The sequence below is a fragment of the Thermopirellula anaerolimosa genome, assembly GCF_054657335.1.
Map to the genome: position 1 here is coordinate 170,261 of NZ_BAAHYX010000004.1, position 57,671 is coordinate 227,931.

General features: G+C 59.9%; 39 protein-coding genes and 1 tRNA gene (1 of these 40 cut by a window edge). 22 read left to right on the forward strand and 18 right to left on the reverse strand.

Going from position 1 to position 57,671, the window contains the following annotated elements; genetic code table 11:
• Positions 1–187: 187 nt before the first annotated feature.
• A complete protein-coding gene (locus ACYQ6J_RS01330; protein WP_460182388.1) occupies positions 188–1,180 on the reverse strand; it encodes an IS5 family transposase in 993 nt (330 codons plus the stop codon).
• 114 nt (positions 1,181–1,294) lie between these two features.
• Between ACYQ6J_RS01330 and ACYQ6J_RS01335 the strand changes: the two genes are divergently transcribed.
• Complete coding sequence (locus ACYQ6J_RS01335) at positions 1,295–5,086, forward strand: PAS domain S-box protein (RefSeq protein ID WP_460182389.1); 3,792 nt, start codon at positions 1,295–1,297, stop codon at positions 5,084–5,086.
• Between the two features lie 233 nt (positions 5,087–5,319).
• Positions 5,320–5,393: transfer RNA gene (locus ACYQ6J_RS01340), tRNA-Val, on the forward strand.
• Positions 5,394–5,546: 153 nt separating this feature from the next.
• Here the strand turns inward: ACYQ6J_RS01340 and ACYQ6J_RS01345 are convergent.
• Positions 5,547–6,551, reverse strand: coding sequence for a polyprenyl synthetase family protein (locus ACYQ6J_RS01345; RefSeq protein WP_460182390.1), 1,005 nt, complete (start codon positions 6,549–6,551; stop codon positions 5,547–5,549).
• 409 nt (positions 6,552–6,960) lie between these two features.
• A complete protein-coding gene (locus tag ACYQ6J_RS01350; RefSeq protein ID WP_460182391.1) occupies positions 6,961–7,749 on the reverse strand; it encodes a Nif3-like dinuclear metal center hexameric protein in 789 nt (262 codons plus the stop codon).
• Between the two features lie 205 nt (positions 7,750–7,954).
• Here ACYQ6J_RS01350 and ACYQ6J_RS01355 point away from each other — a divergent pair, with 205 nt between their 5' ends.
• Positions 7,955–8,407, forward strand: a complete 453-nt coding sequence (locus ACYQ6J_RS01355) for a DUF4186 domain-containing protein (protein WP_460182392.1) — start codon at positions 7,955–7,957, stop codon at positions 8,405–8,407.
• A gap of 72 nt (positions 8,408–8,479) precedes the next feature.
• Here the strand turns inward: ACYQ6J_RS01355 and ACYQ6J_RS01360 are convergent, their stop codons facing one another.
• The 5 genes from ACYQ6J_RS01360 to ACYQ6J_RS01380 form a co-directional block, all read right to left on the reverse strand.
• The gene (locus ACYQ6J_RS01360) at positions 8,480–9,859 is read right to left on the reverse strand and encodes an NAD(P)(+) transhydrogenase (Re/Si-specific) subunit beta (protein ID WP_460182393.1); all 1,380 of its coding nucleotides are present in this window, start codon (positions 9,857–9,859) and stop codon (positions 8,480–8,482) included.
• A gap of 124 nt (positions 9,860–9,983) precedes the next feature.
• Positions 9,984–10,334, reverse strand: coding sequence for an NAD(P) transhydrogenase subunit alpha part 2 (locus ACYQ6J_RS01365; RefSeq protein ID WP_460182394.1), 351 nt, complete (start codon positions 10,332–10,334; stop codon positions 9,984–9,986).
• A 116-nt stretch (positions 10,335–10,450) separates the two neighbouring features.
• Entirely contained in the window at positions 10,451–11,584 is a 1,134-nt protein-coding gene (locus ACYQ6J_RS01370) for a Re/Si-specific NAD(P)(+) transhydrogenase subunit alpha (protein ID WP_460183297.1), read from the reverse strand.
• A gap of 308 nt (positions 11,585–11,892) precedes the next feature.
• Positions 11,893–12,135, reverse strand: coding sequence for a hypothetical protein (locus tag ACYQ6J_RS01375; protein ID WP_460182395.1), 243 nt, complete (start codon positions 12,133–12,135; stop codon positions 11,893–11,895).
• A gap of 143 nt (positions 12,136–12,278) precedes the next feature.
• Positions 12,279–13,637: a dicarboxylate/amino acid:cation symporter gene (locus ACYQ6J_RS01380; RefSeq protein WP_460182396.1), complete on the reverse strand. Its 1,359-nt coding sequence runs from the start codon at positions 13,635–13,637 to the stop codon at positions 12,279–12,281.
• Positions 13,638–14,066: 429 nt separating this feature from the next.
• On the opposite strand from ACYQ6J_RS01380, the gene glmS reads away from it, so the two are divergent.
• A complete protein-coding gene (gene glmS, locus ACYQ6J_RS01385; protein ID WP_460182397.1) occupies positions 14,067–15,944 on the forward strand; it encodes a glutamine--fructose-6-phosphate transaminase (isomerizing) in 1,878 nt (625 codons plus the stop codon).
• A 150-nt stretch (positions 15,945–16,094) separates the two neighbouring features.
• On the opposite strand, the gene ACYQ6J_RS01390 is transcribed toward glmS, so the two are convergent.
• The 3 genes from ACYQ6J_RS01390 to ACYQ6J_RS01400 form a co-directional block, all read right to left on the reverse strand.
• Positions 16,095–16,664, reverse strand: a complete 570-nt coding sequence (locus ACYQ6J_RS01390) for a hypothetical protein (RefSeq protein ID WP_460182398.1) — start codon at positions 16,662–16,664, stop codon at positions 16,095–16,097.
• Between the two features lie 476 nt (positions 16,665–17,140).
• Positions 17,141–17,641, reverse strand: coding sequence for a ribose 5-phosphate isomerase B (gene rpiB / locus ACYQ6J_RS01395; protein ID WP_460182399.1), 501 nt, complete (start codon positions 17,639–17,641; stop codon positions 17,141–17,143).
• A 78-nt stretch (positions 17,642–17,719) separates the two neighbouring features.
• Positions 17,720–18,838, reverse strand: coding sequence for an L-threonylcarbamoyladenylate synthase (locus tag ACYQ6J_RS01400; RefSeq protein WP_460182400.1), 1,119 nt, complete (start codon positions 18,836–18,838; stop codon positions 17,720–17,722).
• Positions 18,839–19,089: 251 nt separating this feature from the next.
• Between ACYQ6J_RS01400 and ACYQ6J_RS01405 the strand changes: the two genes are divergently transcribed.
• Positions 19,090–20,211, forward strand: a complete 1,122-nt coding sequence (locus tag ACYQ6J_RS01405; RefSeq protein ID WP_460182401.1) for a glycoside hydrolase family 88 protein — start codon at positions 19,090–19,092, stop codon at positions 20,209–20,211.
• Positions 20,212–20,265: 54 nt separating this feature from the next.
• Here ACYQ6J_RS01405 and ACYQ6J_RS01410 read toward each other — a convergent pair whose 3' ends face one another.
• The 4 genes from ACYQ6J_RS01410 to ACYQ6J_RS01425 form a co-directional block, all read right to left on the reverse strand.
• Positions 20,266–21,648, reverse strand: a complete 1,383-nt coding sequence (locus ACYQ6J_RS01410) for a (Fe-S)-binding protein (RefSeq protein ID WP_460182402.1) — start codon at positions 21,646–21,648, stop codon at positions 20,266–20,268.
• Between the two features lie 102 nt (positions 21,649–21,750).
• Entirely contained in the window at positions 21,751–22,977 is a 1,227-nt protein-coding gene (locus tag ACYQ6J_RS01415; RefSeq protein ID WP_460182403.1) for an FAD-binding oxidoreductase, read from the reverse strand.
• Positions 22,978–23,082: 105 nt separating this feature from the next.
• Complete coding sequence (locus ACYQ6J_RS01420) at positions 23,083–24,564, reverse strand: FAD-binding oxidoreductase (RefSeq protein WP_460182404.1); 1,482 nt, start codon at positions 24,562–24,564, stop codon at positions 23,083–23,085.
• A gap of 144 nt (positions 24,565–24,708) precedes the next feature.
• Positions 24,709–25,017: an MTH1187 family thiamine-binding protein gene (locus ACYQ6J_RS01425; RefSeq protein WP_460182405.1), complete on the reverse strand. Its 309-nt coding sequence runs from the start codon at positions 25,015–25,017 to the stop codon at positions 24,709–24,711.
• 246 nt (positions 25,018–25,263) lie between these two features.
• Between ACYQ6J_RS01425 and mnmG the strand changes: the two genes are divergently transcribed.
• From mnmG to ACYQ6J_RS01465, 8 genes are all read left to right on the forward strand, one after another.
• A complete protein-coding gene (gene mnmG, locus ACYQ6J_RS01430; RefSeq protein WP_460182406.1) occupies positions 25,264–27,135 on the forward strand; it encodes a tRNA uridine-5-carboxymethylaminomethyl(34) synthesis enzyme MnmG in 1,872 nt (623 codons plus the stop codon).
• 119 nt (positions 27,136–27,254) lie between these two features.
• Positions 27,255–28,685: a hypothetical protein gene (locus ACYQ6J_RS01435; RefSeq protein ID WP_460182407.1), complete on the forward strand. Its 1,431-nt coding sequence runs from the start codon at positions 27,255–27,257 to the stop codon at positions 28,683–28,685.
• 715 nt (positions 28,686–29,400) lie between these two features.
• Positions 29,401–30,897, forward strand: coding sequence for an NRAMP family divalent metal transporter (locus ACYQ6J_RS01440; RefSeq protein WP_460182408.1), 1,497 nt, complete (start codon positions 29,401–29,403; stop codon positions 30,895–30,897).
• 81 nt (positions 30,898–30,978) lie between these two features.
• Complete coding sequence (locus ACYQ6J_RS01445; protein WP_460182409.1) at positions 30,979–31,764, forward strand: SDR family NAD(P)-dependent oxidoreductase; 786 nt, start codon at positions 30,979–30,981, stop codon at positions 31,762–31,764.
• A gap of 181 nt (positions 31,765–31,945) precedes the next feature.
• On the forward strand, positions 31,946–32,662 hold the full coding sequence (locus ACYQ6J_RS01450) for a hypothetical protein (protein WP_460182410.1): 717 nt from the start codon (positions 31,946–31,948) through the stop codon (positions 32,660–32,662).
• 184 nt (positions 32,663–32,846) lie between these two features.
• Positions 32,847–34,661: a type II and III secretion system protein family protein gene (locus tag ACYQ6J_RS01455; protein WP_460182411.1), complete on the forward strand. Its 1,815-nt coding sequence runs from the start codon at positions 32,847–32,849 to the stop codon at positions 34,659–34,661.
• Between the two features lie 93 nt (positions 34,662–34,754).
• The gene (locus tag ACYQ6J_RS01460; RefSeq protein WP_460182412.1) at positions 34,755–35,342 is read left to right on the forward strand and encodes a hypothetical protein; all 588 of its coding nucleotides are present in this window, start codon (positions 34,755–34,757) and stop codon (positions 35,340–35,342) included.
• A 2-nt stretch (positions 35,343–35,344) separates the two neighbouring features.
• Positions 35,345–36,454: a tetratricopeptide repeat protein gene (locus tag ACYQ6J_RS01465; RefSeq protein WP_460182413.1), complete on the forward strand. Its 1,110-nt coding sequence runs from the start codon at positions 35,345–35,347 to the stop codon at positions 36,452–36,454.
• Positions 36,455–36,507: 53 nt separating this feature from the next.
• Here ACYQ6J_RS01465 and ACYQ6J_RS01470 read toward each other — a convergent pair whose 3' ends face one another.
• Complete coding sequence (locus ACYQ6J_RS01470) at positions 36,508–37,605, reverse strand: tRNA adenylyltransferase (RefSeq protein ID WP_460182414.1); 1,098 nt, start codon at positions 37,603–37,605, stop codon at positions 36,508–36,510.
• Positions 37,606–37,970: 365 nt separating this feature from the next.
• Between ACYQ6J_RS01470 and ACYQ6J_RS01475 the strand changes: the two genes are divergently transcribed.
• The 6 genes from ACYQ6J_RS01475 to ACYQ6J_RS01500 all read left to right on the forward strand — a co-directional run bounded on the left by ACYQ6J_RS01475 (position 37,971) and on the right by ACYQ6J_RS01500 (position 49,015).
• A complete protein-coding gene (locus ACYQ6J_RS01475) occupies positions 37,971–40,076 on the forward strand; it encodes an HzsA-related protein (RefSeq protein WP_460182415.1) in 2,106 nt (701 codons plus the stop codon).
• Between the two features lie 18 nt (positions 40,077–40,094).
• Positions 40,095–41,765: a CRTAC1 family protein gene (locus tag ACYQ6J_RS01480; RefSeq protein ID WP_460182416.1), complete on the forward strand. Its 1,671-nt coding sequence runs from the start codon at positions 40,095–40,097 to the stop codon at positions 41,763–41,765.
• 119 nt (positions 41,766–41,884) lie between these two features.
• Positions 41,885–44,761, forward strand: a complete 2,877-nt coding sequence (locus ACYQ6J_RS01485) for a multiheme c-type cytochrome (RefSeq protein ID WP_460182417.1) — start codon at positions 41,885–41,887, stop codon at positions 44,759–44,761.
• A gap of 56 nt (positions 44,762–44,817) precedes the next feature.
• Positions 44,818–46,089, forward strand: a complete 1,272-nt coding sequence (locus tag ACYQ6J_RS01490; protein ID WP_460182418.1) for a ligand-binding sensor domain-containing protein — start codon at positions 44,818–44,820, stop codon at positions 46,087–46,089.
• 71 nt (positions 46,090–46,160) lie between these two features.
• Positions 46,161–47,675, forward strand: coding sequence for an ABC transporter substrate-binding protein (locus ACYQ6J_RS01495; protein ID WP_460182419.1), 1,515 nt, complete (start codon positions 46,161–46,163; stop codon positions 47,673–47,675).
• Between the two features lie 17 nt (positions 47,676–47,692).
• A complete protein-coding gene (locus ACYQ6J_RS01500) occupies positions 47,693–49,015 on the forward strand; it encodes an ABC transporter substrate-binding protein (protein WP_460182420.1) in 1,323 nt (440 codons plus the stop codon).
• Positions 49,016–49,037: 22 nt separating this feature from the next.
• Here ACYQ6J_RS01500 and ACYQ6J_RS01505 read toward each other — a convergent pair whose 3' ends face one another.
• Together ACYQ6J_RS01505 and bfr are read right to left on the reverse strand one after the other, a co-directional pair.
• Positions 49,038–52,538: a CRTAC1 family protein gene (locus tag ACYQ6J_RS01505; protein WP_460182421.1), complete on the reverse strand. Its 3,501-nt coding sequence runs from the start codon at positions 52,536–52,538 to the stop codon at positions 49,038–49,040.
• Positions 52,539–52,976: 438 nt separating this feature from the next.
• Positions 52,977–53,447: a bacterioferritin gene (gene bfr, locus ACYQ6J_RS01510; RefSeq protein WP_460182422.1), complete on the reverse strand. Its 471-nt coding sequence runs from the start codon at positions 53,445–53,447 to the stop codon at positions 52,977–52,979.
• A 244-nt stretch (positions 53,448–53,691) separates the two neighbouring features.
• Here bfr and ACYQ6J_RS01515 point away from each other — a divergent pair, with 244 nt between their 5' ends.
• The 3 genes from ACYQ6J_RS01515 to ACYQ6J_RS01525 all read left to right on the forward strand — a co-directional run.
• Complete coding sequence (locus tag ACYQ6J_RS01515; protein ID WP_460182423.1) at positions 53,692–55,467, forward strand: DUF6798 domain-containing protein; 1,776 nt, start codon at positions 53,692–53,694, stop codon at positions 55,465–55,467.
• Positions 55,468–55,513: 46 nt separating this feature from the next.
• The gene (locus tag ACYQ6J_RS01520; RefSeq protein ID WP_460182424.1) at positions 55,514–56,194 is read left to right on the forward strand and encodes an NUDIX hydrolase; all 681 of its coding nucleotides are present in this window, start codon (positions 55,514–55,516) and stop codon (positions 56,192–56,194) included.
• A 414-nt stretch (positions 56,195–56,608) separates the two neighbouring features.
• Positions 56,609–57,671, forward strand: partial view of a DUF1592 domain-containing protein gene (locus tag ACYQ6J_RS01525; RefSeq protein WP_460182425.1) — the 5' portion only. Its footprint extends 911 nt past the window's final position; 1,063 of the gene's 1,974 nt are visible here — the first part of the coding sequence; its start codon is at positions 56,609–56,611; the stop codon falls past the right edge of the window.

Consider the following 57,671-nt stretch of genomic DNA (forward strand, 5'->3'; position numbering starts at 1 on the left):
ACCGATAAGCAACTGCACTCCGAGATTTTAGGAACCCCTGAACAACGTTCGCCACTTCGGCGGCTCGAGTATCTCGGCCTTGTGTTCGGCTCCAAAGGGCGAATAAGCGGGGTTTATAAGGTCTATATGTTGTCTATGTCGCCCGGTTTATCGGGCCGTCGCCGCGTGAGCGCGCACTATCAGCGCTCTATCCCGCACCGGGCAAGGTCATACTCCGCAAGATCGCCCAGCGGTGAAGGTAGATATTCACGGCGCTCGCCACTCCCAACGCATACTGAAGATTCTTGAATAGCCCCCGAAACCGCGTCTTCCTCCAGCCGAAGACGTGCTTCATCACCCCGAACACATGCTCCACCCGCGAGCGAATCCGCGACTTCCGCCGATTCTTCTCCTTCTCCCGATCACTTAACGGTCGTCCCCGACTCGCCTTCCGCTCAATATAATCCCTCGCCCGGGGCGACCTCTCCCGAATCACCTCCTTTTGTCCCACATAGGCCTTGTCGCCGTAGACCCGCGTCTCCTTGCCGTGCAGCAGCCCGGGCAACGCCTGACTATCGTGCACGTTCGCCGGCGTCACGGCCACCGAATGAATGACCTTCGTCTCGGCGTCCACGCCCACGTGTACCTTCGCCCCGAAGTGCCACTGGTTCCCCTTCTTCGTGCTCCCCATCTCCGGGTCGCGACCCTTCGCCTCGTTCTTCGTCGAGGTCGGGGCGTGGATCACCGTGGCGTCCACGATCGTCCCCTCCCGCACCTTGATCCCGTGCTCCGCCAGATGCCGATTCACCGTCTCCAGCAGACTCTGCCCCAGGTCGTGCCTCTCGATCAGGTGCCGGAACCGACAGATCGTCGTCTCATCCGGCGGGGCGTCCTTGCCCAGGTCGAGACCCAAAAACTCCTGTACGGCGTGACTATCGTGCATCAGCTCCTCCGTCCGCGGGTCGGAGAGGCCGTACCAGATTTGGAGGAAGTAGAGCTTCAGCATCCAGATCAGCGGCTTGACCGGTCGGCCGGGTTGGTCGCTCTTGGGATAGAACGGCTCGACGAGTTTCACGAGTCCTTGCCACGGCATGACTCGGTTCATCATTCGGAGGAACTCATGCCGTCGGGTGGGTTTGCGCATCACGTCGAAGCCGCCCGTCGCCAACGTCCGCTGCGATGAACCGTCCTTCCTCGCCATGATCACCCGTCCTAATGTCGATGTGTCTCTATCTTGATTCCCAATTATGGCCATATTGTAACGTTCTCAGGTGGGTGTTGTGCAGAGGTTCCTTTATTACTCCAAGCCCGCTTGGTGGCCGGCGCCCTCAACACCGAAGCCATCCGGAGCTTGACCGGTACCCCGGAAGACTTAGGATCCTCCCCGTATCAAAAGATCAAAGAGCAACTTGCATCCATTCGAGCGGCCGATCCCAAATATCGGTTCCTCTATTTGCTGGGCCAAAGACCGGATGGTCGCGTGTTCTTCTTCGCGGACAGCGAACCGGCGGGATCGAAGGATGAGTCGCCGCCCGGCCAGACTTACCAAGAGATATCGCCGCAGGATTTACAGGTATTCCGCGGCAAGACCGCGTGCGTGACCGGGCCGTCCACAGACCGCTGGGGAACCTGGGTCACGGCCATGGCACCGCTGCGCGATCCCCAAACCGGACGCTTCATCGCCGTGTTGGGAACGGACGTCGATGCGCGGGATTGGACTTTGAACGTCGCCTCACGGGCGGCTTTTCCCGACGGGGCATTGCTGCTGTTGAGCCTCGGCCTCCTTGCAACGATCGCGGTCGCGCTCGACTCCAATCGACAGGTCGCCGTTCGTTCCCGGAATCGTTCAAAAAAGACGGCCCCGATACAACTCACGAAATCGGCATGGGCCAAAGCGCTGACCCTGCCGCGTTTGCTAGTTGGAATGGCCGTGCTCAGCGCAGCCTTCTTGGTGATCGTGCTCTATCAAACGATCCATTGGTCGGAGCAACATATCAATCGCACCGCACAAGACCAAGCCGCACTGACCGTCGCTTTCAACGCGGCCTTGCGAGATTACCTCGCCGAGCACGTCCGACCGGAAATGGAAAAGCGAGTGCGACCGGACGAGTTCATTCCGGAAGCCATGTCCACGTCCTTCGCTTCGCGGCGGGTCTTCGAAAAGGTCAAGGAGCATTTTCCCGGCACTGTCGTGCGTTTCCCGTCGCGAAATCCCCGCAACCCGATGAATCAGCCTACTCCGGCGGAGGAAAAAATCATCCGCTTCTTCGAACAAAATCCCACCGCCACCTCCTGGACCGGAAGGATCAAGTTCACGGAGGACGGGGAGGAATATCTGGCCCGCGCACTCCCGAGAAGATTTACGACCGGTTGTTTGCAATGCCACGGCGATCCCAAAGACGCCCCGGCATCGATCATCGAGCGCTACGGGCCGATCGCCGGTTTCGGTCGCTCCGTGGGTGAAGTTTCTCTCGATTTGGCGGCGATACCGATCGATTCCGCGCGCGCCGAGGCGATTTCCGCGATTCATCGTCATATGGCTTCGGCTGCCATTTTGTGCATCGTGTTCATCGCCGGAATCGCCGGCCTCGTATGGCTCGACCGGGTCCAGCGAAGTCGGGCCCAGGCCGTCCTTCGACAGACACAAGAGCATTTTGCGGCGACCTTGCGTTCCATCGGCGACGGGGTGATCGCCTGCGACCAAGAGGGCAACGTCACCAGCCTCAACGCCGCGGCGGAAACCCTGACCGGTTGGACGACCGCGGAAGCCATTGGCCGACCGGTGGAAGATGTCTTTCGCATCATTCACTCCGGAACGCGACAAGTCGCGGAGAATCCCGTTCGTCGTGCATTAAGCGAGGGGGTGACCGTCGAGTTGGCTAATCACACCGTGCTCATCTCGCGGGACGGCACGGAGCATCATATCGCCGACAGTTGCGCTCCCATTCGAGACGTGAACGAAGCGATTACCGGTGCCGTCCTCGTCTTTCGCGATGTGACGGAAGAATACCGGCAGCGAGAGGCCCTGCGGGAAAGTCATGAGCGATTCGAACAACTCGCGCAATTGACGCGAACCTTCACGTGGGAAGTCGATGCCGACGGTCTCTACACATATGTCAGCCCCGTAGTCGAACGCGTCCTGGGGTATCGACCTGAGGAAATAGTCGGCAAGAGGCGGTTTTACGACCTGCATCCAGAGGAGAAACGAGAGGAATTCAAGGCGGCGGCCTTTGAGATCATACGACGACACGAATCCTTCGTGAACCTTGAGAACGCCGCCGTCGCCAAAGACGGTCGCATCGTCTGGCTTTCCACTAACGGTATTCCAATATTTGATAAAGATGGGCGTCTGCGCGGTTACCGCGGCAATGATAGGGATATTACGGCGATCAAGGATGCCGAAGCAGAACTTCGCGCCCGTGAGGAGAAATACCGACTATTGTTTACACACGCCATTTCGGGTATCGCCCTGCACGAACTTGTAATGGACGAAACGGGCAGACCCATCGACTACATCTTTCTGGATGCCAATCCCGCCTTCGAGTTGCACACGGGATTGCGAGTGGCCGACGTCCTGGGGCGCCGCGTTTCCGAAGCGATTCCCGGGATCGAAAAGACGTCGCTCGTTGAGATTTACGGCAACACGGTTCTGACCGGCGAACCGGCGAGTTTTGAATTCTTCGCGGAACCTCTCGGACGCCACTACTTCGTCAGCGCCTACAAGATCGACGACAAGCGTTTCGCCGCGATCTTTTCCGACATCACCCGGCAGAAGCAAGCGGAGCAGGAACTGCAAGGGACGGTCGAAGCATTGGACTCGGCCTATCGCACGCTCGAGGAACTGTACCAACTCGCCGAATCCGCCACTCGGGCCAAGAGCGAGTTTTTGGCCAACATGAGTCATGAAATTCGCACGCCGTTGACGGCGATTTTGGGGTTTACCGATATCCTGCTGGGAGACCCAACCCTCGAACAGGGACCGCCCGATCGCGTCGAAGCTCTATACACGATTCAGCGCAACGGCAATTACCTGTTGGAGTTGATCAACGATATTCTCGACCTTTCCAAAATCGAGGCGGGAAAATTGGATGTGGAGCGCATCACGTGTTCCCCCGCCCAGATTCTCGCCGACGTGATGTCGCTGATGCGGGTACGCGCCGCCGCCAAAAACCTACCGCTGGTCCTGCAATTCGACGGCAAGATTCCGGAAACCATTCATTCCGACCCCACGCGTCTGCGGCAAATCTTGATCAACCTGATCGGAAACGCCGTCAAGTTCACCGAGGTGAGCGAGGTCCGCGTGGTTGCTCGGTTGGTACGAGAGGCCGAACGGCCCTATTTGTTGCAAATCGACGTGATCGACTCGGGCATCGGTATGAGCGAAGAGCAACTCTCGCGGTTGTTCCAGCCCTTCAGTCAAGGCGACTCGTCCACCACGCGGAAATACGGCGGGACCGGCTTAGGATTGACCATCAGCAAACGACTGGCCGAAATGCTGGGCGGCGACATTACGGCGCGAAGCACGCCCGGCAAGGGAAGCACCTTCAGCGTCACCGTCGCCACAGGGGACATCAGCGGCGTCACGATGTTGGAATCCCCGGAAGAGGCTGTTGCAGCTTCTCGGACGAAAGTCAGCGCCGCTCCGTCCGTCCGCCTACAAGGTCGAATCCTGCTGGCGGAAGACGGACCGGACAATCAACGACTCATCAGTTTCATCCTCAAGAAAGCAGGCGCCGAGGTGACGCTGGTCGAAAACGGGCAGGCGGCCCTCGATACGGCTCTGGCCGCCCGGGATCGCGGCGACCCCTTCGATCTGATCTTGATGGACATGCAAATGCCCGTCATGGACGGTTACACGGCAACCGCCCGACTCCGCCAAGCGGGCTACGACGGGCCGATCGTCGCCTTGACCGCCCACGCCATGGAAGGCGACGACGTCGCTTGCCGACAGGCGGGCTGCGACGACTACTTAACGAAGCCGATCGACCGAGCCAAGTTCTTCGCGACGATTGCCCGATTCTTGGACGCCCGACGGACACTCAAGGAAGCGATCGGCCCCTTAAGCCCTCAGCCCGCGCAAATGGAAACGCCGGGGCCGGTGACGTAAGGCATCGATGCGGCGGTTGGGGCACGTCCACGCTGGAATGCCGGTCGAGTCGCAATGCTCATCCCGCCTACCGCGAGGCCGCAAAATCGCCGGAATGCCTTCCTTCAAGAACCACCGCTTGAAGTTCCTGCGCGGCCGGGTAGAATCAGTTACAAATGGAGGGAGGTAAGCCTCGGCGCGGTTGGCAGGCGAGCGAGCCTCGGCGAACGGGGCGGATTGATTGCAGCAAAATCGGGCGGCTAGCTCAGTTGGTTAGAGCGCGATCCTCACACGGTCGAGGTCACTGGTTCGAGCCCAGTGCCGCCCACTTGGTCTCTTCTGCGTCGTGTCGGCTTGTTGAGTTGCTTGTCAACAATGCCGTTTCGTCTCCGTGCACCCACGCCGGTTGCGATTGCGCGCGGCACCGCCCAAGGTGGCAGGGGAGGGTGGGGAAACCGAGTTCTTGGAAGGGCAGTGTGGGTCACTGTTCGCGATGACAGACGAACTCGGCCAACTGTCGTAACGCCGCGGTAGCAGGATTCTGCGGGAGCGGATCTAGGACCTCCAACGCCTTCAGCACAAAGGACTGGGCCTTGCGCTCGGCCCGTGCCATCGCATCGGTCTGAACAAGCCAACTCCGAATCGACGCTCGGAATCCGTCGCGGTGATCGCGAAGCGTGGCCACGACCTCCGACCTCTCCGCCTCCCCAAGGCTTTCCAAAAGATAGATCAACGGCAGCGTAGGCTTCTGCTTGCACAAGTCCGTGCCCAGCGACTTGCCCATCTTGCCTTCATCGCCCCAAATATCGAGGATGTCGTCCACGATCTGAAACGCGATCCCCAAGTTGATGCCGAACCGGGCGAAACGCTCGCAGACGTCGGGATCTGCGCCTGCGTACCGTGCACCCAATCGTCCGCAAGCGGCGTAAAGCGACGCCGTCTTCTCGGAAATGATATTCAGGTACTCGTCTTCCCCCAGTTCGTAGTGTCCCCGGGTCGCAATTTGACGCAGTTCCCCGTGGCACATGTGATGACTGGCCTTCGCGATTTCGCGGCACGCATCCATGGTGTCCAGCGAACCGGCCAAGCAAATCGCGCGTGCGAGCAAATAATCGCCTAATAGTACGCTGGCCTCGTTATCCCATCGGGCATTCACGGTATCCAGATGCCGACGAATGACCGCCTCGTCCAACACGTCGTCATGGATCAAACTCGCCGTGTGCACCAACTCAATGGCCGTGGCGATGGTGATGTGATCGGGCGTGATCCGACCGCCGACCTTGCCGGCCAGCACCACCAGCGCCGGGCGGAGACGCTTTCCCCCCAATTGGAAACCGTGCTTGAGCATGCGATCGATGAACTGGCAATTACTCTTCAGTTCACGGCGGAGGGCATCCTCGATTTCCTCCATCTCGGCCTGGATGACGGCATACACCTGCCTCAGTTCGTCCGATGCCGTGGCCCAATTGGGAACTCCGGGATTCATGCTGAAGATGATCCTTCCGAAGCTAGTACGGGGCAATAGAAAACGGCGTCCGCCTCACCGCCGTTCTGCGGTTGAGGTCTCCCCCTCCGCGAGATATCCCAGGCCCGTCCCACGCCGACGCCGACCTGACCCACACCTCCGCTGACGCCAAGTCCTTCAGTTTAATCGCTTGACCCCCGCCGCGACAGGCACTTTCGCCCACCCGCCGGCCTGAATGACGCGGGCAGAGGCCACGCAAACATACCGCCCTCAACAAGTGCCGCCACGCGGCAAAATAATATCAACTATTCGTTAACTAATTCATAATACGCGAGAGCAGCCCTCGTCGTTCGGAACGCTTGGCACCGCTGGGCATCCGATATGCACGATTCCAACAACCTCCGCGGATCCGCCCGCCCACAATTGCTCGCTACATCCACCGGATCGGATCGTTCTCGGAGGCGGACGCCCAAACCTCGATTTGGGGAAACTGCTCTTGAAGCACGCTCGCCAGATGCTCCACGGCAAAGCGCTCACTCGCGTAGTGTCCCACCATCAGCAAGCCGATTCCCCGAAACTCCGCCTCGATGCACTTGTGGAAGCGGGCTTCTCCCACCACGAAGGCCTGGCATCCCGCCTCTGCGACCTTTTCCAGCAGATCTTCCGCCGCGCCGCATCCCACAGCCACGTTGTGAATCTTCATCTGGGGCGAGCCTGCTGCGCGCGTGAATTTGATTCCGAGAACGTTCTTGACAAGCTGGGCGCATTCCAGCAAAGACATTTCGGCGGGTAGCATTCCTCGACGACCGACACCCAGCTCCGGAGTCTCCTCGTTCGCTATCAGCGGTCGGATGTCTTGCAACCCGATCTTTTCCGCCAAAAGCTGATTGATCCCCCGTGATGCGGAGTCGAAGGCCGTGTGGGGACTGAAAACGCATACCCGCGCCGCGGCCAAATCCCACAAGACGCTGCCGGTTGCCGTTTCCGTCGTCCACCGGCGCTGCGGGCGAAAGGGCAGGGGATGGTGCGTCACAACCAAACCCGCCTCGCGTTCAACCGCTTCCCGGGCTGTCCGCTCCGTCAAGGTCAAGCAAGTCATGATCTTGCGTACCCGGCGATCCAGGCTGCCGACAAGCAACCCCACGTTATCCCACTCTTCGGCCAGGCATAACGGCGCAAACGATTCCAAAAAGTCCACGACTTGAGCCACCGAGAGCATGGACGCTCAGCCTCCTTATTCAACGCGGTATCCGGCGCAATGCGGCAAGCCCCAAGGAAACTTCCCAGCAACCGGCCTACTCATTATGATGCCCTATGTCAAAACGCGAAACCTGCTCCGCAGCCTTCCGACGGTCTCCCATGGTTTTGCGTCGGCGAAGCGAGCAATCGCGGCCGCGCGATGAAGGTTCAGCCCTAGGTACGACATGACAACGCCTCGCGAGCAGTTGCACCAAAATCACCGAAAGGACCTCATCGATCGGCGACTAGACCGATTGGCGCAAAGTCGCTTCCGCGCCGGTTTCAGGCTTTCCGAGGCCGATCGGGCCTATCTCGGCCGCAAGGGATGGGATGCCGTCGCTCGCCACGCAGAGGAAATCATCCGCGCCCGACTGGGCGAAGCCTTGCCGCGGAACGACGGCAGGCAGACCCCGTGGCGCGGACACCCCGTCTTCGTCGCTCAACATGCCACGGCGACGTGTTGCCGCAAGTGCGTGCAGCGATGGCACGGCATTCCGCGCGGGCGCGACCTCTCCCCAGAAGAAATCGCTTTGCTGGCGGCCATTGTCCTGCGGTGGCTGCGGCGACAAATCGGCTCGCTATCAGACGACGGCCCTAGCGCATCCGACCCTCGGCAATTGCTGTTGCCGCTCGATTGAGTAACAACGCCGCACTTCGCCCGCCCCAGACGAATCCAAAACCGAGCCAATCGCCTCTCCCGCAAGACGAGTTCACTCCTTCAACGCGGCGATGAGATCCAAGACCGCCTTTTTCCCGTCCGCGAAGAACATCAGGGTGTTTTCGGCGGCAAAGAGCGGATTCGGGATGTTGGCGAACCCTGGGCTCAAGCTCCGTTTGATCACGACGACCGTCCGGGCCTTGGCGACATCCAGGATGGGCATTCCGGCGATCGGACTGTGCGGATCCGTCTTGGCCAGCGGATTGACGACATCGTTCGCTCCCAGCACTACCGCGACGTCCGTCTCCGCGAAGACCGGGTTGATCTCGTCCATTTCCTTGAGCTTCTCGTAGGGAATTTCGGCTTCCGCCAAGAGCACGTTCATGTGGCCCGGCATACGCCCGGCGACGGGATGAATGGCGAACAGCACCTCGATCCCCCGAGACTCCAAGAGGTGATACAGATCTCGGACGGCGTGTTGCGCCTGGGCCACCGCCATCCCGTAGCCCGGTACGATGACCACACGGGATGCCGAATCGAACAGCAGGGCCAATTCCTCGGCGGAGGCCGATTTGACGGTTTTGTACACCTCATCCTGCTTGGGCGAATCCTCGCCGGGTTGCAACACGCCGAACAAGACGTTCGTCATGGAGCGATTCATCGCCTTGCACATGATGTTCGTGAGAATGATCCCCGATGCTCCCACCAGCGATCCTGAGATGATCAGCACGGAGTTGCCCAACACGAAACCGGTGGCCGCCGCGGCGAGACCGCTGTAAGAGTTCAACAGGGCGATAACCACCGGCATGTCGGCCCCGCCGATGGGGTTGACCAGCGTCACACCGAGAATGGAAGCGGCCAAGACGACCAGCCAATACGCCGCGACCGAACTCGGCTCCATCACGCCCCAGGCCGCCAACGCCAGTGCCAAAAGGCCGAGGACCGCATTGATCGGCTGCAACAAAGGATAGCGGATCGGCTGCCGAAAGGCCTTGTATTCCTCCAGCTTGGCGAACGCCAAGAGGCTTCCCCAAAAAGTCACGGAGCCGATGACGGCCGAGGCGTAGGTGGCGACGGCCACATCCCCGAGGGCGGGAGGGGGCGAGCGGACCAACTCGGCCCCGGCGACCAAGACCGAAGCCGCACCGCCGAAACCGTTCAACAAAGCGACCATCTGCGGCATGGCGGTCATGCGGATTCGCAGAGCGAGTATCGCACCGATCAACCCGCCCAAAGCCAAACCCACGATGATCCATGTATACTCGATCACATCCTGGTGCATTAAAGTCGCGATCACGGCGATCAGCATGCCCAGGGCGCCGATGCCGTTACCGCGGACGGCGGTCCGGGGGTGAGTCAAGCCCCGAATGCCCATGATGAAGCAAACGGATGACAGCAGATACAACAGGTTGATGATGGAAGCTTTATCCACGGCAAACTCGCTCTCGCCAAAACACCGGCTTCCGTCGTGCGGCGGACGGACCCCGATCCGTAAATCGAGACGTCTTAACCGGCCCTCACGGCGCCGCCGCGCCATGTGCCGAAAAATCTTCGCGTCACTTGGATTTCCGCCGGAACATATGCAACATGCGATTGGTGACCAGGAATCCACCCACCACGTTGATGGTCGCCAAGGCCACGGCCAACGTGCCTAAAACGGTGGCGACGATCGAGTGACCGGCGCCCGCCGCTATGATGGCCCCCACAACCGTAATCCCCGAGATGGCGTTGGACCCGGACATCAAGGGCGTGTGCAGGGTCGGCGGAACTTTGGTGATAATCTCAAAGCCCACGAATACCGCGAGCACGAAAATCGTGATCGCCAAGCTCAGCGGCAAGCTCGACGCTTGCTCGACGGGGGAAGCGGCCTGCTCGGCGAGAAGAACCCAATCCAACCACGCTGACATAACCACCTCCTAAACGCTTCCGATTTTTCCCGCCCCGATTGGCCGGACTCGCAACCGCGAAATGGAGAAAACCGGCGGTTCAGCGATATTCGGCCGTCCGACATCCGCTCTCACCATCACGCACCGGACAGCCCGGCATGGACGATCCGCCCGTCACGACACAACATGGTTTCGCGGATGATTTGATCGTCCGCATCCAATTGTGCGGCACCGTTTTTCACCAGGTGCTGCAAGAACGTCGTGATATTCTTGGAATACATTTGGCTGCCGTGGTACGGTACTTCCGCAGGCAGATTGACGGGTCCCAGAATGGTCACGCCGTTTTCCACAACGGTTTCGCCGGCCTTGGTCAATTCGCAATTGCCGCCGCGCTCCGCCGCCAAATCCACGATCACGGAACCGGCCTGCATCCCACGCACCATTTCGGCCGTGATGAGCAGCGGCGCCCGTTTGCCCGGTATGGAGGCGGTCGAGATCACGACATCGGATTGGGCAAGAACGCGAGCCATCATCTCTCGCTGTTTGCGATAGAAATCCTCCCCCAACTCCTTCGCGTACCCGCCCTTGTCCTCGGCCGCGGACGTCTCCAATTCCAATTCGACGAACTTGGCCCCGAGGCTATGCACTTGCTCCTTCACGGCCGGTCTCACATCGTAGGCGGACACGGCGGCCCCCAGTCGTCGGGATGTGGCAATGGCTTGCAGACCGGCCACTCCCGCGCCGATGACAAACACCTTGGCCGGCGTCAACGTTCCCGCTGCCGTCATCAGCATGGGAAAAATGCGGGGTAGGGCCGCCGCCGCCAACACGACCGCGCGATAGCCGGCAAGCGTGGCCATCGACGAAAGCACGTCCATGCTCTGGGCTCGAGTGATACGAGGGAGCAACTCCAGGGCAAATAGCACGGCTCCCTTTTCCGCCCAGCGTTGAATGAGATCCCGATGATTCCAAGGATCCCACATGCCGATTACGATTTGGCCCGACCGTGCGTTTGCGAGCACCTCGGAAGCCACATCCTGTTGCACGTCCCAGCGGACGCCGAGCACGACGTCCGCCGCAAGAGCCTCCGCTCGCGAGACGACCTGAGCACCCTTGTCGGCGTACTCGTTATCCGCGAACCCGGCGGCAGTGCCCGCACCGGATTCCACTCGAATACCAAAACCCGCCTTCACAAGCGGACCAACCTGAGCCGGTATGAGCGATACCCGTCGCTCGCCGGGGAAAACTTCGCGGGGAATGCCGACGATCATGGAAAACACCGGTCCCTTATCGCAATACCGTCTTCGCGGGGCTATCCCCGCGCTCCAGCCCTCAGATGACGAACCTAGACCGAGACAACTGAATCCATTAAGTTCACAAAGATTTTAAGATACTCTTAACTTGCCCGCGTTTCCAGGGGCACAAAGTGTCGTCACACTAAAGCCCAAGATCGACGGATAGGGTGAAGGCCGGGGACGGTTGCAGCATCGGGGGATTAGGGGCGGCAGTGTCCCTAGATTGCCGAGGCCGCGGCGGAAGACTCCCGCCTACGACGAGTCCGATATCGCCAATCCGGCAATCAGCGGGCGGTAAAGAACCTGGAGTTCACGCCGTCAGGCCCCACCCGGACGCGAATGGCCCTCGTGCATCGCGGGCAATGTCCCTCGTATGCCGTTCCCTGACGGTTGAGATAAATACGGGCATAGACGCCGCAACACTCGAAGAGGATACCGAGAAACGGCTTTCCGGAACGCATCCTCTCGTTCGACCGCGAGGGTTCCGAGGTCAAATCGATTCGGCAGGATTCCATCTCGTCGGACATCACAGCCATCCTTTGAGTCACACCGGCTTTGTTCCGAATTGCGGCGTGTGGCGCTTCATTTTGCCTCGGCTCATGCAGGCTTAAATATCCGCAAAATTGCGTCGCCAATCTCGAAAATCCGGATGAACAGCATTTTACCTGCCCTAATCTTGCGATTGCTCAGCAGCGTCCTCCGGGATTCTCGCTTTTACGCATTCCGCAATGGTCAAATCGCCTACCACGTTCACTACGGTACGGCACATATCGAGGAAGCGATCCAGACCGAGAATGATTCCGATGCTCTCGGCTGGAACGCCCACGCTCTGCATGATAATGACGATGACCGGCAGCGAACCGCCCGGCACCCCCGCAGTGCCGATTCCGGCCAACACGGCCATCAAAATAACCAAAAGTTGTTGTAACAGCGACAACTCCACGCCGAAGACTTGGGCCAGAAAGAGGACCACGACGCCTTCGTAGAGCGCCGTGCCGTTTTGGTTGGCCGTAGCCCCGACCGTCAGCACGAATCGCGCCACGTTCTTGGGAATCCCCAGTTCGGTCTCGGCCACTCGAAGCGCGGTGGGAAGCGTGGCATTGGACGAGGACGTCCCAAATGCCACAACAATGACCTCCCCGATTCCAGCGAAAAAGTTGACGGGATTCCTCTTGCCGCCGACAAGAAGCATGGCGGGATAGACCACGAACATTTGCAGGGCCAATCCGAGCACGACCACAAAAACGAAAGCGGCCAGCGGAACGAACAGGCCCCAGCCTAATCGCGCCGCGGCCCCAAACATCAGACAAGCGACTCCCACAGGCGCCAGCGCCATCGCCCACTGCACGACCCGCATCGAAACGGCGAACAACGCATCGAACATTTGCACCAAAGGTTGGGCCTGGGTCCCCACTGTTGCCATTCCGGTGCCGAAAATCAGGGCGAAAATCATCACCGCCAACATGCCATTGCCTTTGGAGGAGCCGTCCAGGGCCCCCACCATCTCCTGGAGGGGATTCTCCGGAATCAAATCGAGCAAAATGACGCGCAAAGGCTTGGATTGCCGGGCGGCGGCGATCGCGTCTTCTGCCGATCCCGCATATTTTTGATTCAACATTTCCCGCTGCTGGGTCGTCAGCGACCGGCCAGGCTGTATCCAATTCACCAATCCAATACCGATAAGGACCGAGCACAAGGACAACAGGCCCGTAAAAAAGAGCGCAACCCCTCCCACCGCTCGCAATCTTCGCAAATCTCCCAGTTCTACAGCACCCAAAACCAAGGCCGAAAACACCAGCGGCAAGACAATCGAAAAGATCAGACGCAAGAAAATCTTTCCGATTGGCTCGCTCACGTTCCGAATCAGACCGTCCAATTGGTCCGGACCGATTCCCAACCAGGAGGGCGCGACGCTGGATGATGACACCAGCAGGTTCGCGGCCAACCCAAGGCTGACGCCTATCAGCATTCCGATCAAGATCCGTCGCGGCAATTTCCAGGCATGGGAACGCTCAACGTGGGCCGTCATCAGCAACTCCAAGGCTCGCGGAACGAAGCTTGTCCCCTTTCATTACTACTCATTCTTCCCATCCGTGCTAATCATCCAAAACGTGCGGCTCGTCGAGCGCGAATCCACCAGCCGCATTGCGACGGACAAGCATCTCAAAAATCTAGTCGATTCTGGGCAAATCTCAAACTCCTGATGACCAACACAATCGTTCCGCACTCCCCAAAAAAATCACAAGGCCCCCGCCCTTCGAGGGGATTGTCGAGATTTTCGTCTGCTCCGAAATCCGAACAGACGCTAAACTTTTGGCAATCCGACAGCGCATGGCGCGCAAAAATCGCGGCGAGCTAAAGCGTCTGGATTGCTTAATGCTCCGTCGGATTTTTGTCGCGTGACTCAAGCCGCTTGCACGGAAACACAATAATAAGAAGCTCAACGGAGGTAGCAAGAATGTGCGGTATCGTGGGCTGCACAGGGATCGGAAACGTCGCTCCTTTTCTCCTGACGGGCTTACGGCGGTTGGAATATCGCGGCTACGACAGCGCGGGTGTGGTCTTGAGTCGTCCCGGACAGTCGCCCCGTTTGAATGTAGTCAAAACATCCGGCCGAATCAGTAATTTGGAGGAGCAACTCGGACATCCCGTGCCGCAAGGTTCCTGCGGCTTGGGACACACGCGCTGGGCAACCCACGGTCCCGCGACCTCCGCCAACGCTCATCCGCATTTCGGCGGAGGCGACATGCTGGCGCTGGTCCACAACGGTGTGATCGAAAATTTCGATGCCCTGCGCCGACGCCTCTCGGCCCTCGGATATGAGTTTCTCTCAGACACCGACAGCGAGTGCCTCGCACACCTCATCGCGGAATGCCTTAAGGGTACCGGCTTGAGCGCCGAGGAAATCGTTCGACGCGGATACCAACCGCTCGTGCGGGCCGTACAAGCCGCTTTGAGCGAAGCCCGCGGCACGTGGGGATTGGCCGTGGTCTTTCGCGACTTTCCCGACGTGATCGTCGCTTCGCGTCTGGGAAGCCCCCTGATTTGCGGCGTGGGGGAAGGCGGGCATTTCGTAGCCAGTGACGCCTCGGCCTTGGCGGGACACGCGACCAACGTGATCTATCTGAGGGACCACGAAACCGCCATCCTTACTCCCGACTCCGTGAGGATTTTCCACCGCGACGATGGAGCGGTAAACGTCAGTCCGCAGAAACTTCAGGTCTCCGCGGACGACGTCGATTCCGGCGGTTTCCGGCACTACATGCTCAAGGAGATTCATGAGCAGCCCATGTCGCTGGAAAACGCCATGCGGGGTCGCATCGATACCGACTTCGCCACCGCCAAATTCGGGGGAATCCAGTTGTCGCCGCAACAACTCCTGCAAATCGAGCGCATCGTATTGACCGGATGCGGCACCAGTTGGCACGCCGGTTTGGTCGGCGAGTATCAAATCGAGACCTTGGCTCGCATTCCCGTGGAGGTCGAATACGCCAGCGAACTCCGCTATCGCAATCCTCCCATGGATCACCGCACGTTGCTTTTCGCCATCACGCAAAGCGGCGAGACCGCCGACACCCTCGCCGCCTTGCGCGAAATGAAACGCAAAGGACACCTTAGTTTGGCAATCTGCAACGTGGTCGGCAGCACCATAGCTCAGGAGGCGGACGGCGGAATCTATCTCCATGCAGGTCCCGAAGTCGGCGTCGCCTCGACAAAGGCCTTCACATCGCAGTGCCTTGTGCTGGCCATGCTGGCCCTCTATTTCGGTCGGCTTCGCCACCTCAGTTTCGAGGCGGGGCTGCGCATCATCGAGAACCTCCGCAACTTGCCGGACAAAGTTCGCCAAGCATTGAGCAGCGATACGGCGGCCCGTCGCATCGCCGACCGCTACTACCGCTGCAACAATTTCCTCTACCTGGGGCGGCAGTTCAATTTTCCCACAGCGCTCGAGGGGGCGCTGAAACTCAAGGAAATCAGCTACATCCACGCGGAGGGTTATCCGGCGGCGGAAATGAAACACGGTCCGATCGCCCTGGTGGATGAAAACACTCCCAGCGTCTTTTTGCTGCCGCGCGGGCCGGTTTACGAGAAGGTCTTGGCGAACATGCAAGAGATCAAGGCGCGAGGCGGCCCCATCATCGCCGTCGTCGAGCAGGGGGATACCGGTGCCGCCAAGTTGGCGGATGAGTTGATCGAGGTCCCGGCGGTAGCCGACTTTCTCCAACCGATCGTCTTTATCATTCCGCTGCAATTGTTGGCTTATCACATCGCCGTCGCAAGAGGTTGCGACGTGGACAAACCGCGGAATCTGGCCAAGAGCGTGACCGTGGAGTGAACGAGGCCCGGCAAAACGCCGGTCCGTCGCCCCTTGACGATTATCGCGAACAAACCGCGACCGAACCGGGCGCGCTCAAACACGATGTCCAAAGTCGGCCGAGAGTCCGACTCGCAGCGGGATCGCCACCGTCCTCGCGCGGAGCAAGAGTCACATCGGGGCTTGCGGCAGTCTTCGCGGGTAGGGCGGCCTCTCACGAGGAGGCAATGGTTGGCGGTACATGGCCGCCCACGCTTCCCGCTCCTCCTCCGTCGCGTAATATCGCAGCCAGACTTCCGGGTCGCCGTTCGCGAACGCGCAATCCCAATGCAGGTAATTATTCCGCAAATCGAGCTTTTTCTCCCTCGCCGGGAGGATGTCCCGGTAAATCAGGCGATAGAGTTCTCGATCGGAAAGGTGGTCCGTGAACTCCAGGACGATCCGCTTCTCGAAAAGACGGTCGATGGTATCCCAAAGAATTCGTCGCAATTCCTCGTCGCTGAGGACTTCGGGGCGAGGAAGTCGCAACTCGGGTTCGAACCAGCGGTAGATGGGAAGAACCGGGGCCATCTCCCAGGCCAACATGCAGGCCAGGTATTCGTTTTCGACGGCCAGCGGCAAACGATGGATGTTCACGCGGGAGATCGAGTCGTCGTAATACGGTTCCAGCTCGTTGCGCAACTCGGCATTGCGAACGAGCAGATCGATTTCGTCCGGTTCACGACCCAAATGATCCCCCATCGCCTACCGCCTTGTTGCAAGAATCGAAGGAGCTTCCGAAGGCCGACTCGACCGCCGCGAAGAACACAGCCATTTGCCGGTCGCCTCATTGCCGGGCAACCGAGTCCCTCCATATCGACTTTACTCGAGATTTGACCGACCGCAAGTCGTCTGAAGCCAAAGATTTCTTGAGCTTCCGAATCGCCTGCATCATATTCCGAACAGACGGTAAATCTTCGGATTCGGAATCACGAACAATACAACGGAGATCAATCGGGAAAAATGGCTGGAATCGCCGGCCTGTGCCCATCGAGGAGGACGAGCAAAGCGGTCTTGTTCGCGCAGGATAAGACGTCCACGCAGGCTCGCAGGATAGGCACGACCGCTGACAACGCTATGCGTGGCGTGTGGGGCGCGATTCCGCATTGCCCTAGCCGAAAAGCGGGGGCAACACAGAGGTCCGGTTGGGCAACGTCGCTACGACAACTCACCCGTACTCAATTCGCAGACGGCCTCGTGCCGCCATCCTTTTTTTCTTTTGAACAGATCTCTTGGGCAATCTCATCTTCGATGGCCGCGATCTTGTCCAAACGACGCGCGTGCCGTCCGCCCTCGAAAGGCGTATTGAGCCAGATCTCAACCACGCGGAATAAGAGTCGTTCTCCCAGCAAATCAGCGGAGAGGCACAGGACATTGGCGTCATTGTGCCGGCGACTCATTTCGGCCGTCAAATCGTCGTGGCAGGGCACCGCACGCACCCCGTGCACCTTATTCGCCGCGATGCACATTCCCAAGCCTGTCCCGCACAACAGTATTCCCCGATCGACCTCGCCTTGGCTCACCTTCGTCGCCACCGCCTCGGCGATGTCGGGATAGTCGACGGGATCTTGGGAGTGCGAACCCACATCGATCACTTCATGCCCCTTTTCGCGCAGCCACTCCACGATTCGCGGCCGAATCTGATAGCCGCGGTGATCACTACCGATTGCGATTCGCATCTTTCTTGAAGCTCCGCAACGTCGCCGCCCCGGACGGTACCGGGATACTCGGCGACGCGAGTTGGATCGTTGATTCTATTAGGCCAACACCAGGATGGAATCCAAGCGGCCCGATATCGCTTTCTCGATCATACAAGCACAGCGTCGATACTCTTTGACCGTTCCACCGTACGGATCTTCAATGTCCGATCCGTCGGGGCTGAGCAATTCCGTCCGGTCGGCCGCAAACGGGAAGGACGCAACCAACGCGTCCCTCAAGGCTCGCGTCATGACGTAGATGCGATCGACATACCGCAGGATGGACGGGTTTACGGGTTGCGCCGCGTGCTCGCGAAGGCTTACCCCCCATTCCTCAACTACCGTCTCCGCCTCGGCGGTGGCTTGTCCTCCCGGTTGAGCGTGCAAACCCGCCGATAACACCACAAACCCCTTTTCCGGCAAGTCTTGCGGATTACAACCCAGCCTCTCCGCCAAGAGCTTTCGGCACAGGGCCTCGGCCATGGGACTGCGGCACGTATTTCCGGCGCAGACGAACAGAATCGCAGCGGCGGCAAGGGTCCGCAAAGACTTTTCCGAAAGCGCCCCGGCACGCAGCACTTCCCAATCCCTGTCGCCGTTCACACGTACCACCGTGGACGCCGTACCGTACCGAGTCGGCCCGTCATCCAAGATAATATCTATCTCCGGGAATACTTCCGCGATTTCACGACCGGAGATCGCCGGAGGCTCTCCGCTCCGATTGACGCTGGTCAGAGCTAACGGACCGCTGGTCATTCGTAGAATCGACGCGGCCACCCAATGATCCGGAACTCGAAATCCCAGCGTCCCGTTAGGGCACACCAACCGCCTCGATTCCTCCGGTAACGCCCGAGATAACCCGCCTTGGGCCGATTCGGGCAGCACCAAAGTCAGCGGTCCCGGCCAAGCACGCCGTGCCAAACGCCACGCCATAGGGGACATGTCGGGGCAGTAGTCCCAAAGTTCATCGGCGTCCTTGATGGCCAGAGCGAAGGGGCTTTTGGGATCGCGGTTCTTGATCTGCACAATTCGTTGCAGAGCATCGGGGCGAAGCGCCGAAGCCGCCAAACCGTAGACCGTTTCGGTTGGAATCGCCAGCAGTCGCCCTTCGGCCAGTGCCTGCACGCAACGATGAACGATGTCTCGCGGTTCTTCCGCTTTGTGCAGATCAATGATCACTTGAGAGCTCGTATTCGACCTTGAACGACCGGCCCGAGAAGGATGCAAAGCTTACGCACGGCGAGCCACACCGAATAATCGGAACTCTTCAACGCGCCCTATGCCTTTTTATAAGTTTTCCGTCCGCAAGCGGTCAAGGGTCCGGCATCTCGGGACTCTACGCAAGGATTTCGTCGCGGCTTCGCATGTTGTAGGATAGGTGGACTCGTTGAGAAGTTGCGAGACCACCCGCGGAAAAGGAGGCCCCAGCGATGCCCTTGATCCCCGATGTGAACCGCCACCGACAAGCCCTGCAATTCGCCGAGACGCAGGTCGATCGGCTCATCCGGAACCACCCGGACTTCTTCCCCATTTACACGGTTCAAGGCAAATGGCATCACGAAGGGGAGCTTTGGACCGACTGGACGGGCGGATTCTTAGCCGGGATGATGTGGCAGTTCGTGTTGCGTACCGGTTCGCAAGAATGGAGATCTCGGGCCATTCACTATTCCAAACTGTTGGAACATCGAAAACTCGACCGCAACGTCCACGACCTCGGCTTCATCTTTCTGAATACCTACTTGCCCTGGTACCAAGAAGCCGGTGACCGTGATTTGTTGGATGTCTTGATCACGGCGGGACGGACGCTCTCCCTACGATTCCAGCCCAAGGGACGCTACCTCTGCTCGTTCATCGGGCCGCAAAGCCTCTTCATCGACATCATGATGAACGTACCGCTGATTTTCTTCGCGGCACGGGAGACCGGCGACGCCGATCTTTACCGCATCGCAGCGGAGCATTGCCGGACCACGCGCGACCGCTTGGTTCGAGAGGACGGTTCGACCGCGCACGAAGGTCTCTTTGACGTCGAGACCGGGGAATTCCTGGGACAAAGCACGCACCAAGGCCTCCGCCCGGACAGTCGTTGGGCCCGAGGTTTGGCTTGGTCCTTATATGGGTTTAGCAAGGTGTACGCCCTGACCGGCGAAAAGGAATTCTTGGAAGTGGCGGAGCGCAACGCCGAGTTTTGGGTCACTCACTTACCGGACGATAAGGTCCCTTATTGGGATTTCGACGCCGACTTAACGGCACCGTTGCCCTGGGGTCCACAGAAGGATAGCTCCGCCGCCGCCATCGCGGCCGGCGGGTTGCTGGACCTCGCAACTCAGACCACGGTCCCCGAGCGAGCGGTGATCTATCGCAATACGGCCCTGGTCATGATCGACGCCTTGCTCGATCCCGAGTATCTGGCGACGGATACGCCCGGCTGGGAAGGCATTCTCAAGCACGGCGTTTATCACACCAAGAAGAATCTGGGCGTCGACGAATCCGTGATGTGGGGAGAATACTTTTTTGTGGAAGCCCTAACCAAGATTCTCACTCGACAGCCTTAAGCAGCCTTCCACGGGCCGCTCATGGGTCCTTCAAATAAGCGGTACGCACAACGGTCAAACATGCCGCGACCGACCGTTTTCGCCGACTCGACCGATACCCCGCGGTTTCTCTCCGCGATAGCAGGCGTCGAGCAATTCCATGGGATGCAGCACGGCAACGGGCGCCCGTGCCCGGCGAACTTCGCGTTCTATCTGGAGCAGGCAACCCGCGTTGGAGGCCAACACTGCATCCGCTCCGGTCCGCAGGATGTTCTCCAGCTTGCGTTGGCCCAACCGCGAAGCCAGATCGTGGTGGAACAGATTGTAGCTTCCGGCGGAACCGCAGCACATATTACTCTCGGGCAACGGAATTAACCGCAAGCCGGGAACTTGACTCAGCAGACGCCTCGGTTCCGCAACGACCTTTTGCGCATGCGCCAAATGACAAGCGTCGTGATACGCCGCCGTCATATCGATCGAATGGATTGGGGGAATAAAGCCCAAACGGTCCAAGAATTCATTGATATCCCGCACCTTTTCCGCGAACTTCCGGCGATCGGCGGTACGTTCGTCATGCCAATGAAGGCCGTACTCCTTTAGCATCGCGCCGCAACCCGCATGGTTGACGATGATCGCGTCCACTTCGTCGATGGGAAAGGCTCGCACGTTCTGATCGGCCAAGCGTCTCGCACCTTCTTCCTCCGCCGCATGATAGTGAATGGCGCCGCAACACACTTGGCCGCTGGGAACCAGCACGTCGCAACCATTTTCCTGGAGTACGCGGATCGTCGCCCAGTGAATGTGCCGAAACATGGCGTCGGCCACGCATCCGACGAAGAAGGCGACTCTAGCCCGGCGGCGCCCCTTCGCCGGAAGAAAACTCGGCAACGTCGGCCCCGACGGCACCGGCGCGTTCACCAAGGTCAGCATGGCCCGCAACCGCGGGGGCAACAAATCCCATAGCCCCATCCGCTCCAGCGAATCGTACAAGCCCGCCTTTTGAAGCAATCGCACCGGCATCAGCGCGCGACGAATTCGATCCGGGTAAGGGAAAATTCGCAACAATACCAATTGGCGAAACCAATCCATGCGGCGCTTCCAAGCCGGGGTGACTTGGGCCGTCGCCAATCGGAACGGTTCGAGGATTTGGCTGTATTCCACTCCCGACGGGCAAGCGGTCTCGCACGCGCGACAATCCAAGCAACGATCCAGATGAGTCTGCACGCTCTCCGTTACCGGCATGCGTCCCTGCACCACGGCGCGCATCAAATAGATGCGCCCTCGTGGACCGTCGTTTTCGTCACCCAACAGCGTGTAGGTCGGACAAGTCGCCGTGCACAGTCCGCAGTGAACGCAACTGAGGATTCGATCCTCGGGAATACTGACCGGCAACGGCGGCGCCTGTCCGGGCTGGTTATCGCCGTGAGGAAATAATAGGGGTTGCGATTGGTCATTCATGCCGCGTTGAAACTCGATTCGAAATGCGAAGCGTCAACTCCTGGGGTTATGCCGCAAAATCGCAGCTACCGGGCCGAGGATCGCGCACTCCGTTCCCGGCGACTACGGGGGAAAGACGAACCGCCCGGGGTTCAGGACATTGTGCGGGTCGAATTGGTCTTTCAACCTCTGCATGTGGCGCGACGCCGGGACGCTCGGTCGCCACAAGTCTTCCCGATTCCAAGATTGATCCCAGGAGTAACGCAATACGGTCAGATGCCCCCCCAAAGCCGCCATGGCATTGCGTAAACGCCCGATCGCCTCCGCCGTCAAACCGGCGACGTCCTCATCCGAAAACACGAAAATTCGTCCCAAGCCCGCATGACCGATGAATGACGCTCGCGGGCGGAGGTGCCGCAACTGCTCCAGGGCCGCGACCACGCGACTGGGACGGACCGACAATTCATACACCCACGGAGCACGCGGAACACCCGCGAGAAAATGCGAGAGCGAGGCGTAACTATCGGCGGGAAGCTCGTCCTCGATTTTCAGTCCCGCCTCGGACAATTCCCGGCGCAACTCTTCGCAGCAGGCGTCGACTTCCCCCGACGAGCCTTCATAAACGACCGCCACTCGGACTTGATCGGAATCATCGCCGACCCTCAACCAGCGATCATTTTCCCAACTGGGGCCGCCCAGTACCTCGACCGCCGCCGGTTCGCTACGACTGGCGATCAGGCAATCCAAAAGCCGCTCCAGGTCGGTCTTATTCGATACGACCCAACTCAACACCCGCAATCGCTCCGGCAGTGGTCGCACCATCAAGGTGACTTCGAGAATAAGGGCCAACGTCCCCCATGAACCGGTAAGCAGACGCGTCACATTGTAGCCCGCCGCGTTCTTGACCACCTTGCCGCCGGCAAAGAAGGCTCGGCCCGTCCCATCCACCGCCCGTATGCCCAACACGTAATCCCGCAGCGTTCCCCAGCGGTACGAGCGAGGTCCCGGCGGCGTCCAGGCCACGGTTCCGCCGATCGTGCTTTCACCCCCAAACACGAAGTCGATGGGCAGAAACTGCGACTGTTGGGCCAGAATCTCGCCGAGTCGCTTGAGAGTCATGCCGCAGCCGACGGTAATGGTTAAGTCCCGATAAGAGTATTCGGCAACCTCTTGCATAGCGCCGGTGGACAGCACGAGACCGGCACGACCGGGCGGGCAACCGTATTCAAAGTGCGTACCGGCCCCGCGGAAATACACCGAATGCCTCTCTTGGGCGGCCTGGGCAATGATCTCCGCCGCCTCCGAGATTGACGTAGGCGACGCGGTTTCGTGTATAACGTCAGTGTTCATGGCAACCGTGTCTGAAGGCCAACCGTCCCCTTGATTTCCGCCCGAGAATCGCGACCTCGGCCGCTTGCGGTGATGCATGTCACAGGTCTGGCTCGTCCTAACCGCTTAGCTTGCAATCGGGGCCGGGCCGGTTTTACGGGGCGGCAAAACCTTGCCCGGCGTCAAGACTCGGTCGGGATCAAAGACTTGTTTGACTCGCCACATCGCATCCAAATCATGGCCGGAAAAAAGCGTCGTCATGAGCGGCAGTTTTTCGATTCCCACACCGTGCTCGGCGGTGATACTCCCCCCAAGCTCGATGCAAACCTCCAAAATCGCACGACCGGCCTCCATGGCGCGGCGAACTTCATCGGGTTTTCGTTCATCAAAAAGCAGAATAGGGTGAATATTGCCGTCTCCGGCATGCGCCACGTTCACGATGCGCACCGCGGATTCGCGGCCGATGTCGGCGACTCTCCGCACCAACTCGGGCAGGCGAGTCCGCGGCACCACGCCGTCTTGAATGAAGTAGCCGGTACTGAGACGCCCCACGGCGCCCACGGCGGACTTGCGACAACGCCACAAAAGCGCGCGTTCCTCTTCGGAGGATGCCGAGAGTATTTCCTTGGCATGGCAGTCCCGACACAACTGAAGGACGATCCGTTCCTGCTCATTCAGCGCAATCGGCATCCCGTCCAGCTCCACCACGAGGACGGCCTCCGCGTCATCGGGGAAACCGAAGTGAAAGGCCTCTTCCAGGGCCTGCAAAATTCCGCGGTCCAGTAGTTCCATGGCCGCCGGAATGACACCCGCCGCGATGATTCGGCTGACGGCGTTGCCCGCGTCCTCCACGCGATCGAACATGGCGCGGAACGTTCGATGCGCAATCGGCAGCGGCGTCAGTCGAAGCCAAGCCTCCGTCGCAATTCCCAACGTGCCCTCGGACCCGGTCAGCAGACCGATCCAATCGAACTCCGCGGAGTTGACCTCGGGACCGACTTCCAGCACATCGCCTTCCCCGGTTACCCAAGTCAAGCCCAAGATGTGGTTGACCGTCACGCCGTACTTCAGTGTGTGCGGCCCCCCCGCATTGGTCGCAATATTGCCGCCGATGGTGCAGGCCACTTGACTGGAGGGGTCGGGTGCGAAATGCCAATAGGTGCCCGTCAATGCGGCACTGAGTTCCAAATTCAGTACGCCCGCCTGAACGCGCACCATGCGATCTCGCAGGCACACGTCCAAAATGTTCTTCATTCTTGCGAGCGAAATCACGACGCCCCCGTGAAGCGGAGTAGCGCCCCCTGCCAGTCCGGTGCCCGCTCCACGCGGCAAGACCGGCACGCCGTGCCCGCGGCACGCCCGAATGACCTCGGCCACCTCCTGGGTGGATATCGGAAAGACGACGGCGGGCGGCGTTTCCTTTTCCAGCGTGTATCCATCGCATTCATAGACGATCAACTCCGACGGTCGCGTGATGAGACTTTCGGCCCCCACGATCCGCCGAAGCGCGCGGAGCAATGACGTCGGAACCGCCGGGCCCTTGCCCGTTTCCGTGCCCACCGCCATCTCGGAAGTTGCCGCATCGCGTCGGGAAAACCATCGAATCATGGGATTTTTCCGGCTATCGCCTCTCCAATGTCGGATTCCTCAAACCGATGGACTCGCGGGCGGACCGTTGACCATGAACGACGCGAAAGAATCTTCGTCTTTCCGTCGCAAACCGCGAGGCCCCCCCGGAAACAGGCTTCCCTTTCACTTCTTGACGGGTCTGCCCAATTTCGCCTCCACTCCGGCGACCTTCGCCGTCAGTCTCCCGGAATGTCCACGCCGGTAATCGAGTTTGATGACACATTCGATCCGATTGCAGTCCTCGGCCATTCGTTCGAAGCAGCGCCGTACAACGTCCATCACTTGATCGAACTCGCCCTCCAGAATGGTGCCCATCGCATGGCAGCGGTAATCCAAACCGCTCTTGTCGATGATATCCAAACTCCGCGCAACGTACGAACTCAAACTCTCGCCGTGATCCAGCGGATACATACTGAACTCGAGCAACACCATGGAATGATCCTCCCACGCCGACCGCATTGACCGAATACAACTGCTCCGCGCGCCTCCAATCGAGCGCGTCCAGCATGCCTAATGTTATGCAATCCAATTTCGGCGGGCCATCGGTACGATGCTCATTGCGTCGGGATGGCGTGGGAACGTGGTCCAAATCGAAAATCAGGGGTAGAATCAAAAGTTCTCAACGAATTACGGAGAGGCCCTGAGCGCGGACTCTCCGCCTTTGGATAACGCAAAAAGATGGCCTTGGTGTACGACTGCGACGTTTTGGTAATCGGAGCCGGCCACGCGGGGATCGAGGCCGCCCTTGCCGCTGCGCGAATGGGCGCGCACACGGCATTGCTCACCACCAACCTCGACACGGTGGGCAAGATGAGCTGCAACCCCTCGATCGGAGGTGTCGGCAAAGGCAACATCGTGCGAGAGATCGACGCTCTCGGGGGTGTCATGGCTCGCGCGATCGACGAGACGGGCATCCAATTTCGATTGCTGAACCGACGGAAAGGACCCGCCATGCACGGTCCGCGGGCTCAAGCGGACAAATGGGCCTATCATCAAACCGTGCTGTGCCACTGTCTCAATCAACCGCGCCTCACTCTGCGTCAAGAGACCGTGGAATCTCTGGTGGTGGAGACGTCGGCAACGGGCCGAAGGATCGCCGGTGCCGCCGTCCGCGGCGACGCCGTGTATCGCGCCCCTTGCGTCGTCTTGTGCGCCGGCACCTTCATGCAGGGTCTGCTCCATTTCGGAGAGAACACGCAGCGAGGCGGACGCGACGGTGAAGACGCCGTGTACGGCATCAGTCGCTCACTCAGAGAGTTGGGGTTCTCCGTGTCGAGGTTCAAGACCGGCACGCCGCCGCGACTTCACGGCGGAACCATCGACTACGACCGACTGGAGTTGCAACCGGGAGACGAAGACCCGGTTCCGTTTTCCTTCCTGACCCCGGCCATCACACAGACGCAGTTGCCTTGTTGGATCACGTACACCAATCCGACGGTCCACGAGATCATTCGGGCGAATCTGCATCGGGCGCCGATGTTCACGGGCCAGATTCAGTTCACCGGTCCCCGTTACTGTCCGTCGGTCGAGACCAAAATCGTCCGGTTCGCCGATCGTCAGCGGCACCAAGTATTCTTGGAACCCGAGGGGCGGATGAACCGCGAGGTCTACGTCAACGGTTTGGCGACGAGCCTGCCGCGCGACGTCCAAGAGGCCGTGATCCGGGCCATCGTCGGCCTGGAGCGCGCCGAGATTCTCCGCTACGGATACGCCGTCGAATACGACTACCTGCCGCCCGAGCAGTTGCAACCGTCACTGGAAAGCAAGTTGGTCGAGGGGTTGTTCTTGGCGGGGCAAGTCAACGGCACCACGGGCTACGAGGAGGCCGCGGGCCAGGGATTGCTCGCCGGCGCCAACGCCGCGTTGAAACTCCAGGGAAAACCGCCTCTGATCCTCGGTCGCGAACAAGCCTACCTCGGCGTCATGGTCGATGATTTGGTGACGCGCGGAGTGGACGAACCTTACCGCATGTTTACCAGTCGCGCGGAATATCGACTACGTTTGCGTCACGATAACGCGGATCGGCGTTTGACGCCGCTGGGCCGAGAATTGGGACTGGTGGATGACCACCGATGGAGCGCCTTTCAGAGAAAAACGACCGACATCGAAGCCCTACGAACGGCCCTGGCAAGCTATCGGAGGCAGGGGGTTCCGCTGGAGCACCTCTTGGCCAGGCCTGACACCGAATGGACCGGCATCCTCGATGATTACCCGCAGTTGAAAGAATTCTCCGACGATGTGGCGCAAACCGTGATCTACGATATCAAATATGCCGGCTATTTGTCGCGCGAAGATGCGGCGGTCGAACGTCAACGACGCCTGGAGCGCAAGCGAATCCCCGCGGATTTGGATTATTCGTGCGTCCCTCATCTCCGCGCCGAGGCCCGTGAAAAGCTCGGCCGCATTCGTCCGTGGAACTTTGCTCAGGCCGGAAGGATCAGCGGCATTACACCCGCTGATTTGGCCGTCTTGGCGGTGTATCTGGAAAAGGGATCACGCAGTCCCCAAGAAGTCGATTCAGGGGCCGAAAAGCCCGCCCCGGGACCGTGACGTACGGTACGTTTCGGGGACCAAGTGAGTAATCGGCCGTATTCGGCTCGCCTTACCGCACCCAGCCTGCTGCTCCAAACATCATGGGATGCATGCGATTTTCAGTACCGATCGAGTGCATGGAGCCGAATCGATCGGCCCTCGCCTACCTCGCCGGTTGGGACTGCATCCCGTGGCCGGGCAGGGTTTCGTGGAACGGCGACATCCTCGAAATCGTGCGTTCGGTGGACCAATCCGCGGCGCTCACGCTTCCGTGGCCGGTCGCGGATAGGGGAACCCTGGCCGTCAGCACCGGAACACTGATCGAACGGGAACGTCCCTATGCCTTGCCTCTTGAGCTTGCCCGAGGAAAAGTGGGACGCCTTCTCAACCAGATCAGCGATTGGAAGACCCTAGGCTATCAATCGCCGACGGCAGCCGAGGAAACGGCAAGCGAAGCCGCGGCCTGCTTCGCTCAAGCCGTCGTCCTGCGTTCGGATAGCGAACGATCGCGGAAACTGGCTCAAGCGGCTTTGGAACTGGCGGTGCGGGCAGGTGAGACGGCACTGGATGCGTTCATCGATCAAGCTCTTGCCGCCATCCGCATGCGTCAGTCGCATCGCCCAATCTGGTGCGGTGTCGAGCAAGGTCGCACCGTGTTATCCGCGGAGGAGCGGAAACTGCTCGACGAATTCTCGAACGCGGCGATGCTTCGGGTCACTTGGCGCGATTGTGAACCGGAAGAGGGGCAATTCACGTTCGACCTCTTGGATCGACTGCTCTATCTTTGTCGCGAACAGCGCCGCCCTCGGTCGGTGGGACCGCTCATCTCCCTTTTGCCCGAGGAACTGCCCGACTGGCTTACGGCCGATATTCCCGCGGAGGAAATCCAGCGCCGCGCTTTGAAGTTTTTGACCGCACTCCTGCGAGCTTATCGCGGCAAGGTCGATCTCTGGGAAGCGGTCGGACCGCTCCGACCGGCCAATCCGTTCGGTTGGAGCGATGAATTCCTGGCCAACTTCGCGGCACGCGTGGTGCAACACATCCGCAACCTAAGCCCCGGCGTGCCGATCGCCGTCTCCGTGCGTCAACCCTGGCTCGAAGACCTGGGGCGACAAGCCTGCGAATTCCCGGCACCGATCGTCTTGGACGCCCTGATTCGGGCAGGTGTCGGTCTATCGCAGATCGTGTTGGACACGCACCTGGGCTACGATCGCGGCACGCTCTTGCGAGATGGACTCGACGTGTCCCGGCAACTGGAATTCTGGGGCCAACTCGGGCTGCCCCTGATCGTGCGATTCTGCGCACCCAGTCGCTGTGACGTCGATCCCCTCGCCCCGGGAGACGTCCGGATTCAAACCGCTCCATGGAGCGAGGCGGCGCAAGCGGAATGGACCCGATTGTGGCTGCGAATCCTCCTCACGAAGAGCTTCGTACGCGGATTTTTCTGGTGCCAATTACGAGACGCCGAACCGCACGAGTTTCCTCACGGCGGACTTTGGGATATCACCCGGCAGCCCAAGCCCGTCGTCGAAGCGCTGATCGATTTTCGGCGTCGATTTCTAAACTAGCGGCCGATATCCACCGACGCCGTCGCTCACCGCAATATCACTTTGCCTCGCGCGACCGTGCGCGGACTTTTGTTTTGGATTTTGGACGAATTGACTCTTTACCGCCCCCGCAGCGTTTGGCATGTTTTCTTAGGACTGTCCATCCGCCGGCGCCTTGGCTCGGCAGATCCACTGCTCCGGACGCATACGTCGGGAATTGTCGCCATCCTTCTCGCGAGAATGGACCCAAAACACCTTCCAATCAGCCTACCCCCCCTAGGGTCCGTTTGTCGTTTGTCGAATTCTGCGGCGTATACCAGTGCGGTACCTACGCCGCCGCCAAGGCCGGAGACGGACGGCGTAAACCCATTCGCAGTCAACACTGTGCAAGCTCGTCGCCGAAGCTCACGCAAAGCCGCCCCCTCAACGCTCAAGAGTCGAACGACCCTGATTGAAAAAACGCGGCCCGGCGACTAAGCTTGAAACGCCGAACCCGGTGATGATGGAAAAGTTGCTCGCGGCATCCGGTGCCGGGTGGGCAATTTGGCGAAGATTTTTCGCGAGGGCCGGGCAGTTTCGTCCTTCGACTGGTTTGGCGACGTGGCTGGATCCCGCCTTGCGGTGACGGTTTGGAGTAGAAATACGTAGCCACCGGGCGATCGCCCATCAGTGCCATGGCGGATGTCGAATCGCGTTTCGACTGCAAGTGACACCCCAGCTTCCAGGAGCCTGCGGAATGAGCACGTCCAGCAAAGGCTTGCCGATGGCAGCCAAATGGGATCCCGAAAAGCTCGCCAAGGATGAGCAATTGCTGCGTGAATTGGAGCAAAAACCGCTGCTAACGCGGATTCGCGGCTATGCCAAGCTCACCGGACCGGCTTGGTTGCAAAGCGCCATGACCCTGGGAGCGGGAAGCGCCGCCGCCTCCGTAATGGCCGGTGCCTCGTTCGGATACAAGCTCCTCTGGGTCCAACCCCTCGCCATGCTGCTGGGCGTGGTAATGTTCGCGGCCTTGGCGAAGATCGTCTTGAACACGGGAGAACGGCCCTATCAACTCTTTGCCCGGGAATTGAGTTGGATTTTGGCCTTCTTATGGGCGCTGGGGACCATTCTCGCCTCGGTGATCTGGCATTTTCCGCAATACGGCCTCGCGGGCGGCGCCGCCTGGGACCTGGCGCAAGTCTTCGGCGCCCCGGCGGATCACCCCTGGCTCTCTTACGTGGTGCGATTTGGAGTCGCCTTTTGCATCCTCGGGATCAACATCTTCACCGTATGGAATTACGGCAGTCACTCCGCCGGCATCAAGCTTTATGAAACTTTTCTGCGCTGGGTAATTCGGATCGTCATCGTCGCCTTCCTGGCCGTAGTCATCCTTTCCAAAACGGATTGGCTGGGGGTCTTTTGGGGCTTCTTCGGTTTTTATCTGCCCAGCGATCCGAAAGGTTGGACGGTGGTCTTGGGCGCCCTTGGAGCCACCGTCGGCATCAATATGACATTCCTCTATCCTTACTCTCTCTTGGCAAAAGGATGGGGCAAGTATCACCAAGGGCTTGCCAAATGGGACCTGATCAGCTCCATGCTCGTTCCCTACACCATCGTGACATCTCTAGTCATCATCGCCATGGCTAATACCGTCTATGACGGCAAAGACGTGGTCAACACCAATCTGAAACCCGTCGAGGCGGCAGCCGTTTTTTCCCAACTGATGGGATCCAATCTTGGTCGAATCATTCTCGACCTCGGATTCTTGGCCATGACCTGCGGTGCCATCAGCACGCACATGGTGGTTTGCGGGTTCACCGTGTGCGAAATGTTCGGCCTGGAATATACCGCGAAGCGTTTCCGACTCTTTGCCCTGACGCCAAGTATCGGAATCTTGGGGGCGGCATTGCCCAGCCCGCTTTGGATGCCCGTTCTCGCCTCGGCCATTTGCCTCACCATGCTACCCATCGCGTACCTCGCCTTCTTCCTAATGGTCAACAAGAAATCGGTACTGGGAGAAGCGTTGGGTAGCGGTCCGAAGCGCTGGGCATTCAATGTCGCACTCATTGTCGCCATCGCCGTGACGACGGTGGGGGCGGGCATCAAGATCAAGACGGGTGCGATCGATCCCATCCGCAAGTGGCTCAGCCCACCCGCTCCCGAGTCGGCGGCAGTGCCCGACCAAGGGACGGCACCGACGCCGGGCGTGGACTCCCCGGGGCAAGACGCCGCCGGCGCGAATCAACGGTAATGACGCCCGACTGCCCGGTCATTCGCGCGAGTACGGTTCGGAATCGTACGGCCTACAGTCTCTAGTCGTTGGGAGAAATAAGTGGCCCGTCGCAACTTGGATGGTAGCCGCGGTCTCATCACCGGTGCATCGAGCGGGATCGGAAGGGCCTTGGCGGAAGAGTTGATTCGCCGCCACTGCCGGGTCGTCGTAGCCGCGCGACGGGCCGAACGACTGGAGGAACTGGCAAGACTAGGCGAAAAATATGGGACCGAGGTCATCGTCTTCGCGGGCGACATGGCGGCCTTGGAAAATAGAAATCGCCTAGCGGTCGTCGCCCGGGAACGACTAGGCGCCTTGGATTTCCTAGTCAACAACGCCGGCATGGGAGCCTTGGGGCGATTCGAGGAGATGCCGCCCGAGCGCCTTCGCGAGGTCATGGAGTTGAATTTCTTCGGGCTCGTCGAGCTGACCTACGCGGCACTGCCGCTATTGAAGAACGGGAATCGTCCCATCATCGTCAACGTCAGTTCGATCTTGGGGCACCGCGGCATCCCGTGGCGAAGCTACTATTGCGCCTCAAAATTCGCCGTCCAGGGTTTCAGCGAGTCCATTCGAGCGGAATTGTCTCGTCACGGAATCGACGTGCTCGTAGTAAGCCCGGGAAGGACCAAGACCGAACTATTCGACGGACCGCTGGAGCGGGGCACCGAACCGGCATGGCCGGAGCCGAAACCGGTTTCGCCCCAATACGTCGCCCGAAAGATCGTCCAGGCCATGAAACGCGGAAAGGCCGAAATCATTCCGCACGTTTGGGGCAAGGGCATGGTCCTGTTGAGTCGCTTCTGTCCCCGGCTGATGGACCGGATTCTGAAACGGTACGCTTGAATCCACCGGCTGCAATAAACCGGCAAGCCTTATCCCCTCTAGGGCTGCATACAAGACAACACTGAGGGACTGCTTCCAGTTTGCCAAGGCAACTCATTTTGCCTATTCTATAGAGAGAAGCAATCGTGTAGGTTTCGTCAGGAGAATTTGCCCCTCTCTTTTTGCGTCGCCGAGGGCTTATATGAGAACTCGCCATTCTGCTCTCTTGTTATTGGCTTTTAGTCCGGCACTGCTGCTGTGCTCAGGCTGTTTTCTTCGCGGTGCCGCAGAAGAACCCACCGACGCTACCGCCAATGCGGCCAAGAATTCGGCTGAGGCGAAGGAAAATGAATCTGATGTTAAAAATGAGATCGTCCGCCGACTTTTAGACAAGCTCGACGAGACCGACGCCGATCCCGAGTCGATTCGTACCGTTCGAAAAATGCTCTTGGAGGCGGACAAAGAATTGTCGCAGGCATTGGCCGGTAACGGTCGTGTCCCAAAGGGCCAAGCCGGTTCGCCCCGTCAGGATGGTCCCGCCGACTCAGCGTCCTCCCCCAGTCGGGCCAAACAAGAGTTGCCTGCACCTGCGACGGGGCAGACTCCTGAGAACGGCCCATCGAATTCGTCGAAGCCCGACAAGCCCAAGACCCGAATCGTGGAAGCCCTTCTCACCGTGTTGGATGAAATCGCCAACACCGATAAGGACGCGGAGGATGTAGTGCGCGATGCGTTGACACAGGCGGACTCCCAACTCGCCGAGGTTCTAGGCTCCAAAAGCAAGGAACGAATCCTCCGCGCCAATCGCAAACCGCAGGTCCGGATGCCGGTCGAACCGCCGCGGCGGTCACCGAAGAACAACGTCAATGGGAATCACGACAGTGACGGCGAGAGATCCGGCTCCCCGGGGCAAGACTAACCCCTTCTTTAGAGGGATACGAGCGAACTCTCCGGCATAACGCGTCCCTTTTCTTCAACACAACCGATCACAATTCTCGATACTCTTATCAAGACTGCGCCGGAAGGGGTTGCCCCATAACGATTGGGCGAACACCCTGACCGCTCGGTTTGCGTTCTAATATTCCAGCGACAAGGATGTCTCCATGCAGGGCAAGGATTGCTCCATCCGCCTTCTTCTCTTGCTTTCGGCGGCCATCTTTCCAATCACCGTCGCGGCTCAAGAGCAAGTCTTGATCCTCAGGGATGCAGGAACGTTGGAACGTGCGCAAGGTTCCGGGGATGTCGCGGCGGAAAGCCCACCTGAAACCTGGATATTCCTCGACGACACCCCGGTTTTGGATGAGAAACCGTCGTTTGCGGAAGTTCAATTCGCGGAGGCGAACTCTCAGGCCGTAGAAGCCGAGTCCTCCGTGCCGTCGGTCGCGGGGCCTCATCGGCAAGTCGCGTTGACCTCGATGGAGGAGCCGGCACCGCTCCCGCAACCGGCGCCGACAACGGCAAATGAACCGACGCCCGCCCAAACTCCCGAACCCACGGTCGCCGAATCCCAAACACGAGATACCATCGGTCCTTTCGAAATCATCGAGGAGTCGGGGGAGTTGACGGTGATCGTGCGGCGGAGCAAGTTGTTGCGGACCAAGGTGGACGTCTACCGTACGGCGGTGGTCGATCCGGCGGTCTGCGACGTGAGCCAGTTTACGCCCCGCGAGATTGCGATTTTGGGCAAGGGGCAGGGGGCCACGCACGTCACGTTCTGGTTCGCCGACGAACGCTATCGCCCGGTGACGTACCTGGTCCGCGTGAAGCCCGACCCCGAGATCGAAAAGCAGCAGACCGAGCGTTACTCCCTGCTGCAATCGCACCTGGCCCGACTGTTCCCGGAAAGCAAGGTCGAACTGACGGCGGTGGGGGACAAGCTGATCGTGCGGGGCCAGGCCCGGGATGCCGCCGAGGCCGCCCAAATCATGGCCGTGATCCGGGGCGAATTGGTCCGGGCCCGGGGCGTGGCCGAGGGACAGGCCGACGACCCGGTGGGCCGTATGGCCGCCGGTCAGGACCTGCCCGCCCTCCAAGTCATCAACCTGCTTCGCATTCCCGGTCCGGCGCAAGTCGCCTTGAAGGTCAAGATCGCGGAGTTGAATCGCACGGCGGCCCGCAACTTCGGCGTGGACATGAAGCTCAATCTCGATCAGGGCAAGTTCCTGATCCAATCGCTGCTGAATCTGAGTTCCTCGGGGACGGCCTCGATCCTGGGGACCTTCGACGGCGGAGACTTGAAATTCGGCATCCATTACCTGGAGGAGCACGGCGTGCTGCGGATGCTCAGCGAACCGACCTTGGTGACGCTGAGCGGTCGGCCCGCCACCTTCATCGCGGGCGGCGAGTTCGCCGTACCGACCGCGGTGGGCGTGAACGGGGTGGGGGCGGTGACCACGGACTTCCGGGCCTACGGGGCAATCATCACCTTCCTCCCCACGGTCCTCGATAAGGACCTCATCCGCCTGGAGGTCTCGCCGGAGTTCAGCCAGATCGACAACAAGAACAAGGTCAACGGGACGCCGGGCCTGCGGACTCGGGCGGTGACCACCACGGTGGAGATGCGGGAGGGCCAGACCCTGGCCTTGGCCGGGTTGCTGGACGACTCGATGTCGGGCAACAACCAGGGGGACCTGCCGATCGTGGCCCAAATCTTCGGTCGCCGCAGCATGTCCCGCAACGAGACGGAGTTGATCATCCTGGTAACGCCGGAGCTGGTCCACCCCATGGAACCGGAGGAGACGCCGCCGCTGCCGGGCTTCGACGTCACGGAACCGACGAACCACGAGTTCTTCATCAAGGGACACCTGGAGGGTCGGCCCACGGCGGAGTACGACGGCACGACGTGGCCCAATCTCCGTCGGCGTTACAACGCGGGCGGTCCGGCGATGATTTCCGGACCCTTCGGTCACGGAGACTGAAGGCCGCGGGCCGGAGATTCAGGCGGCTTCGCGCGGGATCGCGCGAGCCCGGGAAAACAGGCGGAAAGCGAAACAAGACCCGGAGCGTGAGCCATGGAACGGCGTCGGTCGGATCAGAGAGATGCGAGTCCGCGATCGCGGCGAAGGCGAGCGGAGGTGATGGGCGGGTTGGCCTTGCTGCTGCTGTTGAGCGGTTGCCACGGCGCGATGCGGGAGGCCAAGCAGGGACCGGGCTACGATCGCCCCTTCCCCTTGGGCCAGGTCACCGACGCCCATTGGGAGACGATGCAGACCAACGCCGAGGCGGGCGACTTCATCTTCTACGACCATGAATTCGTGGGGCAGACGGCGGAACTGACGCCGCTGGGCCGCAAGCACCTGCTCTCGGCGGCGTTGCGACTGCCGCACGTTCCCTTCCCGGTGGTGGTCGAGGAATTGCCGGACGAGAAGAACCCGGCCTTGGATCAGGCCCGGCGCGAGGCGATCGTGAACCTGCTGGTAGAGTTGGGCTATCCGCGAGAGGAGATCGACGGCCGGGTGATCACGGCCCCCGGCTTTACCGCCGGTCTGAGCGCCGTGGAGGGCGAGGCCGCCTACTACCGCACGCTGAACGACACCTACGGCACGGGCGTCGGCTACGGCGGCGGCTACGGTCGCTCCTTCGGGGGAATCCGAAGGTAGGGGTGAGTCGAAAACGGCAACGTCCCGCGCCGGCCCGCCAGGCCTGGAGCGACGCAGACTGCCAAGAATTGGAAGTGCCCAAACCCGCAGTGGACATTTCCGCAAATAATAGGGAGGATGTTCCAACGGCCATGCAGATCAAGATGCCGTCAATCTTCGCCGTTATGCTGGCATGTCTTTGCCTGCAATCGGGTTGCAGCACCCTCTCGGAGGCGTTCAAAAGCAAGAAGGATTCCGGCTTTTCCGCAATGCCCGGAGAATCCACGCTCGGCCTCGCGAAGGACTCCAAATCGAGTTCGAAGCAGGCTGCGGCGAAACCCATCTCGGACGCGGAATACAACGCGCAACTCCTGCAAGGCAAGAACTTCGAGCGGGTGAAAAAGTGGGAGGAAGCGCGAGGAGCTTATGAACTATTGATCGCCGCGCGTCCCGATCGGTACGAGGCCTTTCACCGTCTCGCCGTCGTCGCCGACCGGCAGCAGCGATACACGGAGGCGGAAGCCTTGTATTCGCAAGCCATCCGACTGAGCCCGGGAAACCCAGAACTGTTCAACGACCTCGGCTATTCATTCCTGCTTCAAAATGAGTTCGCAAAGGCCGAGGTTGCGATTCTCAAGGCGGTGGCCATCGCACCCTCCACCGAGCGATATCGCAACAATTTGGGATTGGCGTACGGTTTTCAAGGCCGATACGAAGAGGCCATGGAGCAGTTTCGCAAGGCGGGAAGCGAGGCGGACGCCTGTTGCAACATGGCCTTCGTTCTTTCCCAGCAAGGTCGGGTCGAATTGGCCGAGCAATACCTGCGAAACGCCATCAGTCGTGATCCCCAACACAAGGCGGCGCGAAAAGCCTTGGAATCGCTCTATGCCACCCCGGAGACGACCGACGACGCACTTCTGGCCCAAGGCGTACAACGTTGGGAATCGTACGAGGAGTACGGGAGTTCCGAAGAGTCCGCGACCGACGTCGAGTCGTCCGTCGTTCAGACCTCCCACGCCACACCATCCACCGCCGCGCGGGTCGCTTCTTTCGGGCGACCGACCGCGCAATCGCAGTTACGATCGGCTCGCTCCGCCTGGAGTGCCGGCATTCAGGAGCAGATTCGGGAATAAAAGTCCTGAAGACGGGCACAACGCCGACTATCCCGACGTCGTTTGCCGCCCACTCAATTGTCTTCCCGAGCCAAACGTTCCAGTTCGCCCAAAACGGAGTCGAGGTCGCGAACAGGCTCGCCGATCTTGCGTCCCTGGCGGTCCATTCGCGCCAGTTCCAGCAGTTGGTCGAAATCCGGGTGGGATTCCAAACGAGCCCGTAACCGCCTTCCCGCACTGCCGGTCAACCATTGCTTGGCCGAAGGCAAGTTCTCGACAAACCACCGGGTCCTGGGCGAAGTACAATCCTCGATCGCTCGCAATCCCGCTTTGACGTGGTCACGAGGGTCGATGGCTTTTCCGACATCGTGCAGTAAGGCGGCCAAGAGAAACTCTTCATCGTAGGGATAGGCCCGCCAGGCCAATTCGAAAACCTGGAGGCTATGATACAAGGCGTCTCCCTCCGGATGCGATCCGGCGTCCTGCCGCACGAATTCCAAAGCGGATAGGAGTTGACGGAACTTGAGTATGGGATTCGCCGGCATTTTCGCGACCGCGGCATTCCGCGGCACGTTTCTTTCGCTCCATCGCTCATTTCGGAGCAGCAGGTCGAGGTCGTCCAACCCAATCCCCGACGTTGGATTGCTCTCAACTTTTTCATCCACGGAGACCGTCGGAGCGAGCACGGTGACTAGGACCGGAAAGCGGCTGTGTAGCGATAGTGTCGTCGCAGATACGCGCGCAAGATTATCCGGCGGCACGGACTTCCGTTCGGCGAAACCGATTCCGCTCCTCTCCAGCACCTCTTGGATGTCGCGACACGAGGGGGCGGTGATTTCGATGTGTATTTCGCGACCGCGGAAGATGAATCCAAAAGCGGGATCGCCCACCAGTCGCGGCGAAAACGCGGAGAGCAATCGCATGAGTTCCAAAGCCGCCCGCTGCATTTCCTGAATCCGGGTGCGGCGAAACTGAGGCTCCGACGCTCGGGCAAGATTCTGCAATTGTGTTTCAATCTCAGAGAAGCCAGGCAAGTCTTTGCCGGAAGCGACTCCTTGGGCGAATCGCATCGCCGCCCGAGTCCGGGCTGTCGCCACATCCGATTCCTCTTGACGCAAGAGCAGTCGCGCCGCTTCTCGCGCTATTTGCCTGCGAATGTTTACATTTTTCATCGTTTTTGCGTCGATTAGGAGGGACGTTTCCCGACCTCAATCGCCCTGCATTCATCTTAGCAGGTCCGCCTGGAAATCGGCTTACCCAAAGGCCGTCGAAAAACCGTATCCGCTCGACATCGTCGAACCGACGATCCACACAAGCGTAACACTAGCAGTCTTATCAAGTATCGAAGTGACGAAATGCGTGAATCTTCTGCGAAAAGTTGTATACTTACCGTGATGACGAACTCAACCTTTCGCGAGATTCGTCGCGATGTTTGCGATTCGCGCGCCGCCGGGAGTCGCATCTGCAAAGCGGTCGCTCTCTTCAAAATGATCTTGGATCACGTACGAGAATCAGGAAGTTTTGTGCGGATGCGTCAATGAGAACAAAACCCAATATCAGCAGCGTGTTGCTCGCAGGAATTACGCTCGGCATATTTCAGGCCGCTTGTGCCGCAGTGGTCGCGGGTGAGCTTCATGGTTGGGATCGTTTGCCCTATCCGGTCGTCCTGGTGCAGGTTCCCTTTCCACATCCCTGCGAAAAGGCCGCGCAAGTCTCCGCCGATTTGACGACCAGCGACTACTTAGAGGGTGCCCGATTGGTACTGCTGCGGCCCGGAGTCGCCCCCGAGGTGCTGGTTCCGCAGTTTCACAGCGCGGCCGATCCCGAGGTCTCGTACGACGCCGGCCACTTGCTTTTTTCGGGAAAACAGCGGGAAACGGACCCCTGGAACATCTTCGAAATGGATATTGCGACGCACGAGGTCCGCCAAATTACCCGAGACCTCGGGAACTGTCGCCGGCCCCACTATCTACCGCGTCAGTTCATGTTGGTCGCCGTAACACCGCCGCCTCAACAAGCTCCGGCATCGTCACAACCTTCCGGCGAGGCCGAGATCGAAGGGAAATTCACGTTTCGATCCGCGGACGAAGCTTGGACGCTGATCGGCTTCGTACGGGAATTGTCCGACATTCGCGCCGAAGCCTCGTCCTTGCCGGTAACGCGTCTCTACTCCTGTCGCCCCGACGGCACGCAAGTGCGTCGATTGACGGCGAACCTGTCGCGGGATTTCGATCCGAGCGTCCTACCGGACGGTCGCATCGTCTACTCCGCGTGGCGGAGACATAGTCTCGCGCGAGGTTGGAAGGGGTGGATCGACCTTCAGGCAATCAATACCGACGGGACCGACGTTATGCCGATGTGCGCAAACGTCGGCAAGCTCAGCAAACGCATGGCGGTTGCGATTCCTCGCGGGCTTTTGGGCAAGTTGGTTTTCGTGGAATCCGACGTCGTCCCCTGGGACGGCGCGGGGGAGTTGGCGTCCGTGGATCTGCGCCGTCCTTTGGCGACGTACGGCACTCTGAAAACGGATGACAACTACGTGTATCACTCGCCTTCCTTTTTCGCGGAGGACAAGATCTTGGTTTCGCGGCGTCCTCGCGACGGTTCGGCATCTCATGCGGTGGGAATCTTGCGTCTCACCGATGGAGAGTGGACGCCGCTCTTCGATGACCCAAGGTATCACGACTTTCACGCCAAAATCCTGGCTGCCCGACCGCAACCGGATGGACGTTCTTCAGTCGTGGACGATCACGACCCGCTGGGAACCCTCTACTGTCTCAACGTGAACATCAGCGATCTGCCCAAAGAGCAACAAATCGCCGCCGGAACGGCCAAGGCCGTCAGGATACTCGAAGGCGTCCCAATCACTCGGAACGGGAAAGAATGCGATCCCACCGCCCTCGACGGTGCCGTGCGGCGTTTGTTGGGCGAAATTCCGCTTTACCCCGACGGGTCCTTTCAGGTCAAAGTTCCCGGCGGAGTACCCTTGGAGATTCAGCTTGTCGACGAGCGCGGCATGAACTTGCGTAGCTGCGGTTGGATTTGGGCGCAAAACCGTTTCTACCAGGGCTGCATCGGCTGTCACGAGGACCGCGAACTGGTTCCGGATAACCGCATGGCGGACGCCCTTTGGGAGCCTGCTCCCGTCATGGCCCCGCCCGAAAACCAACGCCGTACGCGGGACTTTCTCCACGATATTTGGCCGCTCTTGGCCCGAGATTGCGGCGACTGCCACGGTCCGACCGGATCGCATTCGCCCCGACTGTGGCAAACGGTTCCCGCCGACTCCGAATCTGAACGCACCGCCGCGGGCGAGGCCTTCCGCATATTGACGGCCCCCGAGAACCCCGATTGGCAAAATGGCAAGGGACGCTACATCGTGCCCGGCCATGCACGCCTCAGCCCGATCATCTGGCATCTTGCGGGAACGAACACTGCTCGGCCCTGGGATGGCTCGGTCGCATCCATGCCAGCGGTCCCAATGAATCGCCAGGGGGAAAGCTACCCATCCGAGTCGTTGAAGTCGTGGATCGAATGGATCGACTTCGGCGCCGCTTGGGACGCAACTCGAGAGCAGGCACTCCCGAACGGGCAAGCAATCTCCACAGCGAACGGGAGCCCCGCTCCGTCACCGGCAAACTGAATCCACAGGATGCACTTCATGAACGATATTTACCGGCACATCCGAAACAGCAGGGCTTCGATCCGCTTTATGGCGATCGGCATGGCGGCCATTGCAACCCTGACCCTATCCGTGCAGTCCTCCGGCGCCGAACCGGAGTTGCCTGTTTTCACGGACGTCACCGCGCAATCCGGGATCACATTCCGGCATTCCATCGGCGACCTCGAATTAAGCAATATCGTCGAAGGCTCCGGCGCGGGAGCGTGCGTTTTTGACTACAACAACGACGGTTGGCTCGACATCTATTTTCCCAACGGGGCGTGGACGCCGGGCGTCAGCGACAATCGAGGCCGCCACCTCCGGGGAAAACTCCGAAACGCACTCTATCGCAACAACGGAGACGGGACGTTCACCGACGTCACCGACGAGGCCGGCGTAGGCGATCCATCGTTCAGCTTCGGTGCGTCCGCCGCCGACATCGACAATGACGGCGACCTGGATCTGTACGTTCTCAACTACGGTCCGAACGTCCTGTATCGCAACAACGGCGACGGCACCTTTACCGATATCTCACGAGGCTCCGGCTTGGATGATCCGCACTGGTCGCTCTCGGCGCCTTGGTTCGACTATAACGGCGACGGGTATCTCGACGTCTATGTCTGCAATTACCTGGAATACGATCTCGGGGCGTTCTCGGCATATTATCGCGCGGACAACTTTCCCGGTCCCTTGAGCTATAAGGGTCAGCCCGATTTTCTCTACCGCAACAACGGCGACGGCGCCTTCACCGACGTGACGCGCGAGACCGGCCTATTCAATCCCGAAGGCCGCGGGATGAGCGCCACCGCCGTCGATCTGGATAACGACGGCCTCCTGGACATCTTCGTGACCAACGACGCCATGGCCAACGACTTTTTCCGGAATCAAGGCGACGGCACCTTCCTGAACGAAGCCCTGCCGCTGGGACTCGCGTTCGGAGAGGGCGGCCAGGGCGTATCCTCGATGGGGCCGGATTTCGCGGACGTCAATCGCGACAATCTCCTCGACGTTTTCATTCCGGATATGGACTACGGATGTTTGATGCTCAATAAGCGAGAATATTTCGAGGATGTGACCGCGCGTGCCAACGTCGCACAGGTGTGCGGCCAATACACAGGTTGGGGCAGCGTGCTCTTCGACTACGACAACGACGGCCTGGTGGACATCTTCGTCGCCAACGGCAATGCCCATCACGAATTTCCGGAAGAGGACGTTCTGCTACGCAACAACGGAGACGGCACCTTCACCGACGTGGCCAAGTCGTCGGGCGACTATTTCAGCGAAAAATGGGTGGGCCGCGGCGTCGCCTGCGGCGACCTGGACAACGACGGGGATCTCGACCTGATCGTCGTCAACCTCAACAGCGAGGCCAAGATTCTGCGAAACGACGGCGGCAACCGAAATTATTGGATGATGGTGCGTCCAAGACTCGCGTCCCTCAAACGCGACGCCGTCGGCGCACGCGTGACGATCACGGCGGGAGGCCGAACCCAGTTTCGCGATGCCGTTCCGGTGCGAGGTTATTTATCGCAAATGGATCCGCGGGTCCACTTCGGGCTGGGGACGGTTTCCGTCGTGGAACGCGTCGAGATACGTTGGCCGAACGGTTCAAAAACCGTCCTTGCCGACGTTCCCGCCGACCGGGTGCTGGAGGTCAATCAACCGGAATGAGTCCGAAAGAGGACGGTGGGAATTGTTTTTGACGGAAGAAGGCGGTGAATAGCCGCATCGCGGCGTCGCCTCGCCCCTGAAGGCGGCACGCGAACGGCAACCATGCTCGGAGGGTGGCAATGTTCTCGCGGGGACGAAACGTCGGGACCCAATGGCTGCCTTACTTTGGTGCGATCATCCTTGCCTTGGGCAAGACCGCGGTGGCCTTCGAGGGGGCCTCACGGCACCCCGTTTATGTCGGCATCAAGGTCTGTGCGGAATGTCACGACGGCGATGCGATGGGCAATCAATGTTCGATTTGGGCGCGGTCTCGGCACGCCGACGCGTACGCCGCCTTATCGAAACCGGAGGCGAGGCAAATCGCCAAGTTGAGCGGCGTCCCCGTTCCGCCCCAGCAATCGCCGCTCTGTTTGGGCTGCCATGCCACCGCCGCCGAGGCCGAACCCTGGGAGCGCGACCCGACGTTCGCGATTCAGGACGGGGTGCAGTGTGAACATTGTCACGGCCCCGGCAGCGAGTACGCCGACGCCGCCGTGATGATGAATCGCGAATTGGCCATGAAAAGGGGCCTGCGCCTGCCTTCGAGAGAGGAATGCAACTCCTGCCACGGACCGAAAGGCTCACACGACGCCGTTTTGAAGGGCGAGCGATTGGATATGGACAAAGCCTGGGAACTCATCCAACATCCCACGCCTGAAAACGCGGAGTTCACTAAGCCTTCCTTTCCTTCCTTCCCAACGTCGCCGAAGGAACCGGCGTTCGTGGGCGCCGCCTCCTGTGCAGAATGCCACGAGGGACCGGAGAAACAAGATCATTTCAGTTCATGGCGGCGGAGCAGTCACGCCGATGCCTTCGCCGTCTTAGCGACGCCTCAAGCGCGCGAAATCGCAACCTCGATGGGGGTTACCGGCGACCCGCGAACCAAGCTGGAATGCCTCAAGTGTCACACGTCGCTTTACCATCGACCCGCGTCGCACGTGCTTGAAACGGCCTCGGTGTATGAAGGCGTCTCCTGTGAGGCCTGTCACGGTCCCGGCAGCCAACATGCCGAAACCCATTCGCGACCGCAAGCCGCCGAAAAGAATGGTCTGCTGAAGGTGAATGCGGCCACCTGCTTGAACTGCCATGAGAACGCCCACGGCAAACCGTTCCGGATTCCGGATAACTTGGCCGAAGCTTCGCATCCCATCAAGCAGCGCGAACGCGAAGAGGCGGAACCGGAGTACAAGACACCCGTCAATTTGGCGGTCAGTCCCAACGGTAAAGAGCTTTATGCGGCCTGTGAAGGGGCCAAGAGCGTCATCGTCGTCGATATCGCAACCCTCCGCAAAGTGGCGGAGATTCCCGTCGGCACGCAACCGCACGACGTGGCGTTCACCCCGGACGGAAAGACCGCTTTTGTCAGCAATCGATTGGACGACACCGTTTCGGTGATCGACACGGAGTCGAGAAAGGTGACGGCGACGATCCCCGTGGGAGACGAACCGCACGGATTGGTCGTGGATCGCCGAGGCGAGTTCCTATACGTCCTCAATACGCTCTCCGAAGACATCTCGGTCGTCGATCTGGGCAAACGTACCGAAGTCAAACGATTGGCGGCGGGAAGAGGACCTTGGTCCGCAGCCATTTCCGCGGACGGTCATTGGATCGCCTGCACCAATGTGCTATCGCACTTCGTCCCGTTTCGTACGGCAGCGCGTTCCGAAGTGACCTTGATCGACGCCGAGCGGGGAATGGTGATGCTGCGTGCCATGGTGCCCGGCGCCAACGGACTCCGTGGCATCGCTTGGCACCCCAACGGCGAATTCGCCCTTTTCACCCTGAACCGGCACAAGAATGTGGTTCCAATGACGCGAGTCGTCCAAGGTTGGACGATCACCAACGGATTGGGCATTCTGTGGCGGGACGGTCGCGTCGATCAGGTTCTGTTGGACGAACCCGGCATCGCTTTTCCCGATCCCACGGACGTCGTGATTACACAGGACGGCAAATACGCCCTGGTGACCAGCGCCGCCTCGAACCGGGTGGCCGTCGTGGCGGTGGACAAGCTGTTGGCGATTTTCCAGTCCGCCGACGAAACGGAGCGCAGTCAGGTCATTCCCAACCACTTGGGCAAGGCCTCGGAGTTCATGCTTCGCTGGATCGAAACTCCCCTCTGCCCGCGAGGCATCACCATCGCGCCTGCCGCCGATCGGGCCTTTGTGGCGGCCTCGCTGGACGATCGCATCGCCGTCATCGATCTGAAGACATTCCAGTCGGCGGGAGTCGTGGATCTCGGCGGTCCTCAAGTCATCACCAAGGAGCGTCTCGGCGAGCGTGTCTTTCATTCCGCCGCGAATACATTTCAGCGGCAATTCGCCTGCTCCAGTTGCCACCCGGACGGCCACGTAGAGGGTTTGACCTACGACATCGAACCCGACGGAATCGGCGTCAATCCCGTGGATAACCGCACCCTGCGGGGTATTCTGGACACGGCGCCTTTCAAGTGGGAGGGGCTGAATCCCTCCTTATCTCGGCAGTGCGGTCCGCGGCTTGCCGTGTTCTTTACACGCATCCACCCCTTCACGCCCGAGGAGTTGTCCGCGCTGGATTACTACATTTGCACGATCCCTTCACCGCCTAACCGCCATCGTCCCTTTGGCGCGGAATTGACGCCGGCGCAGCGCCGCGGCAAAGAGATTTTTTATCGTACGATGACCAACGACGGGCGCCTTATACCCATGGAGAAGCGGTGCAGCACATGCCACTATCCGCCGCTCTACACGGATCGTCGCATCCACGACGTCGGCACCAAGATGCCGCTCGATGAGCACGGCCTGTTCGATACCCCGCAACTATTCAACGTCTACAACTCCGCGCCCTATCTCCACAACGGCATCGCCGAAACTTTGGAGGAAATCTGGACGCGATTCAATCCCTACGATGAACACGGCGTTACGAACGACATGACGAAGGATCAACTGAACGATCTCATCGAATATCTTCGTACCCTGTAGGCACCCATCATGATGCGTAATCGCGTGATCAACACCATGCAAACGGAGGTCGGACCATGAGAACAAGCTACCGCGCTGGGCGACTGTGGTCGCGATTTGCAGCCATGCTAATTTTGGCCGGTTGGACGGCAGGACTCTCGACTGCGGAAAACGCCGAAACGCAACAGGAACCTGCTCCGCCCGCGTTGGCCTTCGGGCAAAGCGTGGAGGGAATATCCGATGAGGATTTGCCCTATGTTTACACTCATTGGAAGAACTACACCGTAGACGACGGGCTTCCCAACGATCACATCTTCTGTGTGAAGGCGACCGCCGAGGCGATTTGGATCGGTACGGAAGACGGCCTGGCGCGATTGGACAAGAAAACCGGCGCCATGCAGTCCTGGAAAGAGTCCGACGGCCTGCCTTGGAGGGCGGTCACCTCCATCGACGTGGATCCGAAGACCGGCGACGTTTGGCTGGGGCTTTTCGGAGGCGGCCTCGCTCGATTCTCCGGTGGCCGTTTCGATCATTTCCATCAACTCAATAGCGGCCTGGTCAACGATGTCGTTTACGGCGTCGCCGTGGAAAACAATCATATCTGGTGCGCGACCACGGCGGGCGCCAGTCGTTATGATCTCGTGACCGGCAAGTGGGACGTCTTTACGGAAAAGAATGCGCCCATGGAGGAGATATGGAACTATAACGTCACCTACGCCCCGACCGTCAACAAAGTCTTTCTCGCCGTCTGGGGAAGCGGTTGCCTGGAGTTCGACCTCCCTACGGAGAAGTGGAAAGTCTACCTCGATCCGGACAAGGAGATGGAAATCGACCTCTATCGCGATGACGGGATCATCCACGTTATCACGACCGCGGCGAGCTTTGCCGACGGTGCTCTTTGGGTCTCGTCCTACTTCGGCAGTTGCCGCTACGACGGTCGCCATTGGCGCGGTTTCTACGCGCACGAGACGGGAATCCCCAGCGACTTCACCAATTTCCTAAAAGGTCGTTCGGCCGACGAGGCGTGGCTGTGCACGGACAAGGGGTTGGGGGTGGTGGCGCATTACCCCACCGATACCTACGTTTCCTATTATCGCAACGCAGATAACCCCGGCGGGAGTGCCAAGATTTATCGCCGCGGGCGATTGCTCCGTGAAGTTCCCTTGGATGTCTCGATCGCCCACAATTTCATCATCGGGGCCGATTTCGACGGTGACGACGTCTGGATCGCCACGGCGCACGGACTATCCCACGGCATCGGCAAAGGATATTATTCGGGCGTCAAGAAGCTTTCCGAATGGCGGGAAACCGTCGCAACGACATCCCCGCAGTCCGAAAGTCCGAAATAGTTCGACGGTTCGAAATGACTTACGGACAGCCGCGGCCCCGACAAGAGTAAAGAGTTACTTGGAGGTGAGATATGCGACCCATCGTTACTGCCCTTTGCGTGTTGGCCACGACAACCGGATTGTTGGTCTATGAGAAATCGGTTCGGGGAGAGGAAACGACTCAACCGGCGCAGACAGTTCCTTCCGACTTCGGTGTTCCCATCGAACCCAGCATGAAGCCGGTGCTCGACGCCGTGCACGCCATCCACGATCCCTATCGCGTCCCTCAACTGCCGCTGAAAATCGACCGCAACTATGGTCACACGCCGCGCGATCTCGAACCGTTCGGGTATGTGGCGCCCTTCAAGCGCCATTTTTTGGTCCAGATGGAATACACCGGACCGGGCCGCGCCATTCCCGAGCCTGAGCACGTCGAGACGGTCAAGATCGGCTTTCTCGGCCCGATCGAGCCGACCGTCTCGGTCGCCACGGGCGGAAGAAGCCACGAGGAAAACCTGGGACAAATGATGCTAAGAGGCACCCAACTGGCGGTGGAAGAAGCCAACGAACAGGGCGGCTATCGCCCTCGCGGCATTCCCTTTGAGTTGGTCGTTCGCAATGACAACGGACTCTGGGGATCATCGGGAAACGAAATCATCAATCTCGCCTACAAGGATCAGGTTTGGGCGATCGTCGGCACCATCGACGGGGCCAACAGCCATATCGCCATTCGGGTAGCGCTGAAGGCTGAGATTCCCATGATCAATACCGGCGACACCGACCCCACCTTCATCGAAACCAACATTCCCTGGGTTTTTCGGGTGATCTCCGATGACCGCAGGCAGTGCTACTTGCTGATCGACTACATCTATCGCAAGGTCGGAATCCACAAACTCGGCATCATCCGTGCCAGCAATCGCTACGGTCGCTTCGGCGTTCGGGAGCTTCGCGATGGGAGTCGGCGACTGGGTAAGCCCGTGCCCCTGGAAATGGCCTATTTCGTGGGACAACCGGACTTCGCCTTGGAGTTGCAACGTTTGAAAGATGCCGGCGTGGAGGCCGTCGTGCACTGGGGCGACGCCGACGACGGCGCGCGGATTCTGAACCAGATGCGTGCGATGGGCATGAAGCAACCGTTCTTCGCGTGCGATCGTTGCCTGGGGCCTGAATTCACCGGAATCGCCGGAAGCAACGCGGAAGGCGTCGTCTGTGCGTCACCCTGGAATCCGGAACGGGATGATCCGATGCTCAAGGAATTCCGCGAGCAATTCACGAAGCGATTCGGCGTGGAACCGGACACCTACGCCGCTCATGCCTACGATGGTACGCGAATGCTTCTCTGGGCGATCCAACTCGCCGGACTGAACCGCGCCAAGATCCGGGACGTCCTGGCTTATCGAAGCGAACCCTGGCAGGGCGTCATCGGCAAGATCCAATTCTCGGCCGCTTTGGACGGACGTGACGAGGTGTTTCTGGCCATTCATGAGGGCGGTCGGTGGCATTACTACTCCCGGGAGGAATTGAACATTCCCTCCGGCGAGATCGGGAAATACACGGATCATATCCGAACACCCCCCGGCGACCTGACGCAGTTCCACCAGAATTGACCGGCGGACGACTCCGCATGCCAAATGCCCCTCACCGACGACGGCGTCGCTCGGCGCTTTTTTGTCGTCAACTCATTTCGCTGCTCGTGTGCATTTGCTGGGCGGCAACGCCCTCGCTGCAATTAAGGAGTGAAACGGCGGCGGAGACCTCGGCATCACCTCACCGCGATTTCCGTCACGCAGAGTCCCCGACCATTCCCGACTTGCGATCGTCGTTCGCCGATGTGAGCGCCGGGATAGCGATCGGGTATTTTGGTCCGTTTGAATCCGATCAAGACCCCGACACGTCGGCATGGCTCGCGGCTGAAATGGCCAGGGAGGACATCGCCGGGGAATGCCTCGACGGTCGCCCTCTCAAGTTGTCGCCGGCGTGGTCCGAGTCGCCGTGGACCGGCGGGGCCGCCGTTCTGTCGGATATCATCTTCCGGCAGCAGGCCCTCGGCATCATCGGAGGCATCGACGGCGAGGCCACCCATTTGGCCGAGACACTCGTCGCCAAGGCCCACGTTCCCCTGATTTCCGCGGTGTCCACGGCCAAGAGCGTCAATCTCGCGAACGTGCCGTGGACTTTCAGCGTCCTGCCGGGTGATCACCTGATCGCTCCCCAACTGGCCCAACGTTTGGCCGTCTCGGCGAGGTCTCTTGCGGTAATCAGCGGCCCAGACCACGATTCCCGCGGATTTTGGCAGGAATTGCGCCCGCACTTACCGGCCGATCGTATCACCCTAGCCGGCTTGTGGATCGTTCAGAGCTCAGGCAAGGAGGAGGAACAGTCGCTGGCCGCCATCGCCGCGAAGATCGTATCCGCCAATCCGGAGTGCGTCTTAGTGACTGCCAGAGCGCCCATCGCTGCCCATGCGGTGCTAACGCTCCGCGCTGCCGGCTATTCCGGCATCCTCGCAACGGACGCAAGGGGAGGGCGTCGCGCCTTTCTCGAAACGGTCGGCGATTCCGCCGAAGGGATTCTGTGCCCGTTGGTGATCGAACCTTCCGATCGGCTCGAAGATTGGCTCGCACGCTTCGAAAGCCGATTCAACCGGAAAGCCGACTACGCCGCCGCCGCAACGTACGACGCAACCTGCCTGCTATTGCGCGCGGCGATCCGTGCCTCGTCGCCGCAGCAACCAATCGTGGATCGGGCGAACATCGCGCGGTTGCTCCGAGATTCGGCACCGTATTTGGGTATTACCGGTCGCATCGAGTGGGACGACCTCGGCGCCAATCGTCGGCCGGCCCAAATCGGCGTTATCCGCAAGGGGAAGTTGCAACCGGCGACGCCGGTACCCGATGGAACGCCCGCTCGAAGCAACGCGACCGATTCGCACGACGTCGGCCAATAGGCTCCTCTTGGGAAGGCGTCTTTCAATCCGCCGTCAGTATCGGAGGACCGACCTGCCTGGTGTTAAAGATTTCCCGCGCGCGGCGCGTGGCCGGCGTATCGGGGTACCTTTCCTCCGGCGGGTAGGGATAACGGGACATGCCGTGGAAGGGCAGGGGGGCCAGCGTCTCCCCGGCGGCCGTGTACAAGTCCATGTCTTTGCAGTAGCTATCCGTATTCAGCATCCAAGATCGCACGTAACCCGGGGGCGGATCGGGCAGTTCATCGGTCTGGAATTCCATGGCCACCTCTTCTCCCGGTCCGAAGATGACGAACGCATCGTCCGGCGCGTCGATCAGTTCGCGGACGTCGCCAAATCGCGTGAATAACCCCGCTGGCGACTTCCACGACAGTGTGTAATCGATATTGGCGTAATCCAACAGGTTTGGGCCTTTCCCGTCGGGGGAATACTCGCGCGGAAAGCCCAAGTATCGCAATTCCGCCCGCGAGGCCGGAATCTCGTGAATGCGACTCGGCGCAACATCCTCGACCGCGGCGAGAAACAGCCGATCCCAAAACAGTTCCAAGTTGGAGCGGATTCGAAGCCGAGAGTCACCAGGTCGCAATAGGTGCGTCAACTCCACGGTCATCCAATGATTGATGCCGGCAGGGTAAGCCGCTTCCCGCAGCAACTCCACCCACCGGCCGTCGCGAAAGACGTCGATACTTGGCGCCTCCAGTCGCACGCCCGCTTGAGCGGCGGCGAAATTCGTCTGCGAGTATCCATATTCCACCCATCCGTTCGCAGCCAGGATTAGCCGCCGCTGCCCCGCGATGCGATCCTGCAAAGCCGGGCCGAAGTCCAGCTCGATCCAGTGGGGCATCGCGACGCCGCAGAACCGCGGATCCACACGCGTCGTTCCCGCATACACGCGATCGACTTCCGTCAAGGCGGCTAAAACATCCTTGCCCTCGTGATCCCTCGCGGCGATGGGATCCAGACGATCCTGCTCCCGAATCGCGAAGACCTCGAACGGCGGCGGAGGCAGGTTCACGGCCATCATTTCGTGCGGCAAAACCGTCGCATCGGCGGGATGGTCCACCGCCAACAGTTTGACTTCATCCAGATAGACGACCTCCTCCAACGGCTCCACGATTCTGACGTGATAACGTCCGTCCTTTTCGCGGAGCACCGGAATTGGGACGATTTCCGTCGGATCGGGGGCGGCATACACGCCGGGAGAGACGAGATATCCCAACCCGCCCATTCCGCCGAAATCACTGACGAAGGCGAATTTCTCGCCGTCCCAAGCAAATAGATGAGGGCACGACGACGTCTTGCGCGGAATCTCGGCCACCTTGTGAACTTGATCGGCCTGTAAACCGACTTCCGCCTGGAGCACGCCGTCCGGCCAAGTGATTCGCAACCACTGGACCTCGGTATTCTCTCCCAATCCAAAGTGCAAACGCAGCGGCCCTGCCGTCGTGGGACCGTTGAACGTCCCGACCACCTGCTGGGCCGTAATCGTACCCGATTTGATTTCGACGCGGGCGCCGATTGCCGACTCGTTGGATCGCGATTTTTGATCGCGGTATCGAGTTCCCGCGAGATCGAATTGCACCCAGTGCCCGCCCTGAGTGACGTTACTCATCAATTTGGGCGCACCTCCCGTCGGCAGGACAAGAACGTCCAACTTGCCGTCGGCATCGGGGTCCGCCGCGAGACACGGGGCGTTTCCGGTGAAACTGAGCGCTGCGAACAGGAAGGCGCCGTCCGCCTTTTCGCAATTCAGCCATCGACCGTGCGGCAAGTCGTTAATCAACGCCACAGGCCCTCGACGTCCGTCGGACCGCAGCGCATCGCCGATCACCACGTCCAAATCCCCATCATTGTCGAAGTCCGCGAACTGACCCGATGTTCCGCCTCGCGCCCCCGGCACCGCCGGGAATTCGGCGACCTCTTCGAATCGCAATTCGCCTTTGTTTCGAAACAGTCGGTTTTCCGCCCCGGTCATCACCAACAGGTCCGGACGCCCGTCGTTGTCGAAATCGCCCGAGGTGGCGGCGACGCAATCGGTAACTCGTAAGCCTGTTCGCTCGGCGTCCAAGAGGCGGTACTTTCCGACCCGATCGTTCACCCAAAGAAGGGGCGACCCTTGGCTAGGAAAAAGCAAGGCGTCGGGGTCGCGGTCGCCGTCCAGGTCGGCCCAAACGAAATTGGCCAAGGGCTTTCCCCCGGCGTTCAAACCCAACTCTTCGGCGGCCTCCCGATACGTCCCGTCGCGGTTGTTAATCCACAGTCTCGCGCCGCCGCGATCGGCCGCAGTGGGTAGGCAACAGGCCAGCAAGTCGAGGTCGCCGTCGCAATCCACGTCGATCATTCTCGCCGCAGCCGTGAACGTGCCTTCCGGCATGTCAGAAGCTAGGGCCTCGACACGCGTGAATTGCCCGCCGCCGTCGTTTTCCCAAAGCTCATCTTTTCCCGCCCGACCGAGCCACAAATCGAGGTCGCCGTCGTTGTCCACGTCCCCCACCGCGACGGAGACAACATGATCCGAGAGGATCGCGCCCGCTTGAAATCCGCCGGTGCCGTCATTGCGAACGATTTGCGCACCGGCATTCTCGCCCACGCCGTAGAAGATCCAATCGAGATGACCGTCGCCGTCCCAATCCCCAACCGCGGCGCCTCCCGTTCGGACGCGGACGTTTTCCCAATCCCAGGCTCGTATCTCGACCGACAAATCGGCGACCTCGGGCGAGAAGACGAAAGGCTGAACGGGACGTTCCTCGGTCTCCGGAAGAGGCAATGCGTCGGGCCCGAGGGCAAGGTAGTACTTTCCAGCCGACCCGTAGATTTTACGGACGGTGAAACTGCCGCCCGCCAACTCCGCGTTGTTCAACGCGCGAAATCGCTCAAACAGTGGGGCGGCCTTATCTCGCTGACCGCTCCTCTGGTACAACATGGCCAGACGATACACCGCGGACACGAACCCCGGATCCTCCGCCGTTGCCTGCTCCAACAGCGATATCGCCTCGTCATGCCGCCCTAAAACGATCAAGGCTTCGGCGGTTTTGAAGGCCGCATGGGCGTCGCGCGGGTCGTGTTGGTGAACGCGAGCGAAACACTCCAACGCCTTTTCGTGCTCGCCGACGTGCTCGTAATACAACCCCAATGCATACCACGCGTAAAGGGAATCCGGCTTTTCCGCAACGAGTTGTTGCAACAAATCGCGGGCACGATTCAAAGCATCCGCCCCGCCGGATTCCTCCTGCATGTTCAGATACGCCAAAGCCAGATTGTATTTCGCCGCGAACCAATTCGGCTGCGCCTCGAGAACTTGGCGAAAGGCTTCCGCCGCCGCGGAATACTCGTACTTTTCGAGTAAGGCACACCCACGATTGAACACCGCCAAAGACCGGAATGCCGACGATTCGTCCCCGGCGGTTTCCGCTCGGGATTTCGTTCCGCCCGTTCCGATCGCAATCATCACGGCGGTTACCAAGATCGGAGTCATGAATCGCGCGGCAATCAACGAACGGCTCACGACAAGCTCCCTTGACATGCTTTTACCGGAAGAAATTGATGAAATACTTTCCATCGATGAGGCGGAAATCGCAATCGCCCTTTGCACAATTGAGGCAAGTGCAATATTCAATGCGTCAAAGCAGGGCCTTTGCACTAGTGCAAGACCGCATCCGCGGCACGGGCGCATCAGTCTTTGAGGAAAAACTTTTCCAGTCATCCACGAGGCGACCGCTGCGCACCACCAGGCCGCAAACCTTTAACGTCTCGGGGGTGTCCGAAAGCCACGTAATGCCGTCGGTTTCGTCCACCTGCACGCAAGAAGCCGCCGACCCTGCACGGATCGGCGGCTACCGTCAATTATTGCGCAACGGAACACCCGCCGTGTTTCGGGCCATCTGCATTTTAGGCGGCCCGCCGTCGCGTGGGCCAGCGTTCCGCAGCGGGACGATGCGCGAATCTACTCTTTGGTCTGAGTACTCAAGTAGACCGCGGCGCCCATCTGCTGGATCTGGTCCAACTGTTCCTCCAGCCAATCCACATGCGAATCCTCGTCCTTCACGATTGACTCCAAGAGTTGCCGGGTCACGGCATCTCCGACTTGATCGGCCAAGTGGATGACTTCGTTGTACAGCTTGACGGCCTCCAATTCGGCGTTGAGATCGAATTGGAATTGCTGTGGAATATCCGGACCGATGTGGACCGCGTTGAGCTTGGACACCGTCGGCGTTCCACCCAAGAAGATGATTCGCCCGATCAGGCTCTCGGCGTGTTTCATTTCTTGAATCGCTCGGCGCTCGACGAATTTGTGGAGTCGTTCGTAGCCCCAATCGTCGCACATTTCCGAGTGGACCATGTACTGCATGATGGCCGTCAATTCCTCGGCTAGCAATTCGTCCAGCTTCTTGAGCAGTTCAGGATTTCCCTGCATGGACTTCTCTCCCTTTCGTGCAAGCCCCCCGGAAACAGGTATCTACAACACTCGATTATCCGGGCATGGGATGCGCAGTACAAGATCGAGTCGACGTAACCCGCACGCCGGCATCCGGCATCGCGAGCGAAATTCTCGAACTGTTTACGGTCATGTTACAATGTTGGTTCACCCCTGTTGGTGATGCGACCCCTTGTGGCAAGTGAAATCCAACCTTCTTTCTTTTGCTTCCTTTGCGGTCACCATGAGCGATTTCATTTTCGCAGGAGCGGCCAAGCGGATTCTCGCCGTTTCGAACACTTCGTGTCGCTCCGCGACCGAACCGACGCCCTTAACTCAGCCGAATTCCGCCGGCTCAACCTTCTTCCGCGGACTGGACGCCCGCCTCAATTTTCCCGGACTGGAATGGCTCCTCATCTTTTGCGTATTCTGCATCCAGGGAGCTTGGCCCGTCCCCGATGTCAATGAACCGTATTACGTGGGCAAGGCGATCCATTTTTGGAACCCCGATTTCGGTCCCCGGGACGATTTCTTCGCCAGTCGCGATGCCCATTGGGTCTTCTACTTCTCGGCGGGGTGGTTGGCCCTAGTTCTGCCTCCAACCGCGATGGCGTGGACAATTCGTTTGATCACCTGGGGGCTTCTGGCTGAGGGATGGCGCCGATTGCACCGCAGCGTTCTGGGTCGAGGCGGTTTGCTCGCCGCATGGACCGCGCTCTTGTTTGCCGCCGCCAATGACCATCTTCACATGGCGGGAGAATGGGTCATCGGCGGAGCGGAAGCCAAAGGCATCGCTTATGCCGCCTTGTTTTTCGCCTTGGCCGAACTTGCCAAGGGGCGGTATTCCCGGACTTGGATTCTGCTCGGCGTCGCCACCGCTTTTCACGTCTTGGTGGGCGGCTGGGCCATGGTTGCAACCGTCTTCGCGTGGTGCACTTCCAGGCCGGACCGTCCCAGCGTGCGGAGCATGATCCCTTACATGACTGCCGCCGTGGTGATCGCCCTGCCGGGCCTGGTTCCCTCTCTCATGTTGGCTTCGGGGGCATCTCCGCTGGTCGAGGCACAAGCTCACCGCATCTACGTCTTCCACCGCCTCTGCCATCACCTTGTGCCCGGTTGCTTTGGATTTTGGAACATTGCTCGATTCGCCCTTTTGACCGCCCTATTTCTTTATCTTTGCCGCCTGCTCTCGCCGGACGCCCCATGGCTGAGAGTCCGCAACTTCGTCTTGGGCGCCGTAACGATCGCGGGAATCGGCATGTTGCTCGGCTTGACCGTTCAAATTCAGCCGCAATTCGCCGCCGCCGTCTTACGCTACTACTGGTTCCGGTTGGCCGACGCCGCAATCCCTTTGGGCACCGCCCTCGGAATCGGTATCCTCGCACAGTCCGCCCGTTCGAAAGCGTGTTTACGAGAGTCTTGGGTGCCTCGCGGTTTGGTGTATCTTGGAATCGTTGCCGCCGCGGGACATCTGGGCGGATATGTTGTGGTTCGCTCCGTACCCGTCGTCCCTCGCGCGGAATGGCGCGCCACCACGTGGTGGGAGTCGATCGGCGATCCCGGACTTCTGCGAAACTATTACGGATGGCGTCGCGTCTGCCGGTGGGTTGCCGAAAACACGCCCCGCGATGCTCGATTCCTGACTCCCCGCCGCAATGGGAGTTTCAAGTGGTACACCGGTCGCAGCGAAATCGTTACATGGAAAGAGATTCCGCAGGACGCTCAATCGATCGTGCAATGGTGGAATCGGCTCCTGGATATCCACGTCCTGGACGATCCGGTGCTGGGCAAACGATGGTCGCGAACGCTCGCCGAACTCCGCGAGAAACGACTCTTGGAATTGGCGGAAAAATACGACGCGGATTACATCGTCACCACTTGGAAGCCCACGTTGGACCTGGAATTGGTCTTTGCGGAGCGCGGCAATCCATTCTTGGTGTACCGGTCCAAGCGGAGTCGTCCTCCCGAACGAACCGTGCACGAAGCCGTTCCCAGCCCGGCCGATTTGATTCAGCCGTAGATCGCAAGCAACGCATACAATTGCGCCAATACCCATTGGTGACGTAATGACGGAAAAGAACCAAAATGCGATCGAAGGCGTGGAGTTCATCCGTTGGCTGCAAAGTCGATTGAAATCGCCCCTTCCCGGCTTCACCCCCGAAGGGCGTTTCAGCCCGCGCCCCGTTCAGGGTAGAAACTATGCCGAACCGTTGCTCAACCCTAAACTCGCCGCCGTTCTCGTCTTGCTCTATCCCAAGGACGGATGCTGGCACATTCCTTTCGTCGTTCGACCCATGACCATGCCCACTCATGCCGGCCAGATCGGCCTACCCGGCGGGACGCTCCGCCCCAACGAAAGGTCGGACGTCGCCGCATTGAGGGAGTACCAAGAGGAATTAGGAGCCGACCCGAAAGCCGTCGAATTGCTCGGTCCTCTGACGCCCATTCACGTCCACTCGAGCGGTTACCGAATTGCCCCGTGGCTGGGTGTCACCGCAGAAACCCCGGTATTCTCGATCAACACGCACGAGGTCGAAAGTCTGCTGGAGATTCCGCTTTCACACCTCATCGACCCGCGGAACTATGGCCGGCAATGGCGAAGCCATCGCGGCGAACGCTACGAATCCCCTTACATTTCCTGCGGGACCCACCAGATATGGGGAGCGACTTGCGTCATCGTCGGCGAATTGATCTTGCTGGCTGAAGAGTACTTGGCACCTACCGCCCATCCGTCGCTTCGCGATTGAAGGCCGCGGCACCGCGCGGACGGCATCGCGAATGCCCGTTCCCGTTTCCCACTCCTTTTGGCAATCCAACGAATTACGTTTCCGGAAAATCCGGCGTGAACTCGCGCCCAATGCTTGTCGAAAGCAATCGAAGGGCCTACAATCTTTTCGCACAGGTTACGCAGTCTAAACTGACACAATTATGACCAACCGATAAGCCGACCGCTCGCGGTTGCACGGTTCCCACCCAATCCTAGACATTCCACTTCCGCCTGCGGGAATCCTCCTCCGAGAATCGGCAATCCACGAAGTTTGGCGACGACCATCTTAAACCCCAAGCATTAGAGTCAGGTAGCAGTCATGGGGAAGCGTCGGCCGATAAGCCGTCTTAACCGCGGAGTTCGAACTTCGATTTTCTCTGACATTCGAGCACCAATGGCGATCGCATTGGCGGCGTCGTGCGTGATTGCCGCTTCCCTAGCCGGAGCAAAGGCCGACGACGAAGAGTCGCCCTCGGCGGCGACGATTCGAACCGCTTTGCGGCAGGTACCAGGCCAAGATTCGCCCGCACCCAGCCTATTCCCCGAACTGGTACAGCCATTCTTTGAACGGCACTGTTACGACTGTCACTCGGGAGATAGCGCCGAGGCGGGCGTCGACCTTGCAGCGGTGACCTCGCAAGATGATATCGTTCGAGAACCTCGCCGTTGGCGGCGGGTGCAAACCATGATCGCCACGGGCGGAATGCCCCCGCCCGATATGCCGCGACCCGATCCCGACGAGCGCAGTCGCGTTGCCCGGTGGCTGGAAGAAACCATTAACGCCGCCATTTGTTCGGGCCCCCAACAACCGCCTCGCGTCACTGCCAGAAGGCTCAACCGACTGCAATACGTCAACTCGGTGCGAGACCTGCTCGGCGTGGAACTGAAGGTTGACCGGTTGCCGCCCGACGACGTCGGCTACGGATTCGATAGTGTGGGCGACGTCCTCTCCCTGCCGCCGCTACTGTTCGAGAAATTCCTCGGCGCCGCCGAGGAGGCGGCGGCAGCCTGTTCCGTCCCTGACGGCATCCAGAGCGGAGCGATCAGTCAAGAGGCGTTGGCTGCGATCTTGAGTGAGTTCATGACGCGGGCCTTTCGAAGGCCCCCGCGACCGGACGAAACGGCGAGACTGAGCCGCTTGCTGCAACGGTTGCAAGAGGAAGGAGCCACACCCGAGGATGCGTATCGATCGGGCATCGTCGCCGTCCTCAGTTCGCCGCATTTCCTTTTTCGTTTGGAACCCGATCCGCCGGACGTCCCGCCCGACACGGTACGCCCCCTCAATGATTTCGAACTGGCCACGCGGTTGTCGTACTTTCTGTGGAACAGTACCCCCGATGCCGAATTGTTGGAACTCGCCCGCCAAAACAAGCTGCGGGCCGACCTGCGCGAGCAAGTGGACCGAATGCTGGCAGATTCGAAATCCCGCTCATTCGCCCACGATTTCGCCGAGCAAT

What these genes read in the sequence shown, in the direction of transcription:
- ACYQ6J_RS01330 (WP_460182388.1), bottom strand. Translation starts at nt 1,180, where the DNA reads ATGGCGAGGAAGGACGGTTCATCGCAGCGGACGTTGGCGACGGGCGGC.
- ACYQ6J_RS01345 (WP_460182390.1), bottom strand. Translation starts at nt 6,551, where the DNA reads ATGAATCCCGGAGTTCCCAATTGGGCCACGGCATCGGACGAACTGAGG.
- ACYQ6J_RS01350 (WP_460182391.1), bottom strand. Translation starts at nt 7,749, where the DNA reads ATGCTCTCGGTGGCTCAAGTCGTGGACTTTTTGGAATCGTTTGCGCCG.
- ACYQ6J_RS01355 (WP_460182392.1), top strand. Translation starts at nt 7,955, where the DNA reads ATGACAACGCCTCGCGAGCAGTTGCACCAAAATCACCGAAAGGACCTC.
- ACYQ6J_RS01365 (WP_460182394.1), bottom strand. Translation starts at nt 10,334, where the DNA reads ATGTCAGCGTGGTTGGATTGGGTTCTTCTCGCCGAGCAGGCCGCTTCC.
- ACYQ6J_RS01370 (WP_460183297.1), bottom strand. Translation starts at nt 11,584, where the DNA reads ATGATCGTCGGCATTCCCCGCGAAGTTTTCCCCGGCGAGCGACGGGTA.
- ACYQ6J_RS01375 (WP_460182395.1), bottom strand. Translation starts at nt 12,135, where the DNA reads ATGTCCGACGAGATGGAATCCTGCCGAATCGATTTGACCTCGGAACCC.
- ACYQ6J_RS01380 (WP_460182396.1), bottom strand. Translation starts at nt 13,637, where the DNA reads ATGACGGCCCACGTTGAGCGTTCCCATGCCTGGAAATTGCCGCGACGG.
- glmS (WP_460182397.1), top strand. Translation starts at nt 14,067, where the DNA reads ATGTGCGGTATCGTGGGCTGCACAGGGATCGGAAACGTCGCTCCTTTT.
- ACYQ6J_RS01390 (WP_460182398.1), bottom strand. Translation starts at nt 16,664, where the DNA reads ATGGGGGATCATTTGGGTCGTGAACCGGACGAAATCGATCTGCTCGTT.
- rpiB (WP_460182399.1), bottom strand. Translation starts at nt 17,641, where the DNA reads ATGCGAATCGCAATCGGTAGTGATCACCGCGGCTATCAGATTCGGCCG.
- ACYQ6J_RS01405 (WP_460182401.1), top strand. Translation starts at nt 19,090, where the DNA reads ATGCCCTTGATCCCCGATGTGAACCGCCACCGACAAGCCCTGCAATTC.
- ACYQ6J_RS01410 (WP_460182402.1), bottom strand. Translation starts at nt 21,648, where the DNA reads ATGAATGACCAATCGCAACCCCTATTATTTCCTCACGGCGATAACCAG.
- ACYQ6J_RS01415 (WP_460182403.1), bottom strand. Translation starts at nt 22,977, where the DNA reads ATGAACACTGACGTTATACACGAAACCGCGTCGCCTACGTCAATCTCG.
- ACYQ6J_RS01420 (WP_460182404.1), bottom strand. Translation starts at nt 24,564, where the DNA reads ATGATTCGATGGTTTTCCCGACGCGATGCGGCAACTTCCGAGATGGCG.
- ACYQ6J_RS01425 (WP_460182405.1), bottom strand. Translation starts at nt 25,017, where the DNA reads ATGGTGTTGCTCGAGTTCAGTATGTATCCGCTGGATCACGGCGAGAGT.
- mnmG (WP_460182406.1), top strand. Translation starts at nt 25,264, where the DNA reads ATGGCCTTGGTGTACGACTGCGACGTTTTGGTAATCGGAGCCGGCCAC.
- ACYQ6J_RS01435 (WP_460182407.1), top strand. Translation starts at nt 27,255, where the DNA reads ATGGAGCCGAATCGATCGGCCCTCGCCTACCTCGCCGGTTGGGACTGC.
- ACYQ6J_RS01440 (WP_460182408.1), top strand. Translation starts at nt 29,401, where the DNA reads ATGAGCACGTCCAGCAAAGGCTTGCCGATGGCAGCCAAATGGGATCCC.
- ACYQ6J_RS01450 (WP_460182410.1), top strand. Translation starts at nt 31,946, where the DNA reads ATGAGAACTCGCCATTCTGCTCTCTTGTTATTGGCTTTTAGTCCGGCA.
- ACYQ6J_RS01455 (WP_460182411.1), top strand. Translation starts at nt 32,847, where the DNA reads ATGCAGGGCAAGGATTGCTCCATCCGCCTTCTTCTCTTGCTTTCGGCG.
- ACYQ6J_RS01460 (WP_460182412.1), top strand. Translation starts at nt 34,755, where the DNA reads ATGGAACGGCGTCGGTCGGATCAGAGAGATGCGAGTCCGCGATCGCGG.
- ACYQ6J_RS01470 (WP_460182414.1), bottom strand. Translation starts at nt 37,605, where the DNA reads ATGAAAAATGTAAACATTCGCAGGCAAATAGCGCGAGAAGCGGCGCGA.
- ACYQ6J_RS01475 (WP_460182415.1), top strand. Translation starts at nt 37,971, where the DNA reads ATGAGAACAAAACCCAATATCAGCAGCGTGTTGCTCGCAGGAATTACG.
- ACYQ6J_RS01480 (WP_460182416.1), top strand. Translation starts at nt 40,095, where the DNA reads ATGAACGATATTTACCGGCACATCCGAAACAGCAGGGCTTCGATCCGC.
- ACYQ6J_RS01485 (WP_460182417.1), top strand. Translation starts at nt 41,885, where the DNA reads ATGTTCTCGCGGGGACGAAACGTCGGGACCCAATGGCTGCCTTACTTT.
- ACYQ6J_RS01490 (WP_460182418.1), top strand. Translation starts at nt 44,818, where the DNA reads ATGAGAACAAGCTACCGCGCTGGGCGACTGTGGTCGCGATTTGCAGCC.
- ACYQ6J_RS01495 (WP_460182419.1), top strand. Translation starts at nt 46,161, where the DNA reads ATGCGACCCATCGTTACTGCCCTTTGCGTGTTGGCCACGACAACCGGA.
- ACYQ6J_RS01500 (WP_460182420.1), top strand. Translation starts at nt 47,693, where the DNA reads ATGCCAAATGCCCCTCACCGACGACGGCGTCGCTCGGCGCTTTTTTGT.
- bfr (WP_460182422.1), bottom strand. Translation starts at nt 53,447, where the DNA reads ATGCAGGGAAATCCTGAACTGCTCAAGAAGCTGGACGAATTGCTAGCC.
- ACYQ6J_RS01515 (WP_460182423.1), top strand. Translation starts at nt 53,692, where the DNA reads ATGAGCGATTTCATTTTCGCAGGAGCGGCCAAGCGGATTCTCGCCGTT.
- ACYQ6J_RS01520 (WP_460182424.1), top strand. Translation starts at nt 55,514, where the DNA reads ATGACGGAAAAGAACCAAAATGCGATCGAAGGCGTGGAGTTCATCCGT.